Raw genomic sequence first — 52,869 nt, forward strand, 5'->3', positions numbered from 1 at the left:
CGTCACGTTGCGCGGACCGTGGGGCTGGTCGCTATTCGGCGTCAGTTGGGGGCTCGCCGCTCTGGGCATCGCGCAGGAACTCACGCTCGGGCGGCGCACCCGCATCGTGTCGATGACGCTGTATGTCCTGATGGGATGGCTCGCGCTCGTCGCCATCCGACCGCTGATCCATGCGTTACCGGCAGAGGGCACCGCCTGGCTCGTGGCTGGCGGCGTCATCTACAGCGCCGGCATCTATTTCTTCATCAACGATGAGCGCATCCGCCACGGACATGGCATCTGGCATCTTTTCGTTCTGGCGGGCAGCCTGTGTCAATTCGTCAGCGTCGCGCGCTACGTTGCATGATGTGCCGACGATCATGAGCGCCGGGCTGGCTGCCTGACGAAAAGCTGTCGTCCGCCTTGGACGGTCCTTGCCCGCGTGACGACGATAACGGTCGGTCTCGGGGCGAAGCGGACATCACGCGGCGGAAGGTCATCGATGTAGGCGGACGTGCGCGAGCGACGTCGTGCCGCATGCGATGAACGGCCGCTTACGAGGAGGGCATCGATCTCGAGATCGGAACTGGTGCGATACGGCACGCCGGATGCGGGTCAGGAGTGGTCTGTCGACGGTCTTTTCCAAGAACGACTTCTTCAAGCGTTTCATCGTCCAAGGACATCTGTTTTGAGACGAGTGGAACCGGCGAACCTCGGAGAAGATGTCTGATTGGGCGCTTCATGGCGTGCCGAAGACGACTTTTCCGAAAGCCCCAACGCCGATAGCGTGCCGCGAACCGGACAAGCGCACGCTCCATGCTGCGTGACGGTCCGGCCGCTAGAACAACCGCCCCTGCCCCGAGATCACCGATTCGAAATCATCGCGCAGAAACGGAAGAATCGCGTCGGCGACGGGCTGCAACTGGCGGCTCACGTAGAACGTGTAATCGATCGGCGTACGCAGCGTCTCGAGCGGCTCGGGACCCGCCGCCGTCATCACGTAGCTGATCCATCCGCCATGCTGGTACTGGAGTGGGCGTCCCTGTTCGCGATTGAATGCGTCGGCGACGCGCGCGGCGCGGACATGCGGCGGGACGTTGCGCTGGTAATCGCCCAGTGGCCGGCGCAGTCGTTTCCGATAGATCAGCAACGCATCGAATTCGCCGGCGAGCGTGCGGCGCACGTATTCCCGAATGAAGTCATGGTACGGCTCTCGCTTGAAGACCCGTCGGTATAGCTCCCGCTGGAACTGCTGGGCCAACGGAGTCCAGTCGGTCCGCACGGTCTCGAGGCCCTTGAACACGAGTCCCTCGCCGCCGTCCGGTGCAATGGTGAGACCGGCGTAGCGCTTCTTGCTGCCTTCTTCCGCGCCGCGGATGGTCGGCATCAGGAACCGGTGGTAGTGCCGCTCGTATTGGATCTCGAGGGCGCTGTCTAGTCCGAATCGGGCCTGCAGATGCGTCCGCCACCAGCGATTGATGTGGCCGACGAGCGCGCGGCCGATGCGATCGGCTTCGTCGCTGGCGTGCGGGCGTTTCAGCCAGACGAACGTCGAGTCGGTGTCGCCGTAGATGACGTCGTAACCCTGCGCCTCGATGAGCTTGCGCGTCTCGTGCATGATCTCGTGGCCGCGCATCGTGATCGACGACGCGAGCCTCGGATCGAAGAACCGGCATCCGGACGAGCCAAGCACGCCGTAGAACGCGTTCATGATGATTTTCAGGGCCTGCGACAGCGGCTGATTGTGCTGGCGCTTCGCGAGTTCGCGGCCTTCCCAGACGCGACGCACGATGTCCGGCAGGCAATGGCGGCTGCGCGAGAAGCGGGCGCCGAGAAAGCCGGGCACCGATTCGCTGTCGTCGGGAAGGCTGATGCCCTCGATGAGCCCGACCGGATCGATCAGGAAACTGCGGATGATCGACGGATACAGGCTCTTGTAGTCGAGCACGAGGACCGAATCGTAGAGTCCGGGCCGCGAATCCATCACGAAGCCGCCGGGACTCGTTTGCCCGGTCACGTCGCCGAGATTCGGCGCGACGTAGCCCAGCCGGTGCATCTTCGGCAAGTACAGATGCGTGAACGCCGCGACCGATCCGCCGATGCGGTCCGCCGGCAGCCCGGTGACGCTCGCGCGTTCGAGCATGAACGGCAGCAGATCCGCTTTCTCGAAAATGCGCGTGACGAGCTCGCAGTCCTTCAGGTTGTAGCGTGCGAGCGCGGGCTTGTCGTGATCGAACCGGCGCTGGATTTCGTCCATGCGCTGGTATGGGTTGTCGATCGCCTTTCCTTCGCCGAGCAGCGATTGCGCGACATATTCGAGACTGAATGACGGGAAGGTCCAGGTCGCGGATTTCAGCGCGTCGATGCCGTCGATCACGAGCCGCCCGGCCGCCGCCGCGAAGAAATGATCGGGCTGCTGGCCGTGCGCCCGCCAGTCGAGCACGCTGCCGCCGCGTCCGAGCCGCAGCGGAACCCGATACTGCTCGGCGTGCGCATGCAGCACGCGCAGGTCGAATTGCACGAGATTCCAGCCGATGATCACGTCGGGATCGTGCCGCGCGAGCCAGTCGTTCAGCCGCTCGATCAGCGCGGGCCGGCTTTCGCAGTATTCCAGCAGAAAATCGACGTTGCCGTTGCCGTTGCCGTTGCCGTTGCCGTTGCCGTTGCCATCGCCATCGCCATCGCCATTGCCATCGCCGTTGGCCGGGCCGAGCATGAAGACCTGCCGCTGTCCGCATCCCTCGAGCGCGATCGAGTAGAGCTCGCTCCGGGCGCTCGTTTCGATGTCGAGCGACACGCATCGCAGTGTCGGGCGATAGTCGCTGCCGGTTTTCAGCTCGCCGTCGAGCAATGTGCCGTCGCTGTCCGGCACGCCGCGGAATCGGACCGGCGCGGTGATGAAGCGCTCCATCATATAGCGCTCCGGCGGAAGGACGTCGGATTCGTAGACGTCGACGCCCGACTGGTTCAGGCGCTTCTTCAGGGCGGCGAGATGGCGGTATCGCCGGCAATAGAGGCCGACGACCGGGCGTCGACGGAAGTCGCGCAGCGGGAGGGGGCGCAGCACGGCGTCGGTGTCGCCGTTCAGCGCGCGTTCGGCCTGTTCCTGTTGCTCGGCGGGGATGAACGCAACCGATTCCTGCGTGCGCAAGCGGACCCGGCGCGGGCCGCGCTCGGTCGCCAGCCAGAACTCGACCTCGGTGCCCTTCGCCGTATCCCGCCAGTGGCGGGTGAGAATGAAGCCCTGTTCGAATTCCGTCAAACCATACTCTCGCTATCGACACGCAGCCGCGGGATTGTAGCGCCGGCGGCGGCGCGCGGCACGCGACGGCGCGCGGATTCGGATTTCGTCGGCTGATTGCGAGGCGAGGCGGCGCTTGTCGTCAGTGACGGCGGGCGTATGCCACATGCGGCTGCCGGAGGGTTCCGGCTGGGGCCGTTGCCGCGAAGGTTCATGAAGCCGCATACATGACAGGCTCTATGCGCTTGCACGATATATCGCATGCAACGCGCATCGGGCTCGTGCATCCGCCCGATGAATCCCCGGCGCGACGTCCATACCATACGACTCACACAATATGAATGATCCGGAGACGCGTATGGACCACCCCTCTTCCGTTGCGGCACGATCCGCGTCGGATTCGCTGAACGACGGCTATCGCAAGGTCACGTTCCGGCTGATCCCGCTGATCTTCGTCTGCTACCTGTTCAACTACCTCGACCGCGTCAACGTCGGCTTCGCGAAGCTGCAGATGCTGGGCGACCTGCAGATGAGCGAAACCGTCTACGGTCTCGGCGCGGGCATCTTCTTCGTCGGCTATGTGCTCGCGGGCGTGCCGAGCAATCTGATTTTGCGGCGCGTCGGCGCGCGCGCGTGGATCGCGATCATCATGATCGCGTGGGGCGCGCTGTCCTCGTCGCTGCTGTTCGTGAAGACGCCGGCATCGTTCTATACGCTGCGCTTCTTCACCGGCATCGCGGAAGCCGGCTTCTTTCCGGGCATGGTGCTCTATCTGACGCAATGGTTCGGCGCCGAGCATCGCGGTCGGGCGATCGCGCTCTTCATGTCGGCGATTCCGATCTCCGGCGTGATCGGCGGCCCGCTGTCGGGCTGGATGCTCGATCACTTCTCGGTTGGGCAAGGCGGACTCGCGGGCTGGCAGTGGCTGTTCCTCTTGCAGGGCGCGCCGACGATCCTGCTCGGCGTCGCGGTGTTCGCGTTTCTGCAGGACCGGATCGACGACGCGCGCTGGCTGTCGGACGACGAGAAGGCGGCGCTCAGCCGCGCGCTCGCGACCACCGCGACCGATGCCGCGCGGTCGTCGTCCGGACAGCCACAGCGGATGCGCGACATCCTGTGCAACGCCGCCGTCTGGAAATTCGGCATCGTCTATTTCAGCATCCAGATGGGCGTGTACGCGATCAACTTCTGGCTGCCGTCGATCATCCGTTCGCTCGGCGTGAGCGGCAGCGGCGCCATCGGCTGGCTGAGCGCCATCCCGTATCTGTTCGCGAGCATCGCGATGATCGCGGTCGGCAAATCCGCCGATGCGCGCCAGGAGCGCCGCTGGCATTTGAGTGTTCCGATGGCGGTGGGCGTCGCGGGTCTGCTGATGGCCGCGCAGTCCGGCAATGCGATCGTGCCCGCGATGATCGGCCTGGTGCTCGCGACGGCGGGCGCGCTCACCGCGCTCGCGATGTTCTGGCCGCTGCCGACCCTGGTGCTGACGGGCACGGCGGCGGCGGGCGGCGTCGCGCTCATCAATTCGCTGGGGCAGGTCGCGGGCTTCGTGAGTCCCTACATCGTCGGCTGGATCAAGGACGCGACGCAGCGCACCGATCTCGCGCTCTACATCCTGTCGAGCACGATGGTGGTGGGCATCGTCCTCGTGATGCGCACGCACGCGCGTCGCGCCGGCCGCTGACGGGCGGAAGGCCGCGCCTTTCACCACGGCATTCGCGCGCGACAGCGCGCGTCATCGAAGAGGTTCGCTCATGAAGATCGTGATAGCTCCCGACTCGTTCAAGGAAAGCCTGACCGCGGTCGAAACGGCGCGGCAGATCGAGGCCGGGTTCCGTGAAGTGTTCGCCGACGCCGATTACCGGTGCCTGCCGATCGCCGACGGCGGCGAAGGCACGGTCGACGCGCTCGTTTCGGCGGCGGGCGGCGAGCGCCGCATCGCGAACGTCGGCGATCCGCTCGGCCGCGCGACGCGCGCCGCGTTCGGCATCCTGTCCGACGGCACGGCGGTCATCGAGATGGCCGAAGCGAGCGGCCTGCATCTCGTGTCACCCGACCTGCGCGATCCGTGCGCAACGTCGAGCCGGGGCACGGGCGAGCTGATCCGCGCGGCGCTCGACGCCGGCGCGCGGCGTTTCATCGTCGGTCTCGGCGGCAGCGCGACGAACGACGGCGGCGCAGGCATGCTGCAAGCGCTCGGCGCGCATCTCGCCGACGCCGACGGCAGGCCGATCGGCGCGGGCGGCGCGCAGCTCGAGCGGCTCGCGCGCATCGACGTCGCCGGTCTCGACGGCCGGCTCGCGGATTGCGCGTTCGAAGTCGCGTGCGATGTCGACAATCCGCTCGTCGGGCCGAACGGCGCGTCGGCGGTGTTCGGGCCGCAAAAGGGCGCGACGCCCGAGATGATCGCGCATCTCGATCGCAACCTCGCGCATTTCGCGGCGATCATCGAGCGCGACATCGGCCGGGCCGTCGCGCGGCTACCGGGTGGCGGCGCGGCGGGCGGTCTCGGCGCGGCGATGTCCGCGTTCCTGAACGCGGCGCTGCGGCCGGGCGTCGAGATCGTGACCGACGCGCTGCGGCTGCGCGACGCGATTCGCGGCGCGAGCCTCGTCGTGACGGGCGAGGGCTGCATCGACGGCCAGACGCTGCGGGGCAAGGCGCCCATCGGCGTCGCGCGCATCGCGGCGGAATGCGGGGTGCCCGTCGTCGCGATCGGCGGCGCGGTGACGGGCCAGGCCGACGCGCTGTATCGGCACGGCATCGACGCGATCTTCGCGTCCGTCAGGCGCGCGTGTACGATCGACGAAGCCCTCCGCGACGCGGCGATCAACGTTCGCTTCGCCGCCCGCAACGTCGCGGCGGCGATTCGCGTCGGCTGGCATCTCGGCCGGCATGCGTCGTCGCGGCACGCCGCATAGCGCACACGCATCGGCCGCCCGATCGCCGGCCGGCCGAATTCACCCGATTCACTTCTCTGCTCTGCACACGGATATGCGAAACGAAAACCACACCGACCGCGCGCGCCGCCGTTCGACGAAGATCGTCGCCACGCTCGGCCCGTCGAGCTCGACGGAGACCGGCATCGAGGCCCTCGCGCGCGCGGGCGCCGACGTCTTCCGCCTGAATTTCAGCCACGGCACGCACGCCGACCACGCGTCGCGTCATGCGGCCGTCCGCGCGATCGAGGCGCGCCTCGGGCATCCGATCGGCGTCCTGCTCGACCTGCAGGGCCCGAAGCTGCGCGTCGGGCAGTTCGCGGGCGGGCGCGCGTCGATCGTCAAGGGCCAGCCGTTCGTGTTCGACATGGACCCGGCGCCCGGCGGCGCGCATCGCGTGGCGCTGCCTCATCCGGAGATTTTCGACGCCGTCCGGCCGGGCCATCTGCTCCTCGTCGACGACGGCAAGCTGCGGTTCCGGGTGCAGGCCGTGTCGACGGGACGCATCGAGGCGATCGCGCTGCTCGATGGCGTCGTGTCCGACCGCAAGGGCGTCAGCGTGCCCGACGCCACGCTCGCGATTCCGGCGCTGTCGGCGAAGGATCGCGACGATCTCGCGTTCGGGCTGTCGCTCGGCGTGGATTGGGTCGCGCTGTCGTTCGTGCAGACCGCGCAAGACGTGCACGACGCGCGCGCGCTGATCGGCTCGCGCGCCGCGATCGTCGCGAAGATCGAAAAGCCGCAGGCGGTCGAGAACATCGCCGACATCGTCGACGCCGCCGACGCGGTGATGGTCGCGCGCGGCGATCTTGGCGTCGAGATGTCGCTCGAAGACGTGCCGAGCGTACAGAAGCGGATCATCCGGCTCGCGCGCGCGGCGGGCAAGCCGGTGATCGTCGCGACGCAGATGCTCGAATCGATGACGGGCGCGCCGAGCCCGACGCGCGCGGAGGCGTCCGACGTCGCCGCGGCCGTCTACGACGGCGCCGACGCGGTGATGCTGTCCGCGGAATCGGCGTCGGGCCAGTATCCCGTCGAAGCGGTCGACTTCATGCGCAAGATCGTCGCGACGACCGAGGCGGACCCGATCCAACCGCAGTTGATGAAGGCGATCGGCGCCGCGCACGCGCCGAACGCGACCGATGCGATCGGCGCGGCGATCGAAGTGGTTTCGGATACACTTCGGCTCGGCGTCGCCGTCACGTACACGGCCTCGGGCGCCACGGCGATACGCCTGTCGCGCTTGCGGCCGAGCACGGCGATCCTGAGCCTCACGCCGCGCGCCGACATCGCGCGCCGGCTGACGCTCGCATGGGGCGTCCACTCGCGCGTGGCGGGGGAGGCGACCGGCATCGAGAACATCGTCGAGATCGCGATCGAAGCCGCGCGCGCGGACGGGTTCCCGACGGACGAATGTCCGATCGTCGTGGCCGCAGGCGTACCCTTCGGACATCCCGGCTCGACGAACCTGATGCGCATCGTCTGGCCGACCGAAATGGCGCGACGATAGGCTTCGGGGCCAGCGCCGGTCCCAGGCCCGCTTCGACGCCGCTCCTGCTATTCGACCTGACCGCCATGATGATCGATGCCCGGCTCGCGACTGAAATCGTCGCACGCACCGTCGAAGTGATGCCGTTCGATGTGAACGTGATGGACGCGCACGGCCTGATCCTGGCGAGCAGCGACGCCGGCCGCGTGGGCGAGATCCACGCGGGCGCGCAGCTCGCGCTCGCCCGCGAGCGCGCGGTCGAGATCGACGACGCCATGGCCGCGAATTTGAGCGGCGTGCGGCCCGGCATCAATTTGCCGCTGAGCGTGCGCGGCAGGGTTTGCGGCGTGATCGGCGTCACCGGCGAGCCGGACAAGGTCCGCCGGTTCGGCGAGCTGCTGCGCGTTACGGCGGAATTGATCCTCGAACGCGAGCAGCTGACGCTCGAATTGCGCCGCAACGCACGCCATCGGGAGGAGTTCGTCCTCCAGCTTCTGAGACGCACCGCCACGTTCGCCGAGCTCGAGGCATGGGCCGACCGGCTGGGCATCGACGTGCGGCTCGCGCATACGGCGATCGTGTGCCGCCTGATCGACATCGACGCGAACCCGGAGGCCGGGATCAGCCAGATCGAGGCAATGCAATCGCAACTGGCGCACGAGTGGCCGCAGTTGCTGACCGCGAAGACGTCGTATCGGGAGCTCGTGATGTTCGACACGATCGATACGCGCGCCGTGCACGACAGCGCGCTGGCGACGCATGCCGGCAAGCGGCTCGCCGCGCTGGAAGGCACGCTGCGCAAGGTCGCGACGCAGCCGTTCTCGCTTGCGCTCGGCATCGCGCTCGAAGGCATCGACGGTTTCGAACGCTCGTATCAGTGCGCGCTCGCGACGCTTCGCGTCGGCGTGGCGCGGACATCGCAGAGGGCCGCGTATTCGTACTACGAATTCGTGCTGCCCGTGTTGCTGTCGGCGCTGTCGCAGGGCTGGCAGGCCCGGCAGCTCCGCTTGCCGCTCACGCGCCTGCTCGCGCGCGAACGGCGTTCCGGCGCGCTGCTCGAAACGCTGAAGGCGTGGTACGCGAACGATGGCCACCCGAGCGCGACGGCGGACGCGCTCGGCATCCATCGCAACACGCTCGATTACCGGCTGCAGCAGATTCGCGATGCGACGGGTCTCGATCTCGGGGCGATGGACGATCGGCTCTGGCTGTATATCGCGCTGCAGACGGTGGTGAGCAGCCCTGACGGTTGCGAGGACGACTCCGACGGCAAGCGTTCGTCGACTTGAGCGGCGCGGATCGGTCCGGGCCATGAGAGGGCGGGCGAGCCGTTCGGCAAAGAGCGCGGCGGCGCGTCGAACGGAACCGCGCGTACGCGATACCCGCCCGGAATGAACGGCGCGTGTCGTTCTGCTCGATGGCTACGCGAAATCGAATGTGTCGCGGTGCCGCCATGGTTCGATCGCGAGCGTCAGCATCGTTGCAGGGCGCCCGGTCCGCGCGCAATTGCGCCTCCACACGCGGCCGTTCGGCTTGTTCGGCGCACTTCATGGAATTGCACTTGTCGGGTTATTCCCTGCCGCGTCTGATCCGTTCGCATCCCTAGCCGATACAAATGTTCCGATTCGGCGATTGCTCATTTTTCCGAATATCCGTAAAAAATACGGATATTTTTGTGAAACTATCCATTTAATAAATTTCGTTGGGATGCCGTTTTAGGGTGGCGAATTATTTCGGGTTGGATTGAATGATTTCATGGAAATAAACGACTCGATGAATTGATGTGTGGATGAGTTTGTTTTGTAACAAAACGCTTACTCTTATATAAACATACTCACACTAATCAAGTTTCAAATTTATTCTTTTTGTCGTAGACTTCGCTTCGGTTCAATTATCCCGATTAATGCAGGGATGTCATCATCCGCAGCTAGCGGCGCTTGATGACGGCGCCGGACGTTTCCGGTTTCGTTTCAATGCCTCTTGCTTGAACCGGCGCCAGCGCGTCAACGGCGCCGGAGCATCATCCGTTTGTCCCACCAAGTCTCGCCGGTCGTTGGCTGTAATCGTCCGCTCGCGGTCGATGAATGGCGTTGCGCAATCCAGGCATCGATCATTGCCGTGCGGAAAAACGAATCGTTCAGCATCTTCCATCAAGGTAATCGACGGATTATTTAACCAATCCAAACCGATGGTGCGCTTGATTTGAGATGAATTCGTGCATTTCAGGTCGTGGCGGCGAGCAGTGTTCGGTTTCATGCGAACAATCGAGCCCTTGCGGGATGATGAGCTGAATCGTCTCACGCAGTCGAGTGTCAATCGGCTGCCGATTCGTCTTCGGGCGTATCGGCGGCCAGTCAGGTAGGGATTCACCCCGAAATCGTTTATCGAGGCGTCCGCGCGAACGCGCACGGACGCTTGCTCATAACTTGCACCATAAGCATGGAGTACCTGCACCATGACGACATCAACCCTCGATTCGCCGCGCCTTTCCGAACACGAGGCGCATCCCCCGTCACCGCGGCACGTTGCCGATCTGCTGTTGCGGGCGGCGCGACTGCATCCGCACACGGGCGTCCGTTTCGTTTCGGCGGAGTCCGCGGAAAAGGGCGTATTCCTGACGTATCCCGAACTGCTCGACCAGGCGCGCCGCATATTGGGCGGCCTTCGGGCGCGCGGCTATCGGTCCGGCATGAAGGTCGCGTTGCTGCTCGAGCACGCGAACGATTTCATTCCGGCATTCTGGGCTTGCGCGCTCGGCGGATTCGTCCCGTGTCCGCTCGTGCCGATTCGCAACGACCCGGAACGCTGGGCGAAGCATCTCGCGCATGTCGACATGCTGCTCGATCACCCGCTTCTCGTCACGACCGAGGCGCTGAAGAGCGATCTGCCGGGCGGCATGCTCGCCGTCAACCTGAATGCGCTGCGCGCGGGGGTGCCCGACGAGTCGGTTCACGCCGCGCAGCCGTCGGACCCCGCGGTCTTCGTGCTCACGTCCGGCTCCACCGGCAATTCGAAGGCGGTCGTGCTCACGCACGGCAACCTGCTGGCGTCGATGGCGGGCAAGAACGATCGTCAGCAGCTCACCGCCACGGACGTCACGCTCAACTGGATCTCGTTCGATCACGTCGCCGCGCTTCTGGAAGCGCACTTGCTGCCGCTCTATGTCGGCGCCGTGCAGCTTCATGTCGAATCCGCGGCGATCCTGACCGACACGCTGCTGTTCCTGCGCCTCATCAGCCGCTATCGCGTCACGATGACGTTCTCGCCGAACTTTCTGTTCGGGCAACTGAATGCCGCGCTCGAGTCGATGGGCGACGAAGCGCTCGGGGCCTTGCGCCGCACGCTCGATCTGTCGCCGTTGCGGCACATCGTTTCGGGCGGCGAAGCCATCGTCGTCGCGACCGGGCAGCGCTTCCTCGATCTCCTCGCGCCTTGCGGACTCGCTCGCAACGCGATGTGGCCGGCTTTCGGCATGACCGAGACGTGCGCCGGCTCCGTGTATTCGCGCGAATTCCCGGAAGGCGACGCCGATCGCGAGTTCGCGTCGCTCGGCCTGCCGGTACTCGGACTGCAGATGCGCATCGCGGATGACCGCAACAATCTGCTGCCGGACGGCGAGCCCGGCGAGTTCCAGTTGCGCGGCCCGATGATCTTCCATCGCTATCACAACAACGACGAAGCCACGCGCGCGGCCTTCACCGATGACGGCTGGTTCCGCACCGGCGATCTCGGGCGCATCGAGAACGGCAGGCTCTGGCTCGTCGGCCGCAGCAAGGACAGCGTCATCGTCAACGGCGTCAATTACTTCAGCCACGAACTCGAAACGACGCTCGAGGCGCTGGACGGCATCAAGCGCTCTTTCGTCGCGGCATTTCCGACGCGCGACAGCGGCGACGAATCGGAGCAGCTCGTCGTGACGTTCACGCCGTCGTTCCCGCTGGAAGACGAGGACCAGTTGCACCGGCTGATCATCGCGATCCGCAACGGCACGATCCTGCTGTGGGGCTTCCGGCCCGCACTGATTTTGCCGCTGCCGGAAGACGAGTTCCCGAAAACGAGCCTCGGCAAGACCCAGCGCGCCATCATGCGCAAGCGCCTGGAGGCGGGCGGATATGACGGCTACAAGGCGTCCGTCGCCGACATGACGAATCGTCAGATCGGCGGCTACGTGGCGCCCGCCGGCGAGACGGAGACCGCGGTCGCCGCGATCTTCGCGGAGATGTTCCAGGTCGCGCCCGACGCCATCAGCGCGACCGCCAGCTTCTTCGATCTCGGCGGCACCTCGCTCGACATCCTCAAGCTCAAGCGGCACGTCGAGCAGCGGCTGCACGTCGTCGATCTGCCGATCGTGACGATCCTCCAGAACCCGACGGCGCGCGCGCTGGCCGCACGTCTCACGTCGGGCGAGCGCGTCACGGCGGGCGAATACGATCCGGTCGTGCCGCTTCAGCTCACGGGCGCCAAGACGCCGCTCTTCTGCGTGCATCCCGGCGTGGGCGAGGTGCTCGTGTTCGTCAATCTCGCGAAGTACTTCGTCAACGAACGCCCGTTCTATGCGTTGCGCGCCCGAGGATTCAATGAAGGCGAGACGTACTTCTCCAGCTTCGACGAGATGGTGAACACGTATGTCGAAGCGATCCGCAAGCGGCAGCCGCACGGACCCTACGCGGTCGCTGGCTATTCGTACGGCGGCGCCGTCGCGTTCGAAATCGCGAAGGTGCTCGAATCGCAAGGCGAGCGCGTGGACTTTGTCGGCAGCTTCAATCTGCCGCCGCACATCAAGTATCGGATGGACGAGCTCGACGAGGTGGAAGGGGCCGTCAACCTGGCGTTCTTCCTGTCGCTGATCGACAAGCAGCAGTCCCTGACGCTGCCCCCGCAACTGCGCGCCGCGATGCCGGAGCAAGACCCGCTCGCGTATCTGATCGACAATGCACCGCCCGGGCGGCTCGCCGAGCTCGATCTGGATCTGCCGAAGTTCCGCGCATGGGCCGGGCTCGCACAGTCGCTGCTGACGCTCGGGCGTTCGTACGCGCCATCCGGCAACGTGCAGTCGATGTCGATCTTCTATGCGATTCCGCTGCGCGGCACCAAGGACGACTGGCTGAACAAGGAACTGCGCCGCTGGGACGAGTTCACGCGCGCGCCGAATCGCTACATCGACGTGGCGGGCGAGCACTACACGCTGATGGGACCGGCGCACGTCGGGACGTTCCAGGCGGTGCTGCGCTCGGAACTCGACCGCGCGCTCGGCGGCAAATAACCTCGCGTTTCATGTCACGGATGACCGAAAAGAGGATTCTCATGACTGTGTCAGGCATCGATACGCGCGTTGACGCGAAGCGGAAGAACGCGCAGAGCGCGAAGAAGAAAATCTTGATCACGGGCGCGACCGGCCAGGTGGCGCGGCCCGTCGCCGAGGCGCTGGCGGCGGAGCACGAAGTCTGGGCGATCGGCCGCTTCAGCGATGCGAGCGTCGAGGACGCGTTGCGCGCGAAGGGCGTCAACACGTGGCGGTGGGACATGGAGCGCGACACGCTCGACGGCCTGCCCGACGACTTCACGCACGTGCTGCACGCGGCAGTCCGGCGCGGCGAGGACGGCGATTTCGACAAGGCGATCGAGGTCAACACGGTCGCCACCGGCCGCCTGATGACGCACTGCCGTACCGCCGACGCGTTCGTCTACGTGTCGAGCGGCAGCCTGTACGCGCGTCAGGCGCTCGACCATCCGTATGCGGAGACCGATCCGCTCAACGGCGTCGCGCACTGGCTGCCCGCTTATCCGATCGTCAAGATTTCATGCGAAGGCGTCGTGCGCGCGTTCTCGGCCGCGCTCGGCTTGCCGACGGTCATCGCGCGTCTGAACGTCGCGTACGGCCCGTACGGTCACGGCGGCGTGCCGGTGCTGCTGTACCGGCAACTGCTCGCCGGCAAGCCGGTTGCGATCCCGCAGGAAGGCCAGAACTGGGCGTCGCTGATCCACACCGACGATCTCGTCCGGCAAGTGCCGCTGCTATGGGACGCCGCGGCGTCGCCCGCGCTCGTGCTGAACTGGGGCGGTGACGAAGCCGTCGGCATTCAGGACTGCCTCCAATACATCGCGGACATCACGGGTGTCGATGCGCGTTTCGAGCGCAGCGACGTGACGCGGGAAACGTACGCGTTCGACAACACGAAGCGGCGCGCGCTCATCGGCAATTGCACCGTGCACTGGAAAGAGGGCGTGCGTCGGACCATCGAAACCCACTTCCCCGGGGCGGTCAAGCCGCGCTCGGCCGTGCAATCGTAACGCGCGAGACAGGAGAGTTTTGCGATGTCCACCAACATGCAGACCGTACGGGCTTCGTACGAGGCCTTCCACAACCGCGACCTGCCCGGCGTGCTGGCCGCCCTCGCGCCGGACGTGCTCTGGACCCACCCGGACGGCATGAGCCCGTACGGGCTCGGCGGAACGAAGAAAGGTCACGACGAAGTGATCGCCTTCATCAAGCACGTGCCGACGCACATCGCCGAGATGCGGCTCGCGCCGGAGGCGTTCATCGAGTCCGGCGATCGCATCGTCGTGCTCGGCGCGCGCCGCGTCACCGCCGTCAACGGGCGCAGCGGCACGTTGAAGTTCGTGCACGTATGGATGTTCGCGAACGGCAAGGCGGTCACGTTCGAAGACTATTTCGATACGGCCGAAATGATCAATCTGATCGCGGCCTGACGGTTGGGGCTCGCGCAGCGACGACGACGCTTCGGGCGCTGTCCGGCCCGCCGCGTTTCTTCGCGTCGCCGCGCGAGCGCCCGACGACAGGCCGAACCCATATCTCATGCAAAGGAGCAACTTCATGGCGGAAGTGGAAGCGAACCCGGCACCGCATATCGCGATACTGCAGATGATCACCGGCAAGTGGAATGCGCAGGCGCTGTATGTCGCCGCCGAGCTGGGCATTGCCGATCTGCTGGCGGAGAAGGAACGGACGGCGGACGAGCTGGCCGCCGCGACGGACACCCACCCGGAAGCGCTTTACCGGGTGCTGCGCGCGCTCGGCAATCTGGGCGTCTTCATCGAAGGAGACGGGCGGCGGTTTCGCAACAGCCCGCTCGGCGACACGCTGCGGCACGACGTGCCGGGTTCGATGCGCGGGATGGCGCGCATGGCGGGCATGGACGTGGGCTGGCAGGCGTGGGGGCAACTGCTCTACAGCGTCAAGACCGGCCGGAGCGCGTTCGAGCACGTCGTGGGCGGGCCGGGCTTCGAGTACATCGGCGCGCATCCGCAGGTCGCGCAGCTCGTCAATGATGCGATGACGAGCATCAGCGAACTGGAGTCGCCGACGGTGGCCCGCGCGTACGATTTCTCCGGAGCCCGAACGATCGTCGACGTCGGCGGCGGACACGGCTTTCTGCTGGCGACGCTCCTTCTCGCGAACCCGAACGCGAAAGGCGTGCTCTTCGAACTGCCGCACGCTTGCGATGGCGCGCGGCGGCTTTTCGCGAAGCACGGGCTGACCGAACGCGTGGACGTGGTGCCGGGCGACGCGAGCCGGTCGATCGACGCGCGCGGCGACGTCTACGTGATGAAGCACGTCATCTGCGACTGGGACGATGCGCAGGCCATTCGGATCATGACGAACTGCGCGGAGGCCATGCCGTCGGGTGGAAAGCTCCTGCTGGTGGAGGCCGTGCTCACGCCGCCCGGCGAGCCGCATTTCGCGAAGCTGCACGATCTGGAAATGCTCATCATGAGTTCCGGCGGACATGCGCGCACGGCCGACGGGTATCGGCGGCTCTACGAGGCAGCCGGGCTATCGATGACGGCGGTTCATCCGGCAGAAGGCATGCACAGCGTCATCGAAGGCGTCAAGGCGTGACGCATGCCGCGGACCGCGCGGATCGACGCGGTCCGCGGCCGTTCGGTTCGGTTTGCCGGCTCGGCCCGTGCCCAACGGACGGCGGTACGCTCGTGCACGTGTAACGGGCGCGCGGCTCGATCCGATCGGGTCGATGCCGCGCGCACGATCGATAGCGAACGGCGAGCACGCGCCGCACGGCGCACCGAAGTCGTTTGCGTCGCCCCGCGAGACTCGCTACGTCACCTTGCCGCGCAAATAAGCCGACAGGTGCTCGGCCCCGGTGACGAGAAAGAACGTGATGATCAGCAGCAGCGAGACGGTCCGATACTGGAACAGATTCATCGCGGTCAGCAGATGAAAGCCGATGCCGCCCGCGCCGACGAAACCGAGCACGAGCGAGGAGCGCAGGTTCTCGTCGAAGCGGTACAGCGCGATGCCGAGCAGCGACGGCAGCACGCCCGGCACGACCGCGTGCGTGAAGACTTGCAGGCGGCTCGCGCCCGTGAGCGTCAATGCTTCGACGGGACCCATGTCCATGTCCTCGATGACTTCCGAGAAGAGCCGCCCGAGCATGCCGACCGAATGCACGGCCAGCGCGAGCGCGCCCGGGAACGGACCGAGGCCGACGGCCGTCACGAACAGCAGCGCCCACACGAGATCCGGCACGACCCGCGTGATGCCGATCAACGAGCGCGCCGCAAGATACAGCGGCCGGGCCGGCGTGACGTTGGCGGCGGCGAGGATCGCGAGCGGAAACGCGAAGACGACGCCGCAGACCGTGCCGAACACGGCGACGTCGATCGTTTCCACCACCGCCCACAGGCTCGACCTCAGCTTGCCGAAATCGGGCGGCATCGACCGTGACAGGATGTCGAGCATTCCGTGCACGCCGGTGACGAGATCCTGAGGGCGCGCCTCGACGACATAGCAGGCCTGGGCGAACAGCGCGAGGCCGAGCAGCGCGGCGACGAACAGGCCGGCGGGCCGCGCTTCGCGCGAGCCCGGTTGCGGTGCGCCGTGCACGCTGTGATTCATCGTGTGGTTCATCGCGGCTCCGATGCGTAAAGATGGGTCACCGTCGCCGGATTCACGGCCGCGGCCGCTTCGTCGAATACGACCGCGCCCTGGCGCAGGCCGATCAGCCGATCCGCATAGCGTTGCGCGAGCCCCGGCTGATGCAGCACGCAGACGACTGCGATACCGTCCTCGGTCGCCAGCCGGCGCAGCAGCCGCATGACTTCCTCGGCCGCCTCGGGGTCGAGGCTCGCGAGCGGCTCGTCGGCAAGCAGCACTTGCGGCCGCTGCGCGAGCGCGCGAGCCACCGCGACCCGCTGCGCCTGGCCGCCCGACAGCGTGCCCGCGCGCTGCCGGGCGAGGTGCAGCAGGCCGACTTCGTCGAGCAAGCCCAGCGATGGCTGCATTTCGGCGCGCGGTACGCGGCCGAACGCGGTTTCCCACGTGCGGTAGCGGCCGAGTGCGCCGGTGCACACGTTGGCGAGCACGCTGCGGCGCTTCACGAGGTTCGCGTGCTGTGAGATCAGCGCGATCGGCAGTCTCGCCACACGCAGCAACTCGCCGGAGAGGCCGGCGAGGTTGCGACCGGCGACCTCGATCGTGCCGCTGGTCGGCCGGTTGAGGCCGACCACGCACTTCAGGAACGTCGACTTGCCGCAGCCATTGCTGCCGAGCATCACGACGAATTCGCCCGCGCGAACCGACAGATCCAGCCCGCGCAGCGCGACGTGTCCGTTCGGATAGCGCATCGACAAGCCGCGCACCGCGAGTTTCGTCTCGCCGCCGGCCACGACGCGCGGCGGCATCGCGGAAACGGGCGCGAACGATATCGGCGCGCGTCCGATCGCACCGACGTGAGGCGTTCCGATGGGCATGTTCATAGTTTGTTCAGATCGATGTTCAGCATCGAGACGAGGCTGCGAATCACGTCGTAGGCGGCGTCCGTCTGCGGCGCGGTACGCAGCGCCGGGCCCAACGCTGTCGCGATGAACTTCTGCGTGCCCGGCGACAGCTCGTGGAAATCCAGATTGCACAGCACCTCGGTCAGCCGCGCCTTGACGTTCGCCGGCAGATCGCCGCGAATCGCGATCGGATCGATCGGAATCGGTTCGGACTGCCACAATGTGACGAATGCCGCCGGGTCGTACTGGTTGCCGAGTTTCGCGCTCGCGATCTGCGAGCTGTTCAGCTCGCCCGCTTTCACCTTGTGATTGCGCAGGGCCTCGAACGACGCGGTATGGCTTCCCGCGTAGAGCGCGCGCACGTCGGTGTTCGGATCGATGCCGGCCTTCTTCAGGCCGATTGCCGGAAACAGATGCCCGGACGTGGACGCGGGATCCGAGTACGCGAACGACTGGCCCTTGACGTCCGTCAGCGTCTTGATGCCGGAACCCGGCCACGTGACGATCGACGCGGTATACGTGGCGGCCTTGCCGTTCTTGTCCGCGAACGTGGCGACCGCTTCGGCGCGCGCCAGCTTGTTCGCGAGCACGTAGCCGAGCGGGCCGAATTCGGCGATGTCGAGCTTGCCGGCGCGCATCGCTTCGATCTCGGCGTTGTAGTTGGTCGCGATCGAAAGCTGCACCGGGCAGCCCGTCTTCTTGCTGATCAGGTCCGCGATCTCCTTGTACGCGGGTTGCAGCAACGCAGTGGCCTCGTAGGGGACGACGCCGAAGCGGATCGTGCCGCCGCTCGGGCAGACGGATTCGGCGTGCGCGGCGCCGGCCATGACGGAGAGCGAAGCAGCGACCGCCGCCAGGATTGTCGAGAGTTTCAATTTACGCTCCAGAAGATGCTGGGATCAGGTTGGAACAATCGGTAAAAGTCAGGATGGCGATCTATCGAAAGCACTTCGTCGTCCGGACGAGCAGGCCGGCCCGATGACGGCGGCGCTATTGCGCGGCCGCCGCTTCGCCGGCCCGCAGCACGTCCGGCAGTCCGCCTGCGGCGGCACGTTGCGGATAACGCGCGGAGAACACGTGACGGCCCGCGCTCCAGGTGTTCGTCACCATCGGCCATCGACCTTCAAACGACACCGATACGAGATCCGCCCGCGCGCCGACCGCGATGCGGCCGCGATCGGCGAGGCCGCACGCGTCGGCGGAATTGCGCGTGACGAGCGCGATCGCCGACGGCAGATCGAGCCGCGCCTGGTCGGCGGCGATGAACGCGGCGACGACGAGCGTCGACGGCTGGTAGTCCGAACACAGACAGACGGACTTGCACGCGCGGATCGCGTCGATCGCACGCATCGAGCCGCTTTGGCTCTTCCCGCGCAGCACGTTCGGCGCGCCGAAGAGCGTCGGCAGTCCGAGCCCGGTCGCCGCGCGCGCGGTCGCATCGTTGGTCGGGAACTCGGTCATCCGGATGCCTAATCGCTTCATCGCGGCGACGCGCTCGGCCGAGTCGTCGTCGTGGCTCGCCGTCGGCACGCCGGTTCGCTGCGCGTGCGCGAGCAGCGCTGACATGCGTTCGTTCGCGCCGGCCCGCGACGCGAGCTTCCCGGCGGCGATTTCGTGCGCGGCGTCGCGCCCGATCCGATGATTGCCGGTCAGGTAGTCGACATACGCGTCGAGCGTGCGGAACTGGCCCTGGCCGGGAGAATGATCCATCACCGACAGCAGGTCCACGATGCCGTCGTCGAGCAGTTGATGCAGGCGCGGCGCGGCGGCCGCGTCCGTCACTTCGTAGCGGCAGTGGATGCGGTTGTCGACGAGCCCGCTTCGCCTGAACGCGGCGACCGCGCGCACGAGCGCCTGTGCGGTGTCGTTGTCCCGCACGCCCGCATCCGCGCTTGCAAACGAGATCGCATGAAACGGCGTCGTGATGCCGGCGGCCGCGTTGCGACGATCGATCTGCGAAGCGGCGAAGTCCAGCGGAAACAGGACGCGCGCCCGCGGCTCGACTTCCTTTTCGATCGCGTCGCAATGCAGGTCGACGAGCCCGGGAATCAGCGTCTGCCCCGTCAGGTCCACGTGCGCGGCCGCGCTTGCGCCGTCAGGCTCGATCGCGGCAATGCGGCCGTGCTCGACGAGCACCGCGCTGTCGTCGAGCACGGTGTCGGGTAGCACCACGCGCGCGCCTGTCAGATAAGTCCTGTTCGTCATGGTCGGCTCCGGTCAACCAGCTTGTGCGGCGTCGGCCGCGATGCGTTGCGACGATTGCGACGATTGCGACGAAGTTCGCGCGCCGGGCGGATGCGGTTGCGTCGCGGCCTCCGGCGCGTTCATGACGAGCGCCCGCGTGCCGACCGCTTCGCGCACCGCACGATCGTGAAAGATGCCGATCAGGCATCGGCCGGCCGCGCACGCATCGCGGATCAGATCGATCACGACCGCGGCGTTCTCGGCGTCGAGCGAGGCGGTCGGCTCGTCGAGCAGCAGGATCGGCTGCGCGCCGATGAAGCCGCGCGCGATGTTCACGCGTTGCTGCTCGCCCCCGGAGAACGTCGCGGGCGGCAGATGCCAGAGTCGAGCGGGCAGGCGCAGCCGCTCGAGCAGCGCGGCGGCGCGCGCCTCGGCCTCCGGGCGGCTTACGCCGCGCTGAAGCAGCGGCTCGGCGACGACGTGCAGCGCGCCGATTCGCGGAATCGCGCGCAGGAACTGGCTGACGTAGCCGATCGCGACTTGCCGCGCGTGCAGCACCGCCTGTTCCGACGCGCCGACGAGTTCGAGCCACGGCTCGTCCGCCGCGTTCGTTTTGCCCGCAGGCATGCGCACGCGGATGCTGCCTTCCGTCGGCAGATAGTTGCCGTACAGGCAGCGCAGCAGCGTGCTCTTGCCGGCGCCCGACGGTCCGGACAAGATCAGGCAATCACCGGCGGCCGCGTCGAAATCGACGGCATCGAGCACCGGCAGGCGCACGCCGCCCTGGTTGTGCAGCGTGAACGTCTTGCCGAGCCCGCGCACGCTGATCATCGTGGAAGTGTCTGTCATGGTCAGTTCTGCAGCATCGAGGAGACGAGCAACTGCGTGTACGGATGTTGCGGATCGTCGAGCACCTGATCGGTGAGTCCGCTCTCGACCACCTCGCCGCCCTGCATCACGAGCGTGCGATGCGCGAGCAGCCGCGCGACCGCCAGATCGTGCGTGACGACGATCGCGGCGAGCCCCATTTCGTTGACGAGCTGGCGCAGCAGGTCGAGCAGGCGGGCCTGCACGGAGACGTCGAGCGACGCCGTGGGCTCGTCCATGAAAACGAGGCGCGGACGCGTGACCAGATTGCGCGCGATCTGCAGCCGCTGCTGCATGCCGCCCGAGAAAGTGGTCGGTGCGTCGTCGAGGCGGCCGATGTCGATTTCCATCTTGTCGAGCCATTGCGCCGCCGTCGCGCGCAGCTCGCCGTAATGACGCTGACCGATCGACATCAGGCGTTCGGCGATGTTGCCGCCGGCGCTGACCTGCATGCGCAGACCGTCTCGCGCATGCTGCCGGACGAACCCCCAGTCGGTGCGCGCGAGCAGACGCATGCGCGCGCCGGACAGCGTCGCGAGATCGACGAGCCCCTGACCCGGCAGATCATAGTGAACGGCGCCGGACTGCGATGCGATTTGCGCGGACAGCGCGCCGAGCAGCGTGGTCTTGCCGGAGCCGGATTCGCCGACGATGCAGAGCACTTCGCCCGGATGGAGATCGAAGCTCACGTCGCGAAAGCCATGGACGCCGTCCCACGTCTTGGTCAGGCGGCGAACGGACAACAACGGGCGCGTATTCATGCGGCGTGCTCCTTTGCCTGCTGCGACGCGGTTCGCTCCGCACAATATTCGCTATCCGAACAAACGAACTGACGCGTGCCCTGATCGTCGACGATGATCTCGTCGAGATAGCTGCTGCCGGAGCCGCAGATCGCGCAGCACTGCTCCCATTTTTCGACCGTGAACGGATGGTCGTCGAAGTCGAGGCTCTTGACCGACGTGTACGGCGGCACCGCATACACGCGCTTTTCGCGTCCCGCGCCGAACAGCATCAGCGCGGGATTGCGGTCGAGCTTCGGGTTGTCGAACTTCGGGATCGGCGACGGGCGCATCATGTAGCGGCCGTTGACGACGACCGGATAGTCGTAGGTCGTCGCGATGTGGCCGTATCGCGAGATGTCCTCGTAGAGCTGGACGTGCATCGCGCCGTATTCGGCGAGCGCGTGCATCGTGCGCGTCTCCTTCTCGCTCGATTCGAGCCAGCGCAGCGGCTCCGGAATCGGCACCTGGAACACCAGGATCTGGCCTTCGGCGAGCGGCGTTTCCGGCACGCGGTGGCGCGTCTGGACGATGGTGGCGTCGGGCGTGCGGTCGGTGGTCGCGACGCCCGCGACGCGGCCGAAGAAGCGGCGGATGTTGACGGCGTTGGTCGTGTCGTCCGATCCCTGATCGATCACCTTGAGCACGTCGTTGCCGCCGATGATCGATGCGGTGACCTGGATTCCGCCGGTGCCCCAGCCGTAGGGCAGCGGCATCTCGCGGCTGCCGAACGGCACCTGATAGCCGGGGATCGCGACCGCCTTGAGCAGCGCGCGGCGCAGCATGCGCTTGGTCGATTCGTCCAGGTAGCCGTAGTTGTAGTGCGGATCGCGTTCGACGTTCGTGCCGGTCGTCATGCCGATACTCCGTTGGTTACGATCGCATCCGCATCCGCATCCGCATCCGCATCCGCATCCGCATCCGCATCCGCATCCGCATCCGCATCCGCATCCGCATCCGCGTTCGCGTTCGCGTTCGCGTTCGCATCCGCGTTCGCGTTCGCGTTCGCGTGGCGCGTCGACGCGCCGGGTGGTTCGGATTCGGCCGGCGCATCCGAGGGCGCGGCTGCGGCGCGCGCCTGCGCGCGTTCCGCGTGCAACTGCCGAAGCAATTCGAGCTGCGCCTGGAAATCGACGTGATGCGGCAGTTTCAGATGCTGCACGAAGCCTGACGCTTCGACGTTGTCGCTGTGGTACAGGACGAATTCCTCGTCGTTGGCGGGCGACTCGGCGCTTTCGCCGAGCTCGGCGGCGCGCATCGCGCGATCGACGAGCGCCATCGCCATCGCCTTGCGCTCGCTGTAGCCGAACGCGAGGCCGTATCCGCGCGTGAAGCACGGCGCACGCTCGGCGTCGCCGCCGAAGCCGTTCACCATCTGGCATTCGGTGACGTCGATCTCGCCGACGGTCACCGTGAATCCGAGTTCCGGCACGTCCATCTCGACTTCGACGCTGCCGAAGCGGAGCTCCGCGACGAACGGATGCGTGTTGCCGTAGCCGCGCTGGGTCGAGTAGCCCATCGACAGCAGGAAGCCTTCGTCGGCGCGCGCCAGATTCTGCAGGCGGGTTGCGCGGTCGGCCGGGAGCTGCATCGCCTCGCGGGTCAGATCGGCGGGCGCGGGATCGCCCGGCGCGGGCGCGTCTCGTTCGATCAGGCCGTCGCGTTCGAGCAGCGCCGCGATGCCGGGCATCTGCGGCGGCGTCGCCGCCGTCGCCGTCGCCGCCTGTTTCGGGAAAGCTTCGGCATCCGAATCGGACGCGCCGCCGGATCGCACGTCGGCCGGATCGCGCGCGGCTTCGAGCGAGAAGTCCAATAGCCGCTGCGTGTAATCGTAGGTCGGCCCGAGCAACTGTCCGCCGGGCACGTCCTTGAACGTCGACGAGATCCGGCGCGAGACCGCCATCCGGGCCGTGTTGATCGGCTCCGCGTAAGCGAAGCGCGGCAGGGTGGTCCGATAGGCGCGCAGCAGGAAGATCGCCTCGATGAGATCGCCCGCCGCCTGCTTGATCGCCAGCGCGGCAAGATGCCGATCGTAGAGCGACCCTTCGGCCATCACACGCGACACCGCGAGCGGCATCTGCGCGACGATCTGCGCGATGGCGAGTTCCGGAATCGCCGGATCGCCGCGCCGGTACCGGTCGAGCATCTCATACGACTGCAGGATGGCCTTTTCGCCGCCTTTGACTGCTACGTACATGTCAGTTCTCCACGACGGTGGTGCGCGGCAGGCCGCACAGCGCGTTGCCGCAGACGAGGAACACGTCGACGCCGAGCGGGAACCGCTCGTGATTGACGCGCCATTGCGTCCAGAAGCCGTCGGGCAACCCCTTGACGGTCAGCGCCTGCCCGTTTTCGATGCCGGGCCCGCGCAGCGTGACCGCGTCGCCTTCGCCGAGCGCATCCACTTCGATCAACAGCGTGGTCGAACGGTCCGGATAGGCGGGATCGCCCTGCGCGCAGTCAGCGAGCCTCGGCGCCGCGTGTCCGGCCGGCACCGCGGCGAACGTCGCGTGCGCCGGCGCATCGGCGAACGCGCATGCGTTGTGAAAGCGCAGGAAGCGGCGAATCCCGTCGCCGGCCGCGGCGGGCAGCCACAGCGGAGCGTCCGCGTCGGCGAGCGCAAGCAGGAGCGCGGTCATCGCGGGCGACAGTCCGTCGGGGACGCCGCACGCCTGCTCCGTGCCAAGCGTCCGGATACGTCCGGGATGCGCGAGCGCGGCGAGCGCGGCGCGGAACGTCGATTGCGCACCGCGCACCGGATCGGCGAACGCGGGTTGCAGGCCAGACGAAGCAGGGCGCGGCGATGGGGCCGCAGCGATGCCGGTGTCGATCGTCATGTCATTCGTCTCCGCGCGACAGCGTGAAGAATTCGACGCGCGTTCGACTCACGTCGTCGGCGTGCCGGGCGCACCGCGCGGCGCGCGATGCGGCGAGCGGCGCGATGACGCGTTCCCGGACATGCGCATGCCACGTCGGCGATTGCAGCAGCGCATCGGCGAGCGCCGCCTGCTCGGCGTGGCGCGCGCTGCGCCCTTGCACGTATGCGACGCCCACGACGCCGTCCGGAAGAGACAGCGCGCATCGCGTGACCGTCATTTCGCCGAGGTTCAAGCGCGCGCCGGTGCCGCCGGTGCGCCCCTGAACCATCGTCATGCCGATCTCGGGCGACCGGATCCAGCGATAGGCCGGCAGATCCGTGCTGTCCGCGAGCGCACGCATCGCGTGGTCCAGTTCGCCCGTTTCGGCCAGCGCGAGCACGCGCAGCCAGTCGGCGCGCTGTTGCCGGTCGTCGTGTTCCGGGTCGGTGCGAGCGTCGGAAGCGGTTCGCATTGAGCGCTGATTTCCCATGGTGCGTTGAGGTATCCCTGGGCTTGCCGGCAGCGCACGGCCGCCGTTGCGGCCGCTCGCCGACGGACTGCAGCGGACCGGCATGCGATCCGTATCGGGTGTCCATCAAAATATCTATACCAACTGGTGTAGATAAGTTGATTGACTGCTATTGCAGCAAAGCGCGATGAAGTTTTCGTGACGATTGAAGATGCGAGGCCGGATGTCGCATCGCGTTCCGACGATAAGGTCTGCTTGCGAGGATTTGTGTAGAATCGCCCGATCCGATATCGTCCCGAAGAACTTCCGACTCAAGAGTGCTCATGGAACGCCGTTCAGGTATCGCAGTATGGCGACAGATAGGTGAATCGCTGGCAGAGGAAATCCGGACCAATCGCTACATGCCGGGCACGCTGCTGCCGTCCGTGTCGGATCTGGCCGCACGTTACGACGTGAATCGCCACACGATCATGCGTGCGATCGCGGAACTTCAGCAGCACGGACTGGTGCGTGTGGAGCGCGGCCGCGGCACCTTCGTCGAATCGAGCATGCTCCAGTATCCGATCGGCAAGCGCACGCGCTTCACGCAGACGCTGCGCCGGCAGGGCGTGCTGGGATACGTGACGGTTGTCCAGTCGGACGTGGTCAAGAACGCGGACATCGCGCATCACCTGAAGCTGCCCCGCAGCGCGAAGCTCGTGCACATCCGTGTGCTGGGCAAGGCCGAGAAGACCACGATCAGCCTCTCCGACAACTACTTCGAGCAGAAGCGCTTCCCGGATTTCGCGGACATCCTGCGCGAAACGCATTCGATCTCGGCGGCGTACGCGCGCTACGGAATAGACGACTACGTCCGGCAATGGTCGAAGGTCACCGCGCATCTGCCCGAGCAGGACGTCGCGCGGTTGCTGGAGCAGTCCCGGTTGAGGCCGATCCTGCAGGTCGAGGCGCTGAATGCGGATCTGAAGGGCGCGCCGCTGCAATACACGGTGGGGAGCTTCGTGGGCGACGGCGTGGAGTTGCTGATCGGCGGAGAGTGAGCGGCGAGCGCGGGTGTGTCCCGCGTGTTGCTTCGTCGCGACGGCCGGTCCGGATGTCTAGATAGGTTGATGTAGATAGGTTATCTACATCAACCTATCTAGACATCTTTATGTCATCGTCGGTCCATAGACTGCCGGGCGTGAGTCACTTGCTCGGCAGGGAGCCGCACATGAAAGACGATTCTTTGATGGCTGCAACCGCGCATCGCGCGGATCGTTCGGCGTCCCGACTCGCAGGCATCCTGGGTCGTCGGGTGCTGACGCGTTCCGGGGTGGAAGCGGCGCGCGTCGCTTTCGCGGGTGAACGCATCGCCGACGTGCACGCGACGAACGACGGCGATGTGCGGGCATCCACCGCTGGCTATCTGGATGCCGGCGACTTGCTGGTCCTGCCCGGCATCGTCGATTTGCACGGCGACGCGTTCGAGCGGGTCGTCATGCCTCGACCGAACGTCAGCTTCGACTATCGCCACGCGCTTTACGATGCCGACAGGCAGTTGCTCGCCAACGGGATCACGACTGAATTCCATGGCGTGACGCTGTCGTGGGAGGGCGGATTGCGCGGCGCGGCGTACGCGCAGCGCATGTTCGACGCGTTGACGCGCCATCGCGACGTGCTCGGCGCGCATCACTACATTCATCTGCGTTTCGAAGCGCACAACGTTGCCGATGTCCCGCTCGCATGCGACTGGATCCGAGCCGGCCGCGTGCATTTCGTTGCCCTCAACAATCACTTGCCCGAAATGGTCAAGCGCCTGAGCAACGAGCGCAAGCTGCAGCAATACGCGGACCGTGCGCAGTGCGACGTCGAGACGTTCTGCGAGCGCGTCCGTGCCGCACAGGCCGTCGCGGATGCGGTGCCCGCATCGGTGGCGGAACTCGTGCGGGTCGCGCTTGACGCGGGGTTGAGCGTGGCGTCGCACGACGACCCGAGTCCGGCCGCGCGTCGCCACCATCATGCGCTGGGCTGCCGGATCGGCGAGTTTCCGTTGACGGTGGAGACCGCGATGGCGGCGTGCGAGCTCGGCGACGCGGTGGTGTTCGGCGCGCCGAACGTGGTGCGGGGCGGCAGCCACATGAATGCACCGAGCGCCGCGGACATGGTGAAAGCCGGACTGTGCGACGTGCTCGCGTCCGACTACTACTACCCCGCGCCGATCGCGGCCGCGTTCGAGCTCGACGCGCGCGGCGTGCTGCCGCTCGCACATGCGTGGCGGCTGATTTCGACGAACCCGGCGCGCGCGGCCGGCCTCGACGACCGCGGCGAACTCGGCGAGGGCCTGCGAGCCGACGCGATCGTCGTCGACGACAGCGTGCCCGGGCTGCCGCGCGTTTGCGCGGCGATCGTCGGCGGGCGTGTCGCGTATTCGACCGGTCAGTGGGCGGTGCGCGCGGCACGCGACGCCGCGCATCTCGACGCGGCATGACGACGAGGGCGCGCATGTTCGGAGACGACGCCCGCTATGCGATTTATCTGACGCCGGCCGAGCCGTGGAACGCGCTCGGATCTCGCTGGCTCGGCCGCGACGCGCTGACGGGCGAGCGGATCGAGCGCGGCGCGGATGTCGATGACGCGCGTGTCGACGCGTGGACGCGCGGCCCGTGTCGCTACGGTTTGCACGCGACGCTCAAGCCGCCGTTCCGGCTCGCCGCGGGCGTGTCGGCGGCGGCGCTCGACGCAGCCGCGCACGCGCTCGCCGTGCGCATGCAGTCTTTCGCGCTCGCGCTCGAACTGCGGCCGCTGCGCGGCTTTCTCGCGTGGCGTCCCGCCGATGCGTCGGTCGAGTGTGGATCGCTGCGCTCGCTTGCAGACACGTGCGTTCGCGAGTTCGATGTTTTTCGCGCGCCGCTGTCGGCGGCCGACATCGCGCATCGGCGCGCCGCCGGCCTGACGCCGCGCGAGGATGCGCACCTCGTCCGCTGGGGATATCCATACGTGTTCGACACGTTCGCGTTCCACATCACGCTGACGAACCAGCTGGACGCGGCATCGGCGGATGCCGCGACGAACGCGCTCGCACGGCTCGCCGCGCATCACGGGTGCGCGGCCGCGCTCGGCATCGCGTCGATGACCGTGCGCGACATTTCGGTTTTTGTGCAGCCCGCGCCCGATCAGCCGTTCGTCGTCGCCCGCCATTACGGCTTCGACGGCTCGACGCGCGACGGCGCAGGCGCGCCTGCACTGAAGGATCATCGATGAATACGGCGGACGCATCGCGGCCGGGCGCGCTCGTCTATCTGATGGGCGCATCGGGCAGCGGCAAGGACAGCGTGCTGGCATGGATCGCGGCGCGGCTGACGGCAAGCGACCGAGTCCGGATCGCGCGTCGCTGCATCACGCGCGACAGCGGCGCGACCGAGGCGTCGATCGCGCTGTCCGACGCGGAGTTCGCGCGCCGCACCGCAGGCGGTTGCTTCGCGATGCACTGGCGCAGCCACGGCCTGTCGTACGGCGTCGGAACCGAGATCGACGCGTGGATTGCCGAGGGACTCGTCGTGCTCGTCAACGGATCGCGAGCCTATCTGCCGCACGCAAGCGCACGTTATCCGCGACTGATCGCGGTGGAGCTCGTCGTGTCGCCGGACATCCTGGCGGCGCGGCTGTCGCAGCGCGGCCGCGAAGATGCGGCGCAGATCGCTGCGCGGGTCGCGCGCGCGCAGCAGGCGTTCGCGGTGCCCGACGACTGCACGCTGATTCGGATTCGCAACGATACGACGCTCGATGCGTCGGCGTCGGCGCTGCTCGCGCTTGCGCGCACCGGCTGCGCGCCCGGCGTGCCGGCGTGAGACGAGATGTCGCCGTTCGGCTCAACTCTCTTTCCTGTTCATCCATGAACGAACCAGATCGTCTGCCGCCGAAGATCGCGGAAACCGTCGTCAGCCCGAGCGCGCGGGTGCGCGAAGCGCGCATCGGGCGGCGTTGTGAAATCCTGCACGAGAGCGTCGTCGAATATGCGGTGCTCGGCGACTACTCGTACGTCGGCGAACGATGCATCGTCGCTGACGTCGAGATCGGCCGTTTCTGCGCGATCGCGGCGAACGTGCGCATTGGCGCGCCGAATCATCCGATGGAGCGGGTGTCCCAGCATCGCTTCACCTATTGCCCCGAGTATTACTTCGACGGCGCCGCGCGCGACGCCGCATTCTTCGGCGAGCGACACACCGATCGGGTCGTGATCGGCCACGACGTGTGGATCGGTCACGGCGTGATCGTGCTGCCGGGCGTGACGGTGGGCGACGGCGCGGTGCTTGCCGCCGGTGCGGTCGTGAGCCGCGACGTCGAGCCTTACACGGTGGTCGGCGGAGTCCCGGCCCGCAAGATCCGCGATCGCTTCGGACGCGACATCGCGCGTCGGCTGCAGGCGATCGCCTGGTGGAACTGGCCGGAACAGACGATATGGGAACGGCTGGCGGATTTTCAGCATGGCGACGTCGACGCGTTTTGCGCGGCATGGGGCTGAGCGTTCGCCAAACGGCGGCTTCGAACAACGACGCGCGCGTGTCGTGCGTGGCCGGTAGGCGTAGCGCTTGCCGATCGCATCGGCGGGCGCGCTCATCGATGTTGCCGGACGCCGTATCGTCATTCGCGTGCGATGTGCGCCGCGATGGCGATCGATGAATGAGATTTTTCGATTGCCGCGCGCGCAAGAGAGCGTCGGACGACGAGGTCGCCGGCGCGGTGCGTCAGAGGCTTTGCGCAAGCGGCGTGCTTCGGCGAAGCGAGTTCGATCGCGGCCCGACGCCGCGCGCGACGCGGTGCAGGCGCATGAAGCGCTCGGTACTCGGCGTCTGACCGGTTTACGTTCTCATTCTCCGAGCCCGCGTGACGCGCGAAATCGCCGCCGATGCCTCGCCCGCGATTCGAACGCCTGCCTTGCAAATGTTGCAGGGCCGATCGCCATCGTCGATCAACAGGCCTACCATATAAACGATGTCCGGGCTGCCGCCCGCGGCGCGGCCTCGAAGGCACGCGGATTGCTCGCTGGGCGGCATGCATTCCGTGCTGCAGCAACGAAGGAGAGCGCAATGACTCGACGCTTCGACGCGATCATCATCGGCACCGGTCAATCCGGCCCCCCGCTCGCCGCCCGGCTGTCCGGCGCGGGCATGAAGGTGGCCGTCGTCGAGCGGGCGCGCTTCGGCGGGACGTGCGTGAACACCGGCTGCATCCCCACCAAGACGCTGATCGCGAGCGCGTACGCGGCGCACCTGGCGCGACGGGCCGGCGAATACGGCGTGGCGATCGGCGGGCCCGTCACGGTCGACATGAAGAAGGTGAAGGCGCGCAAGGACCAGATCTCGGCGCGTTCGAACCACGGTGTCGAGCAGTGGGTCCGTGGTCTGGAGAATGGTGCGGTCTATCAGGGCCATGCCCGCTTCGAGAGCGCGCACGCCGTGCGCGTCGGCGACGCACTGCTGGAAGCCGAACGGATCTTCATCAACGTCGGCGGGCGGGCGCTGATTCCGCCGATGCCGGGACTCGATCAGGTGTCCTATCTCACCAACTCCAGCATGATGGACGTGGATTTCCTGCCGGAGCATCTGGTCATCGTCGGCGGCAGCTACGTCGGGCTCGAGTTCGGCCAGATGTACCGGCGCTTCGGATCGCGCGTGACGATCGTGGAGCAAGGCGCGCGGCTGATCCAGCGCGAGGACGAGGACGTGTCGCAGGCGGTGCGGGAGATTCTGGAAGGCGAGGGAATCGACGTCCGGCTCGATGCCGATTGCCTGAGCGTGCGGCGCGACTTGGACACCGTGGTCGTCGGGCTCGATTGCGGCGCCGGCGCGCGTGAAGTGGCGGGCTCGCATCTGCTGCTCGCCGTCGGGCGCGTGCCCAACACCGACGATCTCGGACTGGACAGGGCCGGCGTCGAAACCGACGCGCACGGCTACATCAAAGTGGACGAGCAGTTGCGCACCAACGTCGAGGGCATCTGGGCGATGGGCGATTGCAACGGTCGCGGCGGATTCACCCATACGTCCTACAACGACTACGAGATCGTCGCGGCCAACCTCCTCGACAACGACCCGCGCAAGGTGTCGGACCGCATCCCGGCCTACGCGATGTTCATCGATCCGCCGCTCGCCCGCGTGGGGATGACGCAGGCCGAAGCGGTCGGATCGGGGCGCAGGCTGCTGGTCGGCACGCGCGCGATGACGCGCGTCGGGCGCGCGGTGGAAAAAGGCGAGAGCCAGGGGTTCATGAAGGTGATCGTCGATGCGGACAGCGACGCGATTCTGGGCGCGTCGATCCTCGGCGTGACGGGCGACGAAGTCGTGCATTCGCTGCTCGACGTGATGTACGCGAAAGCGCCGTACACGGCGGTCAGCCGCGCGATGCACATTCACCCGACCGTGTCGGAGCTGGTGCCGACGCTGCTTCAGGATTTGCATCCGCTGGGGTAGCGAAGGGGATGGCCGGGCGCAGGCATGAGTGGAGGATCGCTTCCGACCGGGCGAGCTTCCGCTCATGGTCGAGCGCCGGATGTCGAGCGATTGCCTTCGGATCGGCGGCGTTCAACTGGATCATGTCGACGCGGGCCGAGATGAGGTTGTCGATCTGCGTGAATGGCCTGTTCGGGTCGTAGCTTGCGGAAACCGCGGTGATCTTCGCGTTCGGATTGATTTCCTTTGCCTGCGCTGCGGCGTCTTTCGCGATGGTGATGCAGTCCGGGTTGCTCAGTCGACGGACGCTCCCGGCAACATCGGGCCACGCTTGGGCCGTTCATACCGTGCTCATCGCGAAGCCGCCGCCGGCGGCCGCAACGGTTGAGCGCCGGGGATGTCGGGCGCACCGCGCTGCGCTTCGACGGGCGCTTGCGTCGTCGCCGGATCGGGGCGCCAACTGGTCCCGCCCGGCTTGACCTTGACGGGCGGCAGCGCCTTGACGAGCGGCCGGCTCGGCGGCGCGAGCGGAGGCGGCGGCGCGGGCCGCGCACGATCGGGCGCGAGCGCGCGCGGCGCAGGCGCGGCCGTCGGCGGCGGCTCCCGATTCGCAGGCAGTCCGTCGCGCCAACCCGCCGCAGCCATTCCCAGCAGCACCGCCACGGCAAGCGCCAGCCAACTCGCGCGCGAGCTCACCAGTTCACCTGATCGTTCAGCGTCAGCGTGCCGCTCGTCGGCGTCTGGAACTGCCGATTGCCTGACCCGTTCTCCCACGTCACGCTGCCGTCCGCGTTCTTGCGATAGTACTTGTACTGAATCGCCTGACCGGCCGGCATGTTGACGGTGTTGCTCCACACCGGGTAATGGGCCGGGTCGACCGGAATGCCGAGATCGGTGTTCCAGTTCCCGAGCGCGGCGACGTTGCCCGTCACGTAGATCTGCTGGCCGAGCTGCGTGCTGGCGTTGACGTTGATCGCCACCGACACCTGCCCGCTCTGCAACGGCGCGACGCAATTGTTGTAGCGCGCGCAGACAACCGACGGAATGTCGACGATGCGGCCGGCCTGAATCGACGCCAGCAGGCTGATGTACTCGCCCATCGCCCAGTTCAGCGGCGCGATCGACTTGGTCGGCTGGCCCGGCGTGTAGCCGGCCGGCGTGGTCACGGCCCAGCCGTCGGGCAGTGTCGTCGAATTCGACCACACCTGTTCCGGCAGGAAGCCCTCGGGCGTCGTCAATTGCTTGAGCGTCGAGACATACGCGCTGCCCGCGCTGCCGCTGCCTTGACGCGCGATCTCGTACATGCCGCGCTCGGCGGTGAAGATCGGCCACAAGCGGCCGGCTCCGGTGCCGTCGAAGCCGCTGCCGTCGTTGTGCTCGCCGTAGCCGTCGAAGTTGTAGCGGAACCACGCGTTGGGCGAAAGCGCCGGCGCATTCGCCAGGCTCAGCGACTGGCCGAGCACGCTGTCGTAGACCGAGATCGTGTTGACGATGGTCGAATCCGTTGCGCGCTTGACGCCCATCCGGACCAGTTCGAAGAAGCCGCCGTCGACGACGCGCCGCGCGTCGTGGCTGCCGCCGCCGTTCTTGACGGACAGCGTCTGCGGCGTGTCCGGGCCCGCTGTCGGCGCGAAGCTCGCGCGATCGGTGCCGGCGCCGGAGCGGCTCGCCGGATTGATCCGGATGTAGTAGCTGCCGTTGCCGAACGAGCCGGTCGACGTGTACGTCCACGCCGCGACGTTCTCCTGCCAGTAGTCGGCCGCGGCGAGGTAGCGCGCGGCGCTCGTCGTGTCGCCGTTCCGCGTCGCGATGTCGGCCGCCGTGACGAGGCCGGCGATCTCGGCGGCGATGGTCGACGGCGAATAGCCGGCGTTCTCCTCCCAGCGCTCCTGATAGGTCCACGGACCGGTGTTGACGATGTAGTCGGCGGTGAGCTTGATCTTCGGCCACAACGGATTGAACACGTTCGGGCCGAGCCGCCACGCGAGGATGATCGGCATCGCCTGCTCGTCCATCTGCGTGCCTTGCCAATACGGCCAGCCGTTGACCCACGCGTTCTGCGGGAAGCGCCCGACGCGGCTGTAGCCCTGCGAGCAGCCGGATGCGTTGTATTCGGCGGCGCCGCAGTCGGTCGTCTGCTGCAGCGTGTTGAACAGATAATCGACGACGCTCGTGGCGGTCGACGTGTCGCCCGCCGTCGTCAGCGCGTTGGCGAACTTGAACAGATCGCGCGGCCAGACGAGGTGATAGCCGCCCGCATTCGCGTCGCCCTGTGTTTCGCCCCACGGCGTGCCGATGCCGGCGATCATCGCGCCGTTGCTCTTGTCCTGCATCGTCTTGAGCGTCATCGCGGCCCGATAGTAGCCGTCGTCGGCGGTGCCGTTCTGCGACGACAGGCCCGCCGCGTAGTTGTGCCACGCCGTGTCGTACTGCTGCTGCTCGCCGGCGAGATCGCTGCCGAGCACCGTGTTCGCCTCGCCGAGCGCCTGGTCCTGCGTGCCGCCGAAGCCGAGCACGACGTCGAACGACACGCTCGTCGCGCTCGGATCGCCGAGGTCGATCCAGCCCATCTGCGCGACGTTGCCGTTGGTGGCGGACGAGAAGGTCCAGTCCATCGTCTTGTCGGCGGTGCCGCCGAGCAGGTCGGTCCAGCCGTCGCTCTGTCCGACGAAGCCGTTCGACGTCATGCTGACGCCGTTGGCCACCTTCCACGGACGGCTCGTCACGAGCGCCGAATAGCGGCTGTTGCGATTGGCGACGAGCGCGGTGCCGCCGCTGCCCGACACCGTTTGCGCGGTGTTGTTGCTGCCGGCGTTGTCGAGGTACGGTTTCGACAGCATGTAGAGGTTGAAGTCGCCGACCTTGTGGCCGTTGAGCGCTGTGAAGGTGACGCGCTGGACGATCGCGTTGTAGTTCGGATCGGCGAAGATGGTCTTGCGGATCTGCCAGTTGTGCGCGCTGTTGCTGGTGGTCACTTGCCAGCTCATCGTGCGCGTGTCGGTCTGCGCGGCCGAATAGGCCTGCAGCTTTTCCTCGTCGACGAAGGTCTTGCCGCTATCGCCGACCAGGAACTGCAAGTCGACGGATTCGGGTGTATCGAGAACCGGATAGTAGACCTCGGACAGGATGCCGCGATAGCCGGTGAAGTAGACCCGCGATGCGCCGTTGACCGCGGTGCCGAGGAACGACTTGGCCGCGGGGCCTCTCACCGGCGTCGCGCCGGGCGAACCGAACGCTTCGGCGGCCGGCGCGGACGCCGGCAACGCCGCGATGCCCGCCAGCATCGCCAAACTGCCAACCAGCACCGCCTGTTTGAATCTGATGTGCTTTGCCGACATTTTCGTCTCCGTTGTGAGTTCGTATGCTGTCGTTCTTGTAGCAAAACAACATGCGCTGTATCTCATGCGAAGCCGAAAGAGTCAATATTTTCAATGTTTTGTAGTCGACTATGTATTGATACTACATCCACCCGGCGGTGCGGCGGGATGGGCTGCCAGCGGCGGCGCGGTCCGAAGGAAGCGCGGGGCCGGGGCGTTTTCGCGGGAGGGTGGTCGACGCTGGGGCGATGCGCGATGCGCGAATCCGACGATGGTCATCGGCCGGCATCGTGAACGAAGGACGAGCCGCCGACTCGCTTCCGGGCGCGGCGGCTCTTTCCGGACGCCGACGGCGCAATGCGAGCCGACGGCCGCGCGGACACGCCAGCCGCGCCGCGGCGTTCAACGTCAATCGAGCGGCTTGCCCGCCTTGTCGTCCATCGAGCGCAGCGCGATCAACGTCAGCGCGCCGCAGCCGATCGCATAGTACGCGGGCGCGTTCGCATCGCCGGTCGCGGCGATCAGCCACGTGACGAAGAATTGCGCGAATCCGCCGAAGATCGCGACGCCGACGCTGTAGACGAGTGCGCCGCCCGTCGCGCGCACCGCGCGCGGGAACAATTCGCCGAGCATCGCGGCCGTCGCGCCGATGTTGATCGCATGCACGCACGCGAGCGCCGCGATGATCGTCAGCAGCGAGACGGCGCCCGGCCAGCGGTTCAGCGCGACGAATGCCGGATAGATCGCGAGCATCAGCGCGATGCGCGTCCACCAGACGATCCGGTTGCGCCCGTAGCGATCCGACAGGTAGCCGCCGATCGGCGTCACGATCGCGAGCATCGCGCCCGCGATGCAGCCGGCCATCATCGACAGCCAACCCGGCAGATGCAGCACCTGCACGCCGTAGATCGCCATATAGAACACGATGATGTAATGGATCGACGTGCCGCCGATCGTGATGCCGAGGCCCGCTAACACGGCTTTGCCGTGGTGGCGCAGCACGTCCGCGAGCGGCAGCGATGCGACGTCCTCGCGCGAAGCGGATGCGGAGCGCGCCGCGGCCGGCGCTTCGTCGACCGTGCGTCGCAGCCAGTAGCCGAGCGGCGCGAACAGCGTGCCGATGACGAACGGCACGCGCCAGCCCTGCGGCTGGAACCGGGGCCCGAAATTATTCATTAGAAATCAAATGGATGTGGCGATTTCTTGCGTGCTGGCGCTGGTGAGTGCCCTGCGTGTAACACTCATGTAAGCAAAAGGAGAGTGCCACGAGTGGTTCGCGCCTCCGCTTGAATGGCCGATCCCCTGTCACCGACGATCGCGGAGCCTGCGTGCGGAAGGCAACGTCAACGTGTGCCCGGCGGCGAACACAGCCTGGAATCCGGCCGGCAGCATGCATCCGCTAAACACGGCAACACGCGATGTTTCGAACAGGGGGGAAATCATGCTCCCGAGTCGTACGAAGCAAATGCGGCGCGATATTTGGGGTATGGCAGCGAGACAACGATGAGAAGCACGGACATTTGCATTGAATGTCCGCGTGCAGTATTCTGTAAGCTTCGCTGAAACAGCAGCGAACCGGGATGACAGCCGGAAATTGCAGAAGGCGGACAACCGCCGAGCGCGGTTTTTTTGCGTCCGCACACTAAGCGCCTTCAATGGTCGGGCCTTGGTGGGGGAGCGCTTGCGCTCGCCGGGTTCTTCTGCACCGGTCTGTCAACCCTACCTTGCGCCCGGCCACCCCGTTTGACAGCGGGAGCCGGGTTTTTTACCCGCAGAAGGAGGCCGCATGTTGCGTCATGATTCCGCTCGTCTCGAATCCTCAGAACCGTCCCTGATTAACGTTGCACTCGTCGGCATCGACAACTTGTTCGCGTTGGCGAAACTGCTCGCCGTAGAGCAGGGTGTCGCGTTATTTGCCGGTCTGGCCTTGGTAGAGCAGATGGCGATCTTCAACCTCTTCGAAATCACGCTCACGGCGGTCCGGGACACGCTCAACGAACTCGGAGAGCAAAAGAACTAAAACACGACGATTCGAGCCGCCATCGGAAGAAATCTTGCTACCCTATGTACGGAGAGGCCTCGTGGAAAGCGAGCCCAAAGGGGGCAGGTAGATCGCCTCGTTGGCGGCGCATTTTGCGCAACCCGACACCCCTCAGAGGATGGTTGAATTGGAACAGACCGTGGACACGCTCAAAGTTGAAGCCGAGATCGGCAAACTGATGACCGAGGCATCGAAGCTGACTGCAGAAACTGCGAAGTTGAATGCGGAGACGATGAAGCTAAACGCGGAGGCGTTCAAGCTGCAACGGGAGTCGCGCTGGTATCCGGTCATATGGGCTACCGCGTTCGTCGGTGCGGTAATCGGTGTTGCCCGGATTCTCCACTAACCCAACAAACAGACCCGCCGCGAGGCGGGTTTTTTCTGGACACTAAAAACCGCGATCGGCAATCGATCTTCGCAGGTTGAAAGACTCGCTTGGCGAGACTGGTTGGAAACGGGCATCCAGGTTCTCGGGCAATCCACTCGTAGCCAATCCTCCGATCTATTTGACGGCCGCCCGATTGCCTGCTAGGGTCAATCCGCATAATCCAGCGGGAGGGGAGCGGTAACGGCCGGTCGACCATTCGAACACCACAAAACGCGCCCCGATATACCAAAGAATGTGAGGGCCAGTCGTGTTGTTGTCCGATCAAATTCGCGCGATCGCCGAAGGCATGCTCGGCTTCGGTAGCCGCCCGATACGGGTGAATTGGGGCTAGGATCGCCAGAAACGGTTCGATAACCAACTCGCGCTTTTGTACGCCGAAACCGACGAAGGTTTGATGACCGGGATCGTCGGCCATCTCGTCTGTGTGTCAACGCGTTCCGATCTACCGTCGTCCATGTTCATGGGGCTACCGGTCGGCCTCGATATCTACACGGCCGACACGAGCACGCCCCGTTCAATCAACGGCATCGTCTCCGAAGTGCGCATCGGCGCATCAGACGGTGACCTCACCTGTTACCGGTTCACCATCATTGACGCCGTGCGGTTGCTGCACGGCAAGTTCAATTCCCGCATCTTCAAGAACAAGCGCCTGCCCGACATCTTTCAGATGCTGTTCGCCGGATATTGCCGTCATGCCGGATTTGCGCGCGCAGTCGACCTCGATCTGTCGTTGCTCAACACCGCACGGTATCCCGAACGCGTGTTCGTGCGACAAGCAGACGAGCCGGACGGCAAATTCATCGAACGGCTCGCCCGCCGGGACGGCATCACGTATTTCGCGCGGCCCGGCGACCAGGAGGGCACGGTCAGCGACACACCGATGCACACCGTTGTGATGGTGGACGATCCAAGCCATGTGCCGCGCTCGCGCGCGCAAACGTTACGCTACGGCGGGGCGACCGGAACGCATACCTCCGACACGATCACGTCAATGTCATGGGCGCACGCGATGACATCGCGCCGCGCCACGATCCAGTCTCCCGACTTCAAGACCGCACGTGTCGCCAGCAGCGCGCAGTCGAGCGATATTGACCACGGCGAGGCCGGGAACAGCCTAGCCTCGATGCTGGACGACTATCGCATCTACAGCCCGCACGCAGGCGATTCAGCGGGTGATTTGGATCGGCTCGCCCGCCTACGGATGCTGTCGCACGACCGCCGCGCCGAGCGCGTCGAGTGCCTGGGGAACATCCGCGACGTCGGCCTGTTCGAGTGGTTCGACGTGACGGGCAACACGAGCCTCGACTTCGGGCCAGAAAAAGATCGGCAGTTCGTACCAATCGAGATCCATCGGCGCATGTGGAACAACCTGCCGAAGGAACTGGATGAGCGTGCCCGCGCGTTGTTTGCCTCGAGCCAGAGCCGCTTTGACACTCCCCTATCTCACCCTGTCTTCAGCGAGGCATTGCCGGCGACCGGTGACCGCTACGAAATTGCGTTCTCCTGTGTCCGGCGTAACGTCCCGCTTACGCCAGCCTACGATCCGCGCATCGACTTGCCGCGAACACCAACGATTCTCGGGCGTGTCGTCGCCCCTCAAGGCGTCACGGTCCATACAGACCAGTTCAGCCGTGCATGGGTCCAGTTCCTGGGCTTGAATCCCGAGGATCACGAAGACGGAGCGGGTACGAGCGGCACGCCGGCCGACAGCGCGCCGCTGCTGGTGATGAACCCGTGGGCGGGCGAACGTTACGGCTTCTCGTTCCCGCTGCGTGTCGGTATGTATGTCACCCTTGATTGTCTCGGTGGCGACCCGGATCGCGTATACATCAGCGGCACGCTCAACGATATTCGGCATATGCCAACCGCGTTCTCGAACGTAACCAAATTGCCCGAAAATCCGCACGTTCTCGGCCTCCGTAGTCACGAGATCGGCGGCGGCCGTGGCAACCAGCTCGTGATGTCGGACTGGAACAACCTCATCAGTGCGCAGCTCGCGAGCGACGAGTCCTATTCTCAGCTCAATGTCGGCCATCTCTCACACCCCAGCGACGGCGGCCCCGGCCAGTCACGCGGCTACGGCGTCGAAGCGCGAACGGATGCGTCGTTGGTTGCGCGCGCGGCGCGCGGATTGATGTTGTCGACCTACGCACGCGTCGCGGCGAGCGGCGACCTGCTCGACCGCCAGGAGCTGCTCGAGCTGCTGAGCCAGTTTGCGGAACTGTTCGAGTCGATGGGCGACTTCGCGCATCAGCACGGCTTGCAGGGGCCGGACAAGAGCGGGCTCGACCGGCTCGCGCAGAAGCTGCGCGGATGGAGTTCCGAGCCTGGTGCAAACGACGGCGACATGATGGCGTTCGCTGCAAAGGGCGGCGCCGGACATTTCACACCGAAGACCTACGGCGTGTTCGCGGCCGAGAACATCGACCACGCGGCCGTACAGAACATCCAGTCGACGGCCGGCAGGAACATGCACACGTCAGCGCGCGATGCGATGGAGATGCACGCGGGAAAGAGCCTGAAGGCGATCACCGCGAACGGACCGATGCAGCTCGAATCGCACGACGACATCATCCAGCTCGTCGCGCAAAAGATGCTTGACCTGATGTCGACGACCGATATCATCCGGCTTACCGCGAGCAAGGGCATTGAATTGCGGTGCGGCAACGGACTTTTCAGGATGGATGCGGAAGGCAACGCTGACCTACACATGCCGGGTAAGGTTTCGATCAAGGGAAGCGCACACGACTGGAGCGGGCCGGCGAGCACACCCACCAACCTGACGCCGTTCAAGCCGTCGTACCAGGCCCAATACGCGTTGAAGGATACAACGGACGGTTCGCCGCTGATTCGACGGCCGTACTCGATCAAGACGCCCAACGGCCGGACAATTCAGAGCTTCACCAACGATCGCGGCGAAACCGCCCCCGTCTTCACGCCAAACGCGCAAGACGTTCCGTTACAGGCGGTGAAACCCAAACCCGCGCAGGTCGAATCGTGGCAGTTCGCGGGTTCGGACAAGCCGCAGATTCAACGCGACTATTTGGAGGACTGACGTATGGCCGGCACGATGCAAACGGTCGCGACCTGCGAGACCGTTAACGAGGACCGAATCACGTACGCCGAGCTGCCGCCGGGTACGAAAGGCTATTTGCAAGAGAAGATCGAATACGCGCTGAAAGCTCCGGACATCGTCAATATCAAGCTGCCGGACGGATCGAGCACGATATCGATGCTCAAGCAAATCGTGATGACCGCCGCGATCCGCGTTGATGAGAGCTTGGTTGACTTCCGGTGGCAGTACAAAGCCGAGGTCAGTTTTGACATGTGGCCGGACTTCGCCTCGAACGGCACTGAGGCTCCGATTCCCTTTCTGAGCGGGGTGACTGAGGATGGTCCCGGTCGTCGCCATAGCCTGAATCCGTTTCCGACGGGATTCAAGCCGGGGTTTCTTCGGCGCCCCGACGTCGTCATCGTGCGGACCCCTACTGACCGCTGGCCGGGCCGTGCGCTTGTCGATCATCAGGGACACCCACACGTCGACAATTCGCTGCGTCTCGTGGAAGTCAAATTTCCGGGCGATAGTTGGGGTTCGGGACAGGAACGCGCCTATCAAATGATATCCGGCGCGCCCGGCGAATACAAATACCGGATGACGGTGATTGACGTCAGCGACTGTAATGGCGACCTGGAAAAGGTTCGTCAACGAGCGCTCGCCATGTCGCCAGAGGAACGCGAAGCAGAATTGCGCCGTAGGCAGCGCGAGCGACAGTTGCGCGCGCCGATTCGTACCATCGAGCCGATTCCCGAACCGGCCTGGTACGAGGCGTGGATTCGCAAGGTGGAAGAGGCCAGCGAAGCGACAGTGGCGGCTGTATGGGACGCGGTGAATTCCGGGGCACAGTACCTGTCGACCGAGATGGAGGCATGGCTCCGGCAACATGCGCCTTGGGCGCTGACTGCGGGCAAATGGGTTGCCGATAAAGCGACCGCCACGTGGCGGTGGGTAGACGAGACAGGCCGCGAAATTTACCGCTATACGACCGCACAATTGAAGGCGGGATGGGATGCGATCGTGCGCGCGACCGACATGACATGGGATCTGCTGAAGCAAATCAACTGGTCGCAAATCGGCACGTCGATTATCAAGGGACTCGTATTTGTCGCAGCGGTCGTCGCCGGGGTCATTATCATCATCGTGCTCACCGAAGTCCTTGTGCCGGTCCTACTCGCGCTTGCAGCCATTGTTGCAACGGCTGCGGCCGAAACCGTAGCGGCGCTGGCGATCGCGCTTGGCGTAACCGCCGTCGCTGCGTGATCGCCATCATCCAACCTGTCAACGTATAAGGGAATCATCGACCCATGAGCGACACCGAAACGAAGGGTCCTGTCGTGCTGACACCATTCGCCGCTTACGCGCGCTACTTCGAGGATTTAAGCGTTCGCTTGGCCGACAACAGTTTTGCTGTCAAACCGGGGGTCATCGGGACCGTGTACTTTGCGGGCGGCTCGAAACCGGAAGGGCGACGCGGCCTGCTCGCGTGTTTCGATCGATTCGACGAGTTGTTCGGCGCTCACCTCATTTCCGGGAAAGACGAAGACCTAGCCAAGTTCAGCAAGAAAACGGCAAAGGGCGTCGAAAAAATCCGTAAGGCCATCAGCGATTCACCGGAATACGAACAGGTCAGCGTTATGCGATCCAGCGCGCCGCTCCCAACTATCGCGCCCGACTATCAAATTCAAACGCTGACCGGACGCGCAAGTCCGATAGATTACGTTGCGCCGTCCGGCTACAAGGTGGCGAAGGGCGAAGAAAAAGAGCTGTCGTATTTGAAGTTCAGCGTGCCGATGGAGTTGGTCACCCGCCCTGAAGGCCAGGCACAATACGAGCAGTTCCTGCGCTACGTCTGCGAACAACTCGATGTGCGCGGCGGCTACGGAGGGTTATCAGCGGTCACTGCGTACAACTATCACAACTGGCAGGCGCAGGAATGGGCTATTGCAGAACGCTTCAGCGGAATCGAGGTTGACGCCTGCGCCCACTTGGGAATTGACGAATACGATCCGACTTCATACCACGGCGAGCCTTATGCACTAACGGCGGTATACGGTTACCTTCATCCCGGCGCAACTGTAGGAAGGTGGGGGTTTATCAAGGGCGTCAACTGGTACACGTTGCTCGGCGACCTCTTCGTCGAACGGCTCGGCGGCGACGCAGAGCTGCGTAAAGCACTCGACCGCGACGATATCGGGATCGAGCGTATCAATCACTGCGTGCTCGTACGGGCCGGACCATTCCCGCGCCTGGGCGCGCCCGAAGAGGGCCTGCCTGAACCCTACGTCTTCGTCAACAAGGTACTGCGCGTGCTGCGCAACCCGAAGCCGGACGGGCTGCACCTGTACGAACCGGACCTGCCGAACGCCGACAGCAAGAACGCCCGCGCCTGGGAAGCCCGCTTCGACCTGCCGGGCGCACCCGCGATCCCCGAGCCGCCGAAAATTGTCCCGGAACCACGCGGAAAGCGTCGCCCGAGCGTCCTTGGCGGCGAGCCCTGCCCCGAGGCCGGCTGGTGGTATACCTCCGCGAAGCAAGGCAGTGAACGACTCTTCGAACAGGGGGAGGTGATGCCTGTCATCGAGGGCAGCCAGTGGGGTGCGACACATTGGAAGTGGATGCGCGGCGCCGGAGACAACGAGTAATCAAGCCAAATGCCGAGACTGCATAATCAAGGCGCGTAAACCTGCATAACGAAATCGCCCCGCCTATCGCCGTGCGGCCCTCACCAGGCAGCCCCGAACACCGGTGCTGCGTACATAAAAACCGTTCATTTTTGCGGGCAGGTGGGGCGGGTCACAAAGGCGTGCGTGTCGATGCATTAAATCGCATCGTCGCGCATTAAAACGCACGATTTCGGCACAGTGGCGAGCGCTCGGAACCCAGCGCCATAAGGGGCGCCGGGCCCAACGACAGGATGCACTAAAACCAGCCAGTCAAGCATAGCCCGCAGGCGAGGAGGGAACTGCGCGGCGGTGGGTAAAGCGGTCTATATCGGCCTACCATAGCCGCCTGCACGTAGCGAAAGAAGCGGATGAAAGCTCCATCAATGCATCGCCTGACAGGTGGCGAGCCCCCACGCATCAGCGTTGGTCAATGGGTTGTGAAGGATGAGACCCGAAGCCACGTGCGACATCATAAAAAAACGCCCGCGAATATCGCGGGCGCTCGGTTATCCACAGTTGATTGATGTTCAGTGATTTACGGTGACGGATTCCGCGTCACCCTTGGATTTATGGAACTCGTCATAGATGCACTTGGCCATATGAACTTCCGCCGGATTCGGGTTAGGGTCGTTGTATCGATCCGGTTTCGTGATGCCTGACTCTTCGAGCGGCTTCAAATGATCGCGATAGACAATACGTGTGCGATCCTGATTCAGCACTCCCTTCCCTCCGGCATGTTTGATACCTTCAAGATATCGATCGACATTATCTGGATCGACTGCTTCAGAGTAGGTAATCGAGGAATGGCGATCTTCATACACCCGATAAAGCCAGAACATGGCACGCATATTTTCCAGCTTTGCAAGGAATTCTTCGCTATTGAGGAAATCGACATAGGCTTGATGCGCCTTGTCATATTCAGCACGATAGCGACGGCTCACAAATTTCTGCGCGGCGCGCAACACTGCATCTGCCTTGTCCTTGGCATCCGAGAGCGTCGATTTGATGCTGGCGATGGCGGCGGGAACATTGACCTGTTCGTCGGCATACTGCGCGAGTACGTCACGCACCTGGGCCAATTGAGCATCGATTTCGCGGTAGTCAGGTTCCCGCCCTTCACGGGCCGACGCGATCAGTTCATCGCGCTTGTCGTTCATCAGGGCGTCAAGACGTTCCGTTGCCGCGCGGAATTCGTCCTTTTTCGCTTGAACGCGTTCCAGCGATTTCTCAAGAATGCCGATTTCCTCTTGCTGTTCGCGGATCAGGTTGGCGGCATGGTCAATGCCTTCGATCATAATTTTTTCAGCGTCGTCGCGCGTTGCCTGCCGGGCCAGCACGTCCATTGCACGTTTGAGGGACCATTTGGCGGGGAGTCGGGAAAGATCAATCATTGATTTGCTTTATTTAAATTTCGTTAGATAAAAAATAGCGCGTCAGTAAAAATATTGGATCAGCAATCGGTTTCAAGGTGATTGCTTGCTGCGCCATTCCGATTGTCGATGGCCGCCAGTTCGGCGCGAAGCGTTGCTGCCAATTCTGCAATATCGCTGAAATTATCTTTCTTCTTGTTCGATGTGTATTGATTTGCGGAATGGATTCGTGTCCGTAGCTCGCGCTCGACCCGATCAAGATCGGCTTGCAGGGTTGCTGTCAGCAGCGCGAATTTAGACGTGGTGAATCGTTGTGATGCGTACATATTTTTACCTATTAAAAAGATTGGGGTGGGTTGAGTGAAGGTGATTGTTCGATTGGAAATCAGTCGAATAGATGAAGCCTTGTTCGCCGCGAAGCGCGTCGGTCGCGTTCGAATCGGGCGCGTCCGTACAGTTATTGACACGAGTCCGAGAGGGCGCGATCTTTGCGGCAGCGGCCTTTACGATCGTCCACGTGCGGCGCACGCTCGCGACGACCTTGGCTATTACCGTGTGAGTCGCGCCGACGATGCCGCCCATATCGACGGCCCACGCGCCGCGCACGACGACGCCCGCCACACGCGTGCCAAGCGGATCGCCGTAGCGACCGACGCCTTGCTGTGCCTCCTTGTGCAGCCACATCGACGCATCCTTGCGCTTGATCCACGGGCCGCCCCATGCGCGGATGAATTCGGCGTAGTCGGCTCGCTTGTCGTCGTCGCCGGTCGCGCCCTTCACGCGCTGCGCGGCGTGCCACGCGCGTTGCAATGCGTCCGGCGAATCCACGATGGCCTGTTCTTCAATGCGGCGCAGTTCGCGCCAGACCGTGACCGGTGCGCCGCCGATGGCCTGAAACTGGCGGATGCCCCATTGCTTCGCCCACGCCTGCACGCGCTGCGTGGTTTGCGCGATAGGCTCGCCGTACAGGTCAAGCTCGATGCCCGCGCCGTCGATGTTCTTCGAGATGTATTTGGCGATGTACGCCGCTGCGCCGCCCTGTTCGGCAGTGATGCGCTCGAAACGCAGGCGGTGCTGTTGCGCGCCGGGTTCGTCGGGCGAATCGTTCAGCAGGAAGTAGCGCACGAGCGCCTTGCGCCAGACCGACGCGTCGGCGGGCTGGCGAATGAATACCATCAGGTTCCAGTGCGGCGTGCCGTCGCGGTGCGCTTCAACCGTGCGTACCCCGTAAAAGCTCACCCCGCGACGCTGCAACCACGCCCGGCAACGACTCCATTGGCGTTGCAGATATTCCTGCGTGTCACGCGGCGTCGAGCCGTCGTACTTTTCATTGATAGAACCATTGGCGCGCACCGCATGAAAACGGCTCGGCGGCGTGACCACCGCGAATTCGCATGCGCAACCGTGCTCTTCGGCAATCTCTTCCATGCCGCGCATGCGCAGCATGAGTTCGCCCCGGCGGATGGCCGGATTGCTAACGGATTTGTCGGCCAGCTCGGCGAGCGTAAAAATCTCGCCGTCTTCATTGATGGCGTTGGTGCGTTCCAGCATTTGCGCATTGCGCTCGGCCTGCGCGATGCTGCGGCGCAGGTTTTCGTCGCTAATGTATTGATCGGCGCGCGCGCTGACGAGGCCAAGGCGGATCGCCAGTGCTTCGGTCTGGCGACCGTGCATGCTGCGCAGGCGTCGCGCCCACCAGCCCGGATCAATCACGCGTGCGATGAAGCCGCCCGGACGTTCGACGGCGGGCGGGGCGATGCGCCAGCGCTCGCAAAGCGCGGTCAGGCTCGGCACGATGGTGGTCGTATCGCCCAAACGTTCGGCGATGGCGTATGCATCCGATGCGCGTCGGTATGCGCATTCGCGGATATCGGACAGGTTCGCCGTCAGCGGCAGCACGGCGTCGGCGTAGCGCTCGACGTGTTCGCGCAGGTAGACGTTGCCGTGATACCAGTTGCGATGCTGGCGGTCCAGTTCTTCAAGACGGCGCGACATGGTGCGCGCCCATTTGCCGGGCAGCTTGCCGAGCATCGCTTCGCGCCACACTTGCTGCGGCATGCGCGGGCTGACGGTCGCGAATGAAGTCAGGAGTGCCATGTGCTTACGTATCCGTGTTACTGAACGGATGCGCTATGCAGGGCGACGATGCGCTCAACCGTGTCGTGCGGCCATACGAGACGCCCGTTCGGCAGTTTCGTCGGCTTGACACCGAAATACGAACCGCGACGGCACAACGCAACGCGCAGCGTGTCGGGTTGAAGGCCAAGGCGTTGGGCGAGGCGGTTGGTGGTCAGACCGATTTCCATGATGTCCTTTGATTCCGGTTGTGCACCGCGTGGTGCGGCGCGACGGAACGGACTCTAACGGCGATCGGCCATCCCGTGCGGCTAGGCGGGACAGTGGGACGCTAGCCGGGACAATGGGACGCTAGGCGGGACAGTTTTGGGACAACTTCGGGACGCTGCGGCATGGCCGGGGAAGCCATGCGCAGGTACGGGCGGGGAGCGAACGCTCCCCGGCGAGCATCAGGATTTCAGCAAACCGTGTTTGCGCAGAACGCTCAACGCGTTCTTGAACGTCTTGAGGCTGACCGTTTTCCGGTCGCCAACCTGCGTCCGCCAATCCAGTTCGTCGGTGCGGCTCTGAGGCAGGATATGGCCGGTCACGTCATGGGCCTTGAGATAGCGCATGACCGTTCGGGCATCGGGATTGCTGCCGCATTCACGAATGATGCCCGGCCAGTTCGCGACAATCGCCTCGCGCCAGCGGACCTTCACGGGCGGCGGGTCGTCGGCCCGGCGAGCCGTCTTCGCATCCGGTTGCGCGGCCGATACGACGGCCCTTTGATGATCGTCCGACCGGAGCGAACTCAATTGCCCGTTGGGGAGCATTTGCCTCATGCCGGCATGCAGGCGGCTTGCGCGTTCGTTCAGCATTTCGGGGACCGGCACGCCATGCTGTACGAGCCATGATCGCGCATCTTCGAATGCGATATAGAGCGGGACATCGATGATGTCATCAAGGCTTAGCTGCATCTCGTCCATCTCGATCCACCGGCTCAGGCGTGTTGCCGGGACCGGTGTCATCGTCGGAGCTTCGCGAACGACAAGCGCGCCGGAATGAACGGCCGACTTCACTTCGCGAAGGAAAACCCGGAACCTCGCGGTAAAGATGGTCTCTTCCTCAGGGGGCATCAGTCGCGCCGGTTGTCCGGTACCGGGCCACGCCAGCCCTTCACGCGCGAACGTCGTGGCAAGCTGGCCGACGACGACGTAGCCGTCGAGAAAATACTGGAATTCTTGCTCCTGACCTTCGATCAAATCGGCAAGCGCCTGACTGGCTTCGGCGTTTTTTCTCTCCGCCTCTTCCAGCATGAGTTGCCGGAGTTCGTCGTTACGCATCGTGTTTTCAGACATGCGCCACCTCGACACAATCCTGCGCCGCTTGTGCGGGTACGTGCGCCAGCGAAATGCCTGCCTCGTTGAGCATCCACGTTTCGATTTTCGTGTGCCACATGCGCAGCAGGTCAATCGGGCGTTGCTTGTAATGCTTCTCGGCGGTCGCGCTCGGCTTGTGGCCCATGATTTGCGCGACGACACCCACCGGACATTCGATCCATTCCGTCAGCGTCGCGAACGAGCGGCGCAGCCCGTGTAGCGTCAAACCTTCGATATGCGCCTTTTCCAGTACCGCGTGATGCGTAACATTCGGCGCTTTCATGCGCCCCGTTTTCGAGCGCGTGCTTCCGAATACCAAATCAGTGATGCGGGGTAGCGCTGCGAGCAGCGACGATACGTAGGGCGTGAGCGGGATCGTGCGTTCTCCCTCGATCTTGTCGCGCAGATTCAGCGTGTTCCAGCGAAAGTCCACATCTGCCCATTTCACTTCGAGCAGTTCGCCGGGACGCGCGCCTGTCAGAAGCAACATTTGCAGGTAGGTTGAGTAGCGCGTATTCGCGATCCTGCGCACCCCGGAAAACCACGGCACCAGTTGTTCCCGTTGCAGGCAGTCCGATTTCGCACGCGGCTTCGGAACATGCTGGCGCACCTTGCGCGTTGAGCAGACCCGTTCAGGCACGAGCCCCGACCATTTTTCATGCTCCGCACACCAGTTCAGGCACGCACGTAGCAGCCGGAACGCAAGCGACGCCTGCGTCGGTCGCGTGGCGGTTTCGCGAGCCAGCCAGTCGGCAATCGTATCGGCAGTCAGTCCGGACAGCGGTACGTCGAGCAGCCCAACCAGCGCACCGGCTACTCTCAGCGTTCCGCCGCGTTTGCCCGCTTTGGGCGCGTCGCCGCCGCGTCGAGAAACCTTTTCGCGGTCGGAAAGGGTATGCTTACCCCACCGTGCGCGGTTCGCCTCGATATAGGCTTTCCACGCGTCTTCCAGTGTCACTTGACGGCGTTGCGATTCGACGCGTTGTTCCTGCACCGCCTTGAGCACGGCGGCTTTTTCGACACGCGGGTCTTTCCCTTCATCAATGAGTTTCTTGAGTTCGCGGGCTTTCTGCCGCGCACCGTCAATATCCCACGCGCGAACGTCGCCAATCGTCGTGCGAACCGTGTTGCCCGCGATGCGCCCTTGAAAGATGAAAGACACGCTGCCGGTTGTGGCGCGCAGTCCAAGACCGGGCATGCCTGCGTCCCACATGAAGACCTGTTTGCTGTCGGGCGGGCAACGGAAGTCGCGCACGCGACCGGCGGTGAAGTTGATACGGGCCAAGTGGTGTAACTCCTGCGTAATTGATTTGGGCTAAAACCAACCAATTATATTACATTGCCCCTATTTTCATAAACACATTAAGCCATTGATAGTCTTGCACTATCTCTATTTTTGTTGTGCTGTTCAATGGTGTTACGTGGGGTTAGTTGGGGACGCGCCATCCCCAGCTTTCGAGCTGCGCGCCGCTGAGCGTCGATGTCAGCACGACGCCCGTCAGCGCGCCGGCGAGCGCCGCGAGTCCCTGGCTCGAGAACTGGAACGATGCGTAGAACCCGCGTTGCGCCTGCGGCGCCTGCTCGATCAGCAGCGTGGTCGACGCGCCGACTTCGCCGCCGGACGCGAAGCCTTGCAGCAGTCGCGCGATCACGAGCAGCAGCGGCGCCGCGATGCCGGCCTGAGCGTAAGTTGGCGCGACCGCGATCGTCGCGGTGCCGAGCGCCATGATGAGCAGCGTTGCGATCATCGCGCGTTTGCGCCCGACGCGGTCCGCGTACATGCCGATCACGAGACCGCCGAGCGGGCGCGTGACGAATCCGACGCCGAAGCTCGCGACCGCGAGCATCAGCTGTCCGAACGAAGAGTGAACCGGAAAGAACAGCTTGCCGATCAGGATCGCGAAGAAACTATAGACGGTGAAGTCGTAGAACTCGAGTGCGTTGCCGACCGCGGCTGCGGCGATCAGGCGGCGTTTTTTCGCGGCGGCGCGCGCGTCGGCCGGCGCGCCGGCGAAATTGAGAGCGGACGTTTCCATGTGATCCCCGAGGAACGCAAGACGGCGGGTGAGAAGGCGTCAGGCGACGAGCCAGGCTTCGGCCAATCGGACCCAGTAGCTCGCGCCGATCGCGAGAATGTCGTCGTTGAAGTCGTAGCCGGGGTTATGCACCATGCAGCCGCCCTTGCTGCCGATGCCGTTGCCGATGAACGCGTAGCAGCCGGGGCGCGCTTCGAGCATGTACGCGAAATCCTCGCTGCCCATCAGCGGCGCGGCGTCCGCTTCGACGCGATCCGCGCCGAGCATCGCGCGCGCGACGTCCAACGCGAACGCGGTCGGCTCGGGATGATTGACGAGCACCGGATAACCGTAGTCATACTGAATGTCCGCGGCAACGCCGAAGCTTTCCGCCTGGCCTTTCACGAGCGCTTCGATGCGGCGCGCGAGCAGCTCGCGCACGTCGGCGTTCAGCGCACGCACCGACAGCTTCATCACGACCGTCTCGGGGATGATGTTGAACGTCTCGCCGGCCTGGACGCTGCCCACGGTGATCACGGCCGCCTGCTGCGCATCGACTTCGCGCGCGACGATCGTCTGCAGCGCGACCATGATGCTGCCTGCCGCCGACATCGGATCGCGTGCGAAATGCGGCATCGCGCCGTGGCCGCCAAAGCCGCGCAGCGTGATCGTCACGCGGTCCGCGGACGCCATCGCGGCGCCCGCGCGGAACGCCATGTCGCCCGCCGCGCGGCCGGGCATGTTGTGGATCGCGAAGATCGCATCGCATGGAAAGCGTTCGAACAGGCCGTCGTCCATCATCGCCTTCGCACCGCCGAAGTTCTCTTCGGCGGGCTGGAAGATGAGATTCAGCGTGCCGGCGAATCGCCGCGTCGCGGCGAGGTGGCGCGCCGCGCAGAGCAGCATCGCCGTGTGGCCGTCGTGTCCGCATGCATGCATCTTGTTCGTATGACGGCTCGCGTACGGCAGCCCCGTCGCTTCGGCGATCGGCAGCGCGTCCATGTCGGCGCGCAGGCCGAGCGTGCGCGCGCCCTGTCCTTCGCGCAGCACGCCGACGACGCCCGTCTTGCCGAGCCCGCGATGCACGTCGTAGCCCCAGCCGGCGAGCAGCTCGGCGACGAGATCGCTCGTGAGCGTCTCTTCGAATGCGAGCTCGGGATGCGCGTGGATCCGGCGGCGCACGTCGATCAGGTCGGGCGCGATTGCGGCGATGCCGGCGATGACGGGATTCTCGGGCTGCATGCTGTCTCCTGGTGGGGCGTGGTGCGCGCTTGCGTGGACTTGTCGACGAAGCATATGTATTTTTTTCGCGCACCATAAGCTGATAAATTGCGTCGGTGCTCACCGCGGGTTGCCTCTAGGGAACACCCTGATCCACTGCGGTGCTGCGAATGAAAGGCTTCTCCGAATCGCGCGTTCCGTATGAAATATCATCAGTTGAAAGCGTTCGTCGCCGTCGCCGACGAGGGAAGCATTCGCGCGGCCGCGCGCCGGCTGAACGTGTCGCCGGCGGCGTTGACGAAGGCGGTCAAGGAACTGGAGATCGCGCTCGGCGTGTCGCTCGTCGTGCGCACGGCGCGCGGCGTGCAGCTCACCGGATTCGGCCAGCAGCTTCAGGTGCGCGCGCGCCTCATCGTCGCCGAGATGCAGCGTGCGCGCGACGATATCGAACAGGCGCAAGGCGCGACGACGGGCGCCGTCGCGGCGGCCATCACGCCCGCCGCCGCGGTGACGATCCTGCCGGATGCATTTCGCGCGTTTCGGCGGCGCTTTCCGGTCGCGCGCGTGAGCATCGTCGAAGGGTTTCCGGCCGTCGCGCTGCCGAAGTTGCACGACGGATCGCTCGATTTCGCCGTGTCGGTGGTGGTGCCGGAGCTGCTCGCCGCGGAGTTCGATCACTCGGAGCTGTATGCGAGCCGGCACGTGATCGTCGCGCGCAAGGATCATCCGCTCGCGTCGGCGACGTCGCTCGCCGATCTCGTCGACGCCGACTGGCTGATGAATCCGTCGCCCGAAAGCTCGACGCAGCTGATGTTCAACTGTTTCGCCGAGCACGGCTTGCCGACGCCGATGCGCGTCGTCGAGTGCCCGAGCTATGCGATCGCGCACAGCCTCATTCAGGGCTCCGATCTGATTGCCGCGATGCCCGAGCAGTTGCTCGACGTCGAATGGTCGCGCGACCGGATTGCGGTGCTGCCGATACGCGAGACGATTCCGGCCGTGACCGTGCAGGTGGTGACACGCCGTGACAGCCCGCTGACGCCGGCTGCGTCGATGCTGGTCGATTGCATGCGCGATGCGGCGCGGCGGCATGGATTGCGTTGACGCCGGACGCGTGCGGCTCGGTTCGTTCCGGTTGCCGTGTGACGCGGTGGCGCTTGGTTGGGTTGTCGCGCCGCGCGGGTGGGGCAGGCATTTGCTGCGGGTCGATCGACCTGCTGGACCCCCGGCCTCTCGCCTCTCGCATCTCGTCGAAAGGCAAGCGAGGCGGACGCTCGTCGCGCGTTGCGTGCCGGTCGCGGCCGCTTTAGTTGCCGCGGGTGCGTGCTCGTGCGGCGCGTTACGCGTTACGCAAGTGTCGGATAACCGAGCGCGGCCGCGTCGCGCGCAAATCGTTCGATCTCCGAGTAATCGTCGGGCACGAGTCGCTCGAAGCCGCGTAGTCGCAACACGTGCGCGCGTTCGACGTCGGCTGCGACCGCCGTATCGAGTGCGTCACGCAGGGACGCGGCTTGCTCGTCGCCGAGCGTGCGCGATGCGATGAACGGCAGGCTCGGCGCGGACGCCGTCGCGCCGATGATCCGCACGCCGCGCAGCAGCTCGGGCAGTGCATCGCGCACGTACGCGAGCGTCACGCAGTCGATGGCGGCGACATCCGCTTCGCCCGCGTCGAGCGCGCGCAGCGCGCCCAGATGCGAGCCGGTGCATGTGACCGTCGAGAAGAAGCGTCCATCGCGCGCATGCCGCGCGACCGCGTGACGCAGCGCATTCATTCCGCTGTGCGAATCGTCTCCGTTGTAGGCGGCGCGCAGGCCGCGGCAGGCGGCGAGCGTCGTCGCGCCGCGCGCGTGTGCGTCGCGCGATACGACGAGCGCGCTTCGGTAGCGCGCGCCGTCGCAGCCGTCGGCGTCGAATACGGGCGATGCGATCAGATGGACCGTGTCGGCGACGCCGAGCACTCGGTACGGATAGCCGCACGTCTGCGACAGCAGCAGATCGTCGCGGCGCCATAGCGGCAGCAGCTCGCCGAACGGCTCGTCGAGCAGCGTGACGTCGGCCGGGCCGCCCGCGCGCGCGAACGCGCGCAGCGCATCGCGCAGCAGCGCGCGCCACAGCGCGGCGTGCCGCGGCGTCACGTTATACATCGGCAGTCCGGCGATCCATCGAGTCATCCCGACATTCTACGGATTTCAGCGCATTCGGCGGGCGCGCGTCCGGCTTGCCGGGTCTGCGAACGCATCGATGCTTCGACATCGACATCGACATCGACATCGACATCGCCATCGCCACCGCCAACGCACCCGCCACCGCCACCGACACAGCCATCTACACCGCCACCTCAACGACCACCCGCAGCGTCCGCGCTACCGG

General features: G+C 65.3%; 43 protein-coding genes and 3 pseudogenes (1 of these 46 only partly in view). 21 read left to right on the forward strand and 25 right to left on the reverse strand.

Annotated elements, in window-relative coordinates; genetic code table 11:
- Window positions 1-346: the 3' portion of a PAQR family membrane homeostasis protein TrhA gene (gene trhA / locus WS62_RS06705; protein ID WP_066486549.1), read on the forward strand. 275 nt of this gene lie to the left of the window's left edge; 346 of the gene's 621 nt are visible here — the last part of the coding sequence; its start codon lies off the left edge, out of view; its stop codon occupies window positions 344-346.
- Between the two features lie 471 nt (window positions 347-817).
- On the opposite strand, the gene WS62_RS06710 is transcribed toward trhA, so the two are convergent.
- Window positions 818-3,241, reverse strand: a complete 2,424-nt coding sequence (locus WS62_RS06710) for a DNA polymerase II (protein ID WP_066569268.1) — start codon at window positions 3,239-3,241, stop codon at window positions 818-820.
- Window positions 3,242-3,578: 337 nt separating this feature from the next.
- On the opposite strand from WS62_RS06710, the gene WS62_RS06715 reads away from it, so the two are divergent.
- From WS62_RS06715 to WS62_RS06730, 4 genes are all read left to right on the forward strand, one after another.
- On the forward strand, window positions 3,579-4,904 hold the full coding sequence (locus WS62_RS06715; RefSeq protein WP_066569270.1) for an MFS transporter: 1,326 nt from the start codon (window positions 3,579-3,581) through the stop codon (window positions 4,902-4,904).
- A 70-nt stretch (window positions 4,905-4,974) separates the two neighbouring features.
- Complete coding sequence (locus tag WS62_RS06720; protein WP_066569272.1) at window positions 4,975-6,141, forward strand: glycerate kinase; 1,167 nt, start codon at window positions 4,975-4,977, stop codon at window positions 6,139-6,141.
- A gap of 73 nt (window positions 6,142-6,214) precedes the next feature.
- Complete coding sequence (gene pyk, locus WS62_RS06725) at window positions 6,215-7,669, forward strand: pyruvate kinase (protein WP_066569274.1); 1,455 nt, start codon at window positions 6,215-6,217, stop codon at window positions 7,667-7,669.
- Between the two features lie 65 nt (window positions 7,670-7,734).
- Window positions 7,735-8,937, forward strand: a complete 1,203-nt coding sequence (locus WS62_RS06730; RefSeq protein WP_066569277.1) for a sugar diacid recognition domain-containing protein — start codon at window positions 7,735-7,737, stop codon at window positions 8,935-8,937.
- Window positions 8,938-9,565: 628 nt separating this feature from the next.
- Here the strand turns inward: WS62_RS06730 and WS62_RS36065 are convergent.
- Entirely contained in the window at window positions 9,566-9,904 is a 339-nt protein-coding gene (locus WS62_RS36065; protein ID WP_156440893.1) for a hypothetical protein, read from the reverse strand.
- A gap of 199 nt (window positions 9,905-10,103) precedes the next feature.
- On the opposite strand from WS62_RS36065, the gene WS62_RS06735 reads away from it, so the two are divergent.
- From WS62_RS06735 to WS62_RS06750, 4 genes are all read left to right on the forward strand, one after another.
- Window positions 10,104-12,911 (forward strand): non-ribosomal peptide synthetase, encoded by a 2,808-nt coding sequence (locus WS62_RS06735; protein WP_066569280.1) that lies wholly within the window; start codon window positions 10,104-10,106, stop codon window positions 12,909-12,911.
- 41 nt (window positions 12,912-12,952) lie between these two features.
- The gene (locus WS62_RS06740; protein ID WP_066569369.1) at window positions 12,953-13,939 is read left to right on the forward strand and encodes an NAD-dependent epimerase/dehydratase family protein; all 987 of its coding nucleotides are present in this window, start codon (window positions 12,953-12,955) and stop codon (window positions 13,937-13,939) included.
- A gap of 24 nt (window positions 13,940-13,963) precedes the next feature.
- Complete coding sequence (locus WS62_RS06745) at window positions 13,964-14,359, forward strand: nuclear transport factor 2 family protein (RefSeq protein WP_066569282.1); 396 nt, start codon at window positions 13,964-13,966, stop codon at window positions 14,357-14,359.
- 124 nt (window positions 14,360-14,483) lie between these two features.
- On the forward strand, window positions 14,484-15,509 hold the full coding sequence (locus WS62_RS06750; protein ID WP_066569285.1) for a methyltransferase: 1,026 nt from the start codon (window positions 14,484-14,486) through the stop codon (window positions 15,507-15,509).
- Between the two features lie 216 nt (window positions 15,510-15,725).
- On the opposite strand, the gene phnE is transcribed toward WS62_RS06750, so the two are convergent.
- The 10 genes from phnE to phnG all read right to left on the reverse strand — a co-directional run bounded on the left by phnE (window position 15,726) and on the right by phnG (window position 24,567).
- Window positions 15,726-16,538, reverse strand: a complete 813-nt coding sequence (gene phnE, locus WS62_RS06755) for a phosphonate ABC transporter, permease protein PhnE (protein ID WP_066569292.1) — start codon at window positions 16,536-16,538, stop codon at window positions 15,726-15,728.
- The gene (gene phnC / locus WS62_RS06760) at window positions 16,535-17,386 is read right to left on the reverse strand and encodes a phosphonate ABC transporter ATP-binding protein (RefSeq protein ID WP_066569294.1); all 852 of its coding nucleotides are present in this window, start codon (window positions 17,384-17,386) and stop codon (window positions 16,535-16,537) included. The genes phnE and phnC overlap by 4 nt, the downstream gene beginning before the upstream one ends.
- A complete protein-coding gene (locus WS62_RS06765; RefSeq protein WP_066569295.1) occupies window positions 17,383-18,282 on the reverse strand; it encodes a phosphate/phosphite/phosphonate ABC transporter substrate-binding protein in 900 nt (299 codons plus the stop codon). The genes phnC and WS62_RS06765 overlap by 4 nt, the downstream gene beginning before the upstream one ends.
- Before the next feature lie 115 nt (window positions 18,283-18,397).
- A complete protein-coding gene (locus WS62_RS06770; protein ID WP_066569297.1) occupies window positions 18,398-19,612 on the reverse strand; it encodes an alpha-D-ribose 1-methylphosphonate 5-triphosphate diphosphatase in 1,215 nt (404 codons plus the stop codon).
- A gap of 12 nt (window positions 19,613-19,624) precedes the next feature.
- Window positions 19,625-20,440 (reverse strand): phosphonate C-P lyase system protein PhnL, encoded by an 816-nt coding sequence (gene phnL, locus WS62_RS06775; protein WP_231748220.1) that lies wholly within the window; start codon window positions 20,438-20,440, stop codon window positions 19,625-19,627.
- Window positions 20,441-20,442: 2 nt separating this feature from the next.
- Window positions 20,443-21,219 (reverse strand): phosphonate C-P lyase system protein PhnK, encoded by a 777-nt coding sequence (gene phnK, locus WS62_RS06780; RefSeq protein ID WP_066569307.1) that lies wholly within the window; start codon window positions 21,217-21,219, stop codon window positions 20,443-20,445.
- Complete coding sequence (locus WS62_RS06785) at window positions 21,216-22,094, reverse strand: alpha-D-ribose 1-methylphosphonate 5-phosphate C-P-lyase PhnJ (RefSeq protein WP_066569316.1); 879 nt, start codon at window positions 22,092-22,094, stop codon at window positions 21,216-21,218. The genes phnK and WS62_RS06785 overlap by 4 nt, the downstream gene beginning before the upstream one ends.
- A complete protein-coding gene (locus WS62_RS06790; RefSeq protein ID WP_082720758.1) occupies window positions 22,091-23,434 on the reverse strand; it encodes a carbon-phosphorus lyase complex subunit PhnI in 1,344 nt (447 codons plus the stop codon). The genes WS62_RS06785 and WS62_RS06790 overlap by 4 nt, the downstream gene beginning before the upstream one ends.
- A 1-nt stretch (window position 23,435) precedes the next feature.
- The gene (phnH, locus tag WS62_RS06795) at window positions 23,436-24,074 is read right to left on the reverse strand and encodes a phosphonate C-P lyase system protein PhnH (RefSeq protein WP_066569318.1); all 639 of its coding nucleotides are present in this window, start codon (window positions 24,072-24,074) and stop codon (window positions 23,436-23,438) included.
- A 1-nt stretch (window position 24,075) separates the two neighbouring features.
- A complete protein-coding gene (gene phnG / locus WS62_RS06800; RefSeq protein WP_066569320.1) occupies window positions 24,076-24,567 on the reverse strand; it encodes a phosphonate C-P lyase system protein PhnG in 492 nt (163 codons plus the stop codon).
- 320 nt (window positions 24,568-24,887) lie between these two features.
- Here phnG and phnF point away from each other — a divergent pair, with 320 nt between their 5' ends.
- The 6 genes from phnF (at window position 24,888) to WS62_RS06830 (ending at window position 31,010) form a co-directional block, all read left to right on the forward strand.
- The gene (gene phnF, locus WS62_RS06805) at window positions 24,888-25,604 is read left to right on the forward strand and encodes a phosphonate metabolism transcriptional regulator PhnF (RefSeq protein ID WP_066569323.1); all 717 of its coding nucleotides are present in this window, start codon (window positions 24,888-24,890) and stop codon (window positions 25,602-25,604) included.
- A 188-nt stretch (window positions 25,605-25,792) separates the two neighbouring features.
- Window positions 25,793-27,031 (forward strand): alpha-D-ribose 1-methylphosphonate 5-triphosphate diphosphatase, encoded by a 1,239-nt coding sequence (locus tag WS62_RS06810; protein WP_066569325.1) that lies wholly within the window; start codon window positions 25,793-25,795, stop codon window positions 27,029-27,031.
- Window positions 27,028-27,804 (forward strand): DUF1045 domain-containing protein, encoded by a 777-nt coding sequence (locus tag WS62_RS06815; RefSeq protein WP_066569372.1) that lies wholly within the window; start codon window positions 27,028-27,030, stop codon window positions 27,802-27,804. The genes WS62_RS06810 and WS62_RS06815 overlap by 4 nt, the downstream gene beginning before the upstream one ends.
- Complete coding sequence (phnN, locus tag WS62_RS06820; protein WP_066569326.1) at window positions 27,801-28,391, forward strand: phosphonate metabolism protein/1,5-bisphosphokinase (PRPP-forming) PhnN; 591 nt, start codon at window positions 27,801-27,803, stop codon at window positions 28,389-28,391. Before WS62_RS06815 ends, phnN begins: the two co-directional genes overlap by 4 nt.
- Window positions 28,392-28,435: 44 nt before the next feature.
- The gene (locus tag WS62_RS06825; RefSeq protein ID WP_066569328.1) at window positions 28,436-29,065 is read left to right on the forward strand and encodes a DapH/DapD/GlmU-related protein; all 630 of its coding nucleotides are present in this window, start codon (window positions 28,436-28,438) and stop codon (window positions 29,063-29,065) included.
- Between the two features lie 565 nt (window positions 29,066-29,630).
- Window positions 29,631-31,010, forward strand: coding sequence for an FAD-containing oxidoreductase (locus WS62_RS06830; protein WP_066569329.1), 1,380 nt, complete (start codon window positions 29,631-29,633; stop codon window positions 31,008-31,010).
- Window positions 31,011-31,098: 88 nt separating this feature from the next.
- On the opposite strand, the pseudogene WS62_RS37940 reads toward WS62_RS06830, so the two are convergent.
- From WS62_RS37940 to WS62_RS06845, 4 genes and pseudogenes are all read right to left on the reverse strand, one after another.
- Window positions 31,099-31,299 (reverse strand): annotated as a pseudogene (locus WS62_RS37940) (ABC transporter); the annotation flags it as partial.
- 41 nt (window positions 31,300-31,340) lie between these two features.
- Window positions 31,341-31,634, reverse strand: coding sequence for a hypothetical protein (locus WS62_RS06835; RefSeq protein ID WP_442855067.1), 294 nt, complete (start codon window positions 31,632-31,634; stop codon window positions 31,341-31,343).
- 47 nt (window positions 31,635-31,681) lie between these two features.
- Window positions 31,682-34,327, reverse strand: coding sequence for a glycoside hydrolase family 15 protein (locus WS62_RS06840; protein WP_066569330.1), 2,646 nt, complete (start codon window positions 34,325-34,327; stop codon window positions 31,682-31,684).
- A 387-nt stretch (window positions 34,328-34,714) separates the two neighbouring features.
- Window positions 34,715-35,449 (reverse strand): annotated as a pseudogene (locus WS62_RS06845) (MFS transporter); the annotation flags it as partial.
- 643 nt (window positions 35,450-36,092) lie between these two features.
- Between WS62_RS06845 and WS62_RS06850 the strand changes: the two are divergent.
- The 5 genes from WS62_RS06850 to WS62_RS06870 all read left to right on the forward strand — a co-directional run bounded on the left by WS62_RS06850 (window position 36,093) and on the right by WS62_RS06870 (window position 42,435).
- Window positions 36,093-36,326, forward strand: a complete 234-nt coding sequence (locus tag WS62_RS06850) for a phosphate starvation-inducible protein PhoH (protein ID WP_066569331.1) — start codon at window positions 36,093-36,095, stop codon at window positions 36,324-36,326.
- A gap of 139 nt (window positions 36,327-36,465) precedes the next feature.
- Window positions 36,466-36,693 (forward strand): hypothetical protein, encoded by a 228-nt coding sequence (locus tag WS62_RS06855; protein ID WP_066569378.1) that lies wholly within the window; start codon window positions 36,466-36,468, stop codon window positions 36,691-36,693.
- Between the two features lie 409 nt (window positions 36,694-37,102).
- Window positions 37,103-39,790, forward strand: coding sequence for a type VI secretion system Vgr family protein (locus tag WS62_RS06860; RefSeq protein ID WP_269435261.1), 2,688 nt, complete (start codon window positions 37,103-37,105; stop codon window positions 39,788-39,790).
- 3 nt (window positions 39,791-39,793) lie between these two features.
- Entirely contained in the window at window positions 39,794-41,053 is a 1,260-nt protein-coding gene (locus WS62_RS06865) for a VRR-NUC domain-containing protein (protein ID WP_066569334.1), read from the forward strand.
- Between the two features lie 44 nt (window positions 41,054-41,097).
- The gene (locus tag WS62_RS06870; protein ID WP_066569336.1) at window positions 41,098-42,435 is read left to right on the forward strand and encodes a type VI immunity family protein; all 1,338 of its coding nucleotides are present in this window, start codon (window positions 41,098-41,100) and stop codon (window positions 42,433-42,435) included.
- A gap of 548 nt (window positions 42,436-42,983) precedes the next feature.
- Here the strand turns inward: WS62_RS06870 and WS62_RS32815 are convergent.
- From WS62_RS32815 to WS62_RS06905, 8 genes and pseudogenes are all read right to left on the reverse strand, one after another.
- The gene (locus WS62_RS32815) at window positions 42,984-43,847 is read right to left on the reverse strand and encodes a hypothetical protein (RefSeq protein ID WP_231748221.1); all 864 of its coding nucleotides are present in this window, start codon (window positions 43,845-43,847) and stop codon (window positions 42,984-42,986) included.
- 59 nt (window positions 43,848-43,906) lie between these two features.
- Window positions 43,907-44,152 carry a hypothetical protein gene (locus tag WS62_RS32820; RefSeq protein ID WP_156440894.1) on the reverse strand — a complete coding sequence of 82 codons (246 nt, stop codon included), beginning with the start codon at window positions 44,150-44,152 and terminating at the stop codon, window positions 43,907-43,909.
- A gap of 4 nt (window positions 44,153-44,156) precedes the next feature.
- Window positions 44,157-45,923, reverse strand: coding sequence for a replication endonuclease (locus WS62_RS06880; RefSeq protein ID WP_066569340.1), 1,767 nt, complete (start codon window positions 45,921-45,923; stop codon window positions 44,157-44,159).
- A 17-nt stretch (window positions 45,924-45,940) separates the two neighbouring features.
- Complete coding sequence (locus tag WS62_RS06885; protein WP_004542139.1) at window positions 45,941-46,132, reverse strand: hypothetical protein; 192 nt, start codon at window positions 46,130-46,132, stop codon at window positions 45,941-45,943.
- A gap of 219 nt (window positions 46,133-46,351) precedes the next feature.
- Window positions 46,352-47,242 carry a hypothetical protein gene (locus WS62_RS06890; RefSeq protein ID WP_066569388.1) on the reverse strand — a complete coding sequence of 297 codons (891 nt, stop codon included), beginning with the start codon at window positions 47,240-47,242 and terminating at the stop codon, window positions 46,352-46,354.
- Window positions 47,235-48,548: a tyrosine-type recombinase/integrase gene (locus WS62_RS06895; protein WP_082720761.1), complete on the reverse strand. Its 1,314-nt coding sequence runs from the start codon at window positions 48,546-48,548 to the stop codon at window positions 47,235-47,237. Before WS62_RS06895 ends, WS62_RS06890 begins: the two co-directional genes overlap by 8 nt.
- Window positions 48,549-48,696: 148 nt before the next feature.
- Window positions 48,697-49,299 (reverse strand): annotated as a pseudogene (locus WS62_RS06900) (MFS transporter); the annotation flags it as partial.
- A gap of 39 nt (window positions 49,300-49,338) precedes the next feature.
- The gene (locus tag WS62_RS06905; protein ID WP_066569343.1) at window positions 49,339-50,520 is read right to left on the reverse strand and encodes a M20 aminoacylase family protein; all 1,182 of its coding nucleotides are present in this window, start codon (window positions 50,518-50,520) and stop codon (window positions 49,339-49,341) included.
- A 180-nt stretch (window positions 50,521-50,700) separates the two neighbouring features.
- On the opposite strand from WS62_RS06905, the gene WS62_RS06910 reads away from it, so the two are divergent.
- Window positions 50,701-51,603 (forward strand): LysR substrate-binding domain-containing protein, encoded by a 903-nt coding sequence (locus tag WS62_RS06910; protein WP_066569345.1) that lies wholly within the window; start codon window positions 50,701-50,703, stop codon window positions 51,601-51,603.
- A 242-nt stretch (window positions 51,604-51,845) separates the two neighbouring features.
- Here WS62_RS06910 and WS62_RS06915 read toward each other — a convergent pair whose 3' ends face one another.
- Entirely contained in the window at window positions 51,846-52,670 is an 825-nt protein-coding gene (locus WS62_RS06915) for a phosphate/phosphite/phosphonate ABC transporter substrate-binding protein (protein ID WP_066569350.1), read from the reverse strand.
- Window positions 52,671-52,869: the final 199 nt, after the last annotated feature.

It is taken from the genome of Burkholderia sp. ABCPW 14 (assembly GCF_001523835.1).
Taxonomy (GTDB): Bacteria; Pseudomonadota; Gammaproteobacteria; order Burkholderiales; family Burkholderiaceae; genus Burkholderia; species Burkholderia mayonis.

Excerpts from the sequence above, each read along its gene's own strand:
- WS62_RS06720 (WP_066569272.1), top strand. The coding sequence starts at position 4,975 with ATGAAGATCGTGATAGCTCCCGACTCGTTCAAGGAAAGCCTGACCGCG.
- pyk (WP_066569274.1), top strand. The coding sequence starts at position 6,215 with ATGCGAAACGAAAACCACACCGACCGCGCGCGCCGCCGTTCGACGAAG.
- WS62_RS06715 (WP_066569270.1), top strand. The coding sequence starts at position 3,579 with ATGGACCACCCCTCTTCCGTTGCGGCACGATCCGCGTCGGATTCGCTG.
- WS62_RS06830 (WP_066569329.1), top strand. The coding sequence starts at position 29,631 with ATGACTCGACGCTTCGACGCGATCATCATCGGCACCGGTCAATCCGGC.
- WS62_RS06885 (WP_004542139.1), bottom strand. The coding sequence starts at position 46,132 with ATGGAAATCGGTCTGACCACCAACCGCCTCGCCCAACGCCTTGGCCTT.
- WS62_RS06745 (WP_066569282.1), top strand. The coding sequence starts at position 13,964 with ATGTCCACCAACATGCAGACCGTACGGGCTTCGTACGAGGCCTTCCAC.
- WS62_RS06905 (WP_066569343.1), bottom strand. The coding sequence starts at position 50,520 with ATGCAGCCCGAGAATCCCGTCATCGCCGGCATCGCCGCAATCGCGCCC.
- WS62_RS06835 (WP_442855067.1), bottom strand. The coding sequence starts at position 31,634 with ATGGCTGCGGCGGGTTGGCGCGACGGACTGCCTGCGAATCGGGAGCCG.
- WS62_RS06750 (WP_066569285.1), top strand. The coding sequence starts at position 14,484 with ATGGCGGAAGTGGAAGCGAACCCGGCACCGCATATCGCGATACTGCAG.
- WS62_RS06840 (WP_066569330.1), bottom strand. The coding sequence starts at position 34,327 with ATGTCGGCAAAGCACATCAGATTCAAACAGGCGGTGCTGGTTGGCAGT.
- WS62_RS06810 (WP_066569325.1), top strand. The coding sequence starts at position 25,793 with ATGGCTGCAACCGCGCATCGCGCGGATCGTTCGGCGTCCCGACTCGCA.
- WS62_RS06825 (WP_066569328.1), top strand. The coding sequence starts at position 28,436 with ATGAACGAACCAGATCGTCTGCCGCCGAAGATCGCGGAAACCGTCGTC.
- WS62_RS32820 (WP_156440894.1), bottom strand. The coding sequence starts at position 44,152 with ATGTACGCATCACAACGATTCACCACGTCTAAATTCGCGCTGCTGACA.
- WS62_RS06915 (WP_066569350.1), bottom strand. The coding sequence starts at position 52,670 with ATGACTCGATGGATCGCCGGACTGCCGATGTATAACGTGACGCCGCGG.
- phnK (WP_066569307.1), bottom strand. The coding sequence starts at position 21,219 with ATGAATACGCGCCCGTTGTTGTCCGTTCGCCGCCTGACCAAGACGTGG.
- WS62_RS06770 (WP_066569297.1), bottom strand. The coding sequence starts at position 19,612 with ATGACGAACAGGACTTATCTGACAGGCGCGCGCGTGGTGCTACCCGAC.
- phnC (WP_066569294.1), bottom strand. The coding sequence starts at position 17,386 with ATGAACATGCCCATCGGAACGCCTCACGTCGGTGCGATCGGACGCGCG.
- phnL (WP_231748220.1), bottom strand. The coding sequence starts at position 20,440 with ATGACAGACACTTCCACGATGATCAGCGTGCGCGGGCTCGGCAAGACG.
- WS62_RS06740 (WP_066569369.1), top strand. The coding sequence starts at position 12,953 with ATGACTGTGTCAGGCATCGATACGCGCGTTGACGCGAAGCGGAAGAAC.
- WS62_RS06850 (WP_066569331.1), top strand. The coding sequence starts at position 36,093 with ATGTTGCGTCATGATTCCGCTCGTCTCGAATCCTCAGAACCGTCCCTG.
- WS62_RS06735 (WP_066569280.1), top strand. The coding sequence starts at position 10,104 with ATGACGACATCAACCCTCGATTCGCCGCGCCTTTCCGAACACGAGGCG.
- phnG (WP_066569320.1), bottom strand. The coding sequence starts at position 24,567 with ATGCGAACCGCTTCCGACGCTCGCACCGACCCGGAACACGACGACCGG.
- WS62_RS06880 (WP_066569340.1), bottom strand. The coding sequence starts at position 45,923 with ATGGCACTCCTGACTTCATTCGCGACCGTCAGCCCGCGCATGCCGCAG.
- phnN (WP_066569326.1), top strand. The coding sequence starts at position 27,801 with ATGAATACGGCGGACGCATCGCGGCCGGGCGCGCTCGTCTATCTGATG.
- WS62_RS06865 (WP_066569334.1), top strand. The coding sequence starts at position 39,794 with ATGGCCGGCACGATGCAAACGGTCGCGACCTGCGAGACCGTTAACGAG.
- phnF (WP_066569323.1), top strand. The coding sequence starts at position 24,888 with ATGGAACGCCGTTCAGGTATCGCAGTATGGCGACAGATAGGTGAATCG.
- WS62_RS36065 (WP_156440893.1), bottom strand. The coding sequence starts at position 9,904 with ATGAAACCGAACACTGCTCGCCGCCACGACCTGAAATGCACGAATTCA.
- WS62_RS06870 (WP_066569336.1), top strand. The coding sequence starts at position 41,098 with ATGAGCGACACCGAAACGAAGGGTCCTGTCGTGCTGACACCATTCGCC.
- phnE (WP_066569292.1), bottom strand. The coding sequence starts at position 16,538 with ATGAACCACACGATGAATCACAGCGTGCACGGCGCACCGCAACCGGGC.
- phnH (WP_066569318.1), bottom strand. The coding sequence starts at position 24,074 with ATGACGATCGACACCGGCATCGCTGCGGCCCCATCGCCGCGCCCTGCT.
- WS62_RS32815 (WP_231748221.1), bottom strand. The coding sequence starts at position 43,847 with ATGATTGATCTTTCCCGACTCCCCGCCAAATGGTCCCTCAAACGTGCA.
- WS62_RS06910 (WP_066569345.1), top strand. The coding sequence starts at position 50,701 with ATGAAATATCATCAGTTGAAAGCGTTCGTCGCCGTCGCCGACGAGGGA.
- WS62_RS06790 (WP_082720758.1), bottom strand. The coding sequence starts at position 23,434 with ATGTACGTAGCAGTCAAAGGCGGCGAAAAGGCCATCCTGCAGTCGTAT.
- WS62_RS06855 (WP_066569378.1), top strand. The coding sequence starts at position 36,466 with ATGGTTGAATTGGAACAGACCGTGGACACGCTCAAAGTTGAAGCCGAG.
- WS62_RS06785 (WP_066569316.1), bottom strand. The coding sequence starts at position 22,094 with ATGACGACCGGCACGAACGTCGAACGCGATCCGCACTACAACTACGGC.
- WS62_RS06730 (WP_066569277.1), top strand. The coding sequence starts at position 7,735 with ATGATGATCGATGCCCGGCTCGCGACTGAAATCGTCGCACGCACCGTC.
- WS62_RS06890 (WP_066569388.1), bottom strand. The coding sequence starts at position 47,242 with ATGTCTGAAAACACGATGCGTAACGACGAACTCCGGCAACTCATGCTG.
- WS62_RS06815 (WP_066569372.1), top strand. The coding sequence starts at position 27,028 with ATGACGACGAGGGCGCGCATGTTCGGAGACGACGCCCGCTATGCGATT.